Raw genomic sequence first — 56,857 nt, forward strand, 5'->3', positions numbered from 1 at the left:
AAGACCATTTCTCTTGTTCCTCATACTACTTTTGATCATCATCTCCTTTATGAAGACCATTTCTCTTATTCCCCATATCACTTTTAGCCTTCATCTCCTCTATGAAGACCATTCCTCTTGTTCCTCATACTACTTTTGGTCTTCATCTGCTTTATGAAGACCATTTTTCTTATTCCCCATACTACTTTTGGTCTTCATCTCCTTTATATTTAAATATCATCCCTTAAAAAGCTTTTATAAATAAAAGGGATACAAATCATATGATTTGTATCCCTTTACCTTAGAGGTAGATCCTACACTTGGGAGTTAGCTTATTTTTGCTGAAGAAATTTAGGAAGCATTAATAATTGGTAGGCATTACAGATCTGAATAGGAATAAGCATGAGTAATAGCCAGTCCTCTTCGTTAACGCGTAATGCTGGAAACCATTCAATAACAGTTACAACAATCATAAAGAATAAAGCAGGTACAAATGCCTCTTTATTTGTATCCTTTCTTTTCATGAAAGCAACTAAAAGTCCAACAATAAATACATAACCTGCTATTAAGATGTAAGATGTTAACGCTTCATTCTCTTTACTGAATAACTGATATCGGAAGTAAACTAAGTCAAACAAAACAAAAATAACTAAAATAAGCTGAGCAATATTCCATAAGGAAGTTGATCTAAATACTCCTAACCCGAACCTATGTATGGTTAAATAAGCGAAAAAACCCATTTGAGATATCACGCTAAAAATTAAACCTACTCCGAATAACCAGAATAAAACAGATAAAATCTCAAGTACATCAAAAGTAATAAATAATTCTTTATATTCTTCCCATTTCAGGAGAAACCCAATAACACTTGTAGCTACTCCACCAACTAGCAAAGTACTTAAAAATAATCGAACCCAATTTCTACTTTTCACTTATATATCCTCCATCATATTACTCCTTATGATTTTACCAATCCTTCATTAAAAAAGCCATACGTAACGATTTTCCTCGTATAAATTCTCTAATCTAAATCAAAATATATATAGTATCACGCAAATAGAAAGGAGCTTGGATTACCATGAAGAGATACTCGCTCCTCATGACTTTAGCTGTTTTTATCTTTATGTCTGGGTGTGCCCCGAGAGAAGAATCAGGCACACAAATGGACTATGAGGAAACTAAAAAGATGGTTGTTGATATATTAAAAACAGACGATGGGAAAAAGGCATTACAGGAAGTCATGAAAGATGAAGAAATGAAACAGGTTCTAATCATGGACCAAAGCATTGTGAAAGAAACAATTAAAACAACTTTAACCTCTAAAGAAGGAACTAAATTTTGGCAAAAGGTATTTGAGGATCCAAAATTTGTTGAAAGCTTTGCAACAAGTATTAAGGATGAACATGAGAAGGTTATTAAAGAGCTAATGAAAGACCCTGACTATCAGAAATTACTTATCGATGTTTTTAAAGATCCAGAAATGGAAAAGAATTTCCTTACCGCAGTTAAAAGTCAAGAATTTAGAAAGCATCTTCAAGAAGTAATAACTGAAACCCTTTCTAGCCCACTATATAAAGCACAAATTCAAGAAACTCTGTTAAAAGCTGCTGAGGAGGCTGGCCAACAAAGTGGTGGTGGTCAAGAAGCTGAGCAAGGTGGTGGCGGCGAACAAAGTGGTGGAAGTGGAGAAGAAGGTGGCGGTGGAGGTAGTTAACAATAAAAAAAGCGCTAATATAGCGCTTTTTTATGCTTTCACTGGAATTAATTTAGTCACTTGTTGTCCTATTGAATCATATATTTTTCCTATTGGATGGTCTGCAGCATACACAGATGGTGCAAAATCATCGTCATTCCAGTCTGGTTGTTGTAAAGGAATTTTTCCTAATAACGGTACTCTTAACTCTTCAGCTAATTTCTCACCGCCGCCACGGCCAAATACATATTCTTTCTCGCCTGTTTTGGCACTTTCAAAATAAGCCATATTTTCTACAACACCAATTACTTCATGATCAGTTTGTAATGCCATGGCTCCCGCTCTAGCTGCTACAAATGCCGCTGTAGGATGAGGCGTTGACACAATGATTTCTTTACAAGAAGGAAGCATTGAATGAACATCTAATGCCACATCACCTGTTCCTGGAGGCAAATCTAATAAAAGAAAATCTAAATCTCCCCATTCAACTTCATTAAAGAAGTTATTTAACATTTTCCCAAGCATCGGGCCTCTCCAAATAACAGGTGCGTTATCTTCAACAAAAAATCCCATTGAGATCACCTTGACTCCAAATCTCTCAACCGGAATAATTTTTTCACCTTTAACAGCAGGTCTCTTTGTTATTCCCATCATATCAGGTACACTAAATCCGTATATATCTGCATCTATTAACCCTACTTTTTTCCCTAGACGTGCTAGAGACACAGCAAGATTTACCGAAACTGTTGATTTACCTACTCCACCTTTACCACTGGCGATTGCAAGAAATGTTGTTTTATTTCCAGGGGATAATAAAGAATCTGACTGATTTCCAACAGTATCTTGATAAGCAGCTATCGTTTCTTGAGAAAGTTCATGAAAACGAAGTCCAACAGATTCTGCTCCTAGCTCTTTTACTATCGCAACAACCTTTTGTTGTAATTGAAGCTGCTCTGCTGTGTTTAGTTTTGAAATGCCTATTCTCAGGCTAACATGTTGCTTTTCCTGCTTTATGTTTATTTCCTCAATAGCATTTAATTCTTCTAATGATATATGTAAGAAAGGATCTTCTAGTTTTCCTATTGCTGTTTTTATTGCATCTTCTCTTAGCATGATATTCCACCCTTATTATGAAGTCGTTTACATCAGTATAACATAATTTTCTGATAAGGTAAGAAATCAAGGCTTAGCTATGCTCCTTATTCTGGAGGATTTTTCTCATTTGAAAAATACCTTAAAACTCCATTATAGATAGAAGCAGCAACTTTATCTTGATAACTCTGAGTCTGAAGTAGTTTTTCTTCTTCTGGATTTGATAAAAATCCTACTTCAACTAGAGCACCTGGCTTTTCAAGGTTTTTAAGAAGATATACTCCATCAATCGGCTTGGCAACTCGCTCTGTATTTTCAAGATTTCTTCTTAATTCATCTTGTATATACTTTGCAATATTTTCGTTTTCAATATATCTTCCACTATAAAAAGTTTGCGCACCACTCCACTTTGCTGAAGGAATTGCATTTAGATGAATACTTAAAAATAGATCCGCTTCAGATTCATTGATTATCTTTACACGTTTTTTTAGATCCTCGGCTTTTCTTCGACTATATCCAGTGGTATCTTCTTCTGCTAAATCTACATCCTCTTCTCTCGTAAGCAATACAAGTGCACCTTGTTCTTGAAGATAATCTCTTATAATTAACGAAATACTTAAAGATATATCCTTTTCTAAGGTATCACTACCAACTGCTCCCCCATCTGGTCCTCCATGACCAGGATCAATATAAATCACCTTTCCAGTGAGCGGTAAATTCCATGATTCAAACGATTTGTTATCCGAAAATTGCCACTGAAATAGTATAAGTAATAAAACAAAGCCCCCAATAAAGCTTAACCATTTTATTTTTTTATTCATCCCTATTCCCTCCTGCTCGTCCTCATTTCAATATATGGGACAACGGATAGGAATATGATTATTCTTAATTAGAAACTAATGAAGTCTTAACTTGTATCTTTTTTCACCTTTTAGATATCCTTCTTTCCACCAAATATGAATATAATATTCACAGGCTAAGTGAATTTCCTCGAAGGAAAGGTCCCCCTCTTTTACTTTACCCCATGTAATAAAGTAGTCAAATAAATCATCAATTAACCTTTTCTCTTCTAATTGACATCTTTTATGGGCTGATTGCATAGATTCTCCATAATAGCCAAACTTACTGTACTTGGCACCAAGTAAAAATGCCTCTATAGCAAAATCGATACATCCATCTTCAACCACTGATTTTTTAAAATTACTATTAAAGCTTCCAAAACAATCATCAATTTTCCCTTTAATATCTGTTAAAGAAAGTTCTCTTAACATCTTTCTTTCATATTTTAATTCCTTCTGATGTCTCTTCTGCTTTAAAGAAATAATTTCATTCATTGTAGATGCCTCCCTTATATGTATTGTTTATCACTACCTGTTTCTCATTCGTAAAAATGCTGCCAATTTCATCTAAGAAATGAAAATGAGAAATAAAAATTATTTCCCAAGAAATGAAAAGTGACAGGCACCTCCCGAAGTTTGTCGAATAGACAATACAAATATAAAAAAGGAAATAAAAAAAGACCCCCAACCAATTGGTTGAGAGTCTTTGAAACGTAAAATTAACGTTTTGAGAACTGAGGTGCACGACGAGCGCCTTTAAGACCGTATTTTTTACGTTCTTTCATACGAGCGTCACGAGTTAATAAACCAGCGCGCTTAAGTGATGCACGGTATTCTGGATCTGCTTCTAATAAAGCACGAGAGATACCATGACGGATAGCGCCTGCTTGACCAGCATATCCACCACCTGAAACATTAACAAGAACATCATAGTTACCTGCAGTTTCAGTTAAGTTTAATGGTTGTTTAATATCTTCGATAAGTGCAGCTGATGGGATATATTCTGTAATATCACGATTGTTTACAACGATACGGCCTTCGCCTGGAACTAGACGTACACGAGCAACTGAGCTTTTACGACGACCAGTACCGTAATATTGAACCTGTGCCAAATTAATTACCTCCTCTTAATGATTATCCGCGAAGTTCGTAAACTTCAGGTTGTTGTGCTTGGTGTTGATGTTCGCTACCAGCATATACATGTAATTTCTTAGCCATTTGACGACCTAATGAACCTTTTGGAAGCATTCCTTTGATTGCTAATTCAAGCATTTTCTCAGGATAGTTCGTACGCATTTCCAAAGCAGTTCTAGATTTTAAACCACCTGGGAATTGGCTGTGACGGTAGTAAATTTTATCAGTTAATTTTTTACCTGTTAATTCAATTTTACCAGCGTTGATTAGAATTACATGATCTCCAGTGTCAACGTGTGGTGTGTAAGTTGGTTTATGCTTACCACGTAGGATAGATGCAACTTCACTTGCAAGGCGACCTAAAGTTTTGCCTTCAGCATCTACTACGTACCATTTACGTTCGATATTTGCAGCGTTTGCCATAAACGTTGTACGCATTATTTTCTTCCTCCTAGTTAGTTAAAATAAAAGATGGTTCCTATTCTATTTCATAACACGATAAGTTTCCGGGGCTTATTCGTGGGGTTGAAATACATACCATTAGATATAATATACTGTATATAACCTAATGTCAAGGGAATGTTACACCTGGTTTAGTTGTCATAGTAAACTTTCCATAAATATAAACCATGACCTGGGACAGTTTTCCCACTTAAAGATCTGTCTCTTCCATTTATTACAGCTGAAATACTTTCAGGACTCCTCATCCCTTGGCCTACTTCTAACAATGTTCCTACTAAAATCCTCACCATATTATATAAAAAACCATTACCAACAAAAGAAAAAATAATATCAGATTCCTCTTTAATTATATCAATGGAAAAAATGGTCCTAACCTTATCTTCCACTTCTGTTTTTGCTACACAAAAGCTCGTAAAATCATGTGTACCACAAAGATATTGAGATGCTTTTCTCATTAACTCCACATCTAAAGGATATGGGAAATGATACATATAATGTCGTTTAAACACATCTTGGATTTTAGCAGTATTAATTTGGTAACGATATTCTTTTTTCAGCGCATGAAATCTAGAATGAAAATCATCATCTACGTATACAGCCTCTTTAATCGATATATCATCTGGCAGCAAGCTATTTAAGGCATATGGCCATTTTTCCTCAGGAATGCTTAAATGGGTATCAAAGTGAAAAACTTGGCCTAATGCATGAACCTGTGCATCTGTTCTGCCAGACGCAAAAATCTTTACAGCTTGTCCTTTATGAAGCTTTAATAGAGAATTCTCTATTTCACTTTGAACTGTTCTTTTATTTGGTTGCACCTGATATCCGCTGAATTGTGTTCCGTCATAAGATACAATGCATTTTACTCTCATCTTTTGCTCCTATGTCCGTAAATATAGTAAGGCTACTCCTAAAACCACTAAAAGTGCCAAAAGTGAGGTATCGAGTATCCCCCATTTTAACTGACGCAACTTTGTACGCCCTTCTCCCCCGTTATATCCACGAGCCTCCATCGCTGTAGCAAGCTCCTCAGCCCTTTTAAAGGCACTAATAAACAGAGGAACAAGCAATGGAACAACAGCCTTAAAACGGTCCTTCACAGGGCCTCCTGTAAAGTCTACACCTCTTGCCATTTGTGCCTTTAATATTTTATCAGTTTCCTCCATTAATGTTGGAATAAATCTTAAAGAAATCGACATCATTAAAGCCAGTTCATGGACAGGTAGTCCAAGTTTACCAAATGGACCTAATAGACTTTCCATACCATCTGTAATTTCAATTGGAGTAGTAGTTAAAGTTAGGATCGTAGTAATTAAAATAAGATATAAAAACCTAAGTGAAATATAGATCCCTTGCTTCAGACCCTCTTCATAAATCTTCATAAATCTTAAGTCAATTAAGACTTCGCCTTCCTTTGTCACTATGAGATGCAGAAAAAAGGTAAAAAGAATAATCCACAAAACAGGCCTAAGTCCTCTTATTAAAAACCTAAGAGGTAGCTTTGTCATTAAAACAACGAAAAGGGTAAATACACCTAAAAGAGCATAAGTGAGAAAATTATTGGCAATAAAAACAATAAACACAAAAGCAAAGATTAGGATTAATTTGGCCCTAGGATCCATTCTATGAATAAGGGAAGAGCCTGGTACATATTTACCAATAATGATATTGTTCATCAAGCCTGCCCCACCTCTTTCAAAAGGGAGCTCAATTGATCAACTGTTTCCTCTAACGTTAGTGGAATCTCTCCTAAAGATATTCCTTTTGCAGCAAGCTTTTGCTGAAGCTTAACTGTTTCAGGTAAATCTAAGCCTAATGCTGAAAGCTTCTCTCCTTCACTAAAGATCTCTCTTGGAGTCCCTCTCATTTCAATGGTGCCTTTATGCATGACAATAATTTCATCAGAGTATTTTGCAGCATCCTCCATACTATGAGTAACCAAAATAATCGTTAAGTTTTGCTCACGACGAAGTTTATAGAATAAGTCCATCATTTCTTTTCGTCCTTTAGGGTCTAAACCCGCAGTAGGTTCATCCAGAACTAAAACCTCAGGACCCATAGCTAAAACACCAGCTATGGCAACTCTCCGCATTTGTCCACCACTTAAATCAAACGGTGACTTCTGTAAAATGGCTTCAGGTAAACCTACTATTTCAAGTGATTTCTTTGCCTTTTTAAAAGCATCCTCTTCACTTACACCAAAATTCATTGGACCAAAAGCTATATCTTTCTCAACCGTTTCTTCAAAAAGCTGATGTTCCGGAAATTGAAACACTATACCTACAAGCCTTCTAACTTCCTTAAGGTTCTTTTGTTTTTTACCCGCCTCAATGATATGAGAACCAATTTGAACAGAGCCATTGGTAGGCTTTAACAAACCATTTAAATGTTGTAGAATGGTGGACTTACCTGAGCCGGTGTGACCTATAATGGATAAATAGGTTCCCTTTTTAATAGAGAGGTTTACATCATAAAGTGCAAGTCGTTCAAATGGTGTTCGTGCTTGATAACGATGTTCTACATTTTTGAACGTAATGTCCATAGCTCTTCCACCAGCCCTTCTTCAGTCAAATGGTTCCCCTTAATTGGGATACCTTTCTCTCTTAACTTCTTACTTAACTGTAGAGGAAATGGCAAGTCTAAGCCGATTTTAACTAACTCATCATCAAGCTTAAATACTTCATTTGGTGTACCTTCCGCAAACTTCTTACCACCATTCATCACAATGATTCGGTCAGCTTTAGATGCTTCTTCTAAATCATGTGTTATGGAAATAACGGTTAAAGTCCCCTGATCATTCAGGTCCCTAACAGTTTGAATAACTTCTTCTCTTCCTAGTGGATCTAACATTGAAGTTGCTTCATCAAGAATGATGATATCCGGCTGAACTGCTATGACTCCTGCAATAGCAACACGTTGTTTTTGTCCACCTGAAAGATGATGCGGTTCATGTTCAAGAAATTGATCCATGCTAACCTTTTTTGTCGCCCAATCAATTCTCCTTACCATTTCATCCCTAGCAACTCCGTGATTCTCTAATCCAAAGGCTACATCATCTTTAACAGTGGTACCAACAAATTGATTATCAGGATTCTGAAAAACCATTCCAACATGTTTCCGTATATCCCAAATCGTCTCTTCAGATAATTCATTTCCACACACTCGAACCTTTCCTTTATCAGGAACATATAGTCCATTTAATATACGTGCTAGAGTTGATTTACCTGAGCCGTTATGACCAACAATAGCAAGCCATTCTCCCTTATTAACTTGTATAGATACATTCTCTAACGCAGGAGCAGCTTCTTGATGATAGTGAAATGTTATATTTTCAACATCGATGATTGTCTGACCCATCCTCGTCTCTCCTAATCTTTCTATACGTGATCATGACCACAACTCTTGGTACAGTATCAAGGGAAGGAACGTGATCAATGATGAATCTATTAATGTATTTCCTTCCCTATAAAAAAAGGGCATTGATCCAGTTATGAAACTGTCACGCCCTTGTAAGAAACTTATTAAACTAATTCAATGATGACCATTGGAGCACCGTCTCCGCGACGAGGTCCAAGTTTCATAATACGAGTGTAACCACCTTGACGGTCTTCGTAACGTGGAGCGATATCACTGAAAAGTTTTTCTAAAGCATATTTTGGCTTATCCTTTTCTTTACCTTCTTCAGTTGTAACAGATACAACTTCAGCTACTTCATTACGTACATATGCTGCAGCTAAACGACGAGCATGAAGGTCTCCGCGCTTTCCTAGTGTGATCATCTTTTCAACAGTAGAACGTAATTCTTTTGCACGAGCTTCTGTTGTTTCAATGCGCTCACTAATGATTAAGTCAGTAGTTAAGTCACGTAGCATTGCTTTACGTTGAGCACTAGTACGGCCTAATTTTCTGTATGACATGAGATGTCCCCTCCTTCGTTGTATAATGTATGTTGTTATTTAATAGAGGCAAGCTATTTTTACCGATAGCATACGAAAATGCTAGTTTTTACAAACTAGTCATCAGTCGTCTTTTCGAAGACCTAAACCTAGTTCTTCTAATTTTGCCTTAACTTCTTCAAGAGATTTACGACCTAGATTTCGAACCTTCATCATATCTTCTTCTGTTTTATGAGCTAACTCTTGCACTGTATTAATTCCAGCACGTTTTAAACAGTTGTAAGAACGTACAGATAGATCTAATTCTTCAATCGTCATCTCAAGAACTTTTTCTTTTTGATCCTCTTCTTTTTCAACCATAATCTCCGCATTTTGAGCTTCATCAGTAAGACCTACGAAGATATTAAGGTGTTCTGTAAGGATCTTAGAACCTAAAGCAATTGCTTCTTTCGGCCCTGTACTTCCATCTGTCCAAACATCTAACGTTAACTTATCATAGTTAGCAACTTGACCTACACGTGTTTTTTCTACTTGGTAGGAAACACGAGCTACTGGTGTAAAGATCGAGTCAATAGGAATAACACCTATCGGCTGGTCTTCACGTTTGTTAGAATCAGCTGGTGTATAACCACGTCCGCGCTTAGCTGTTAGCCTCATTCTAAAGCTAGCATCTGAAGCTAGAGTTGCAATATGAAGATCTGGATTTAAAATCTCTACATCACTATCATGAGTAATATCGGATGCAGTTACACTACCTTCGCCTTGAACATCAATTTCTAGCGTCTTTTCTTCATCTGAATAGATTTTAAGAGCAAGCTTTTTAATGTTTAAGATAATCGAAGTAACATCTTCAACAACACCTTCGATCGTTGAAAACTCATGAAGTACGCCATCTATTTGGATCGATGTTACAGCGGCACCAGGGAGTGAGGATAAAAGAATACGACGTAAGGAGTTACCCAAAGTTGTACCATATCCACGCTCAAGTGGCTCGACGACGAATTTACCATATTTGGCATCATCGCTGATTTCAACCGTTTCGATTTTTGGTTTTTCAATTTCTATCATCTATAAACCCTCCTTCAAAACGTCGAAACCCCGGCTAGACTCTATAGATTCATGTCTAACCGAAATTCCCCATTCAAAAGTTCCCGAATGTGCACAACAACAGAATGTTTCTGCTAGAACTTATATACTGTATCATAACCCATTATTGACAGGGATACAAAATCTATACAGAAAATTTACACACGACGACGTTTTGGTGGACGGCATCCATTATGTGGTACTGGAGTAACATCTCTGATTGCAGTTACTTCTAGACCTGCAGCTTGAAGAGAACGGATTGCAGCTTCACGTCCTGCACCTGGTCCTTTAACAGTAACTTCTAGAGTTTTTAAACCATGATCCATAGATGCTTTTGCAGCTGTTTCTGCAGCCATTTGTGCAGCGAAAGGAGTAGATTTACGAGAACCTCTAAAACCTAACGCACCAGCACTTGACCATGAAATCGCATTACCATGAGTATCAGTAATAGTAACAATCGTGTTATTGAATGTTGAACGGATATGAGCAATACCACTTTCAATATTCTTTTTCACACGACGTTTACGAGTGTTCGTTTTACGTGCCATTATTGGTTAACCTCCTTTTACCTTATTTTTTCTTGTTTGCTACTGTACGACGTGGTCCTTTACGTGTACGAGCATTGTTTTTCGTGTTTTGTCCGCGAACTGGTAAGCCACGACGGTGACGGATACCACGGAATGAACCGATCTCGATTAGACGTTTAATGTTAAGAGAGATTTCACGACGAAGGTCACCCTCAACTTTAAGCTTATCGATTACATCACGAATTTTCCCTAACTCTTCTTCAGTTAAATCACGTACACGAGTATCTTCAGAAACTCCAGCTTCAGCTAGAACTTTTTCAGCAGTAGAACGTCCGATCCCGAAAATATACGTTAATGAAATAACAACACGTTTGTCGCGAGGAATATCAACACCTGCAATACGAGCCATTATGCTTGCACCTCCTTATATATTAACCTTGTTTTTGCTTATGTTTAGGATTCTCACATATAACCATGACTTTGCCTTTTCTGCGAATAACTTTACATTTCTCACAGATCGGTTTAACAGATGGTCTGACCTTCATGATTTTAATACCTCCTTAGTAGTACGGAGTGCTAAATTATTTAAAACGGTACGTAATTCTACCACGAGTTAAATCATATGGAGATAATTCTACCGTAACTTTGTCTCCAGGTAAAATACGAATGAAATGCATGCGAATCTTTCCGGATACATGCGCTAATACCGTATGACCGTTCTCAAGTTCTACCTTAAACATTGCGTTTGGTAATGTTTCAACAACAGTTCCTTCTACTTCAATTACATCGTCTTTCGCCATTGAACTGTTCTCCCTTCTTCAAATCAGTAACTTGCTCATCGACAAACTCAGGATTATATAACCTAATTGTCACACGACCTGCTTCTAATATACTGTTCTGAACTTCTGGAGATACGCTAATAGATCATTCCTGGTGATGAAGAAAAACTCTCGCTTTCTCCGTCAGCTAAAACGATACCCCTCTTATCTTGGCGCATATTTTATAGCTGATCAAACAATTTGCTTAGTCAACTAAATACACGGTGTAACGATAATCGGATCATTTTAAGCAATGTCACCTATCGATTATGCCTTAGTCAGAATCTCAAAACCATCTTCAGTAATAGCAATAGTGTGTTCAAAGTGAGCACAGTATTTTCCATCAACTGTTACAACAGTCCAATCATCTTCCAAGGTTCTTACATAACGGGTACCTGCATTAACCATCGGTTCTATCGCTAGTACCATCCCTGGCTTTAACCTAGGACCTTTATTTGGTGGACCATAATGAGGAATCTGAGGATCTTCATGAAGCTCCTGCCCGACACCGTGACCAACATACTCTCTCACAACTGAGAAGCCATGCTCTTCAACATATGTTTGGATAGCATGAGAAATGTTAGATAATCGAACGTCTGGCTTTGCTTCTTTAAGACCCCTGAATAAAGATTCTTCTGTAACATCCAACAATCTTTGAGCTTCATCAGAAATCTTTCCAACAGGATAGGTCCAAGCTGAGTCACCATGATATCCATTATATTTCGCACCAATATCGATACTAATGATATCCCCGTCATTCAATACACGATCACCCGGTATTCCGTGAACGAGCTCTTCATTTACTGAAGCACATATGCTTCCGCGGAAACCATTATACCCTTTAAATGAAGGAATTGCATCATGTGCACGAATAAATTTTTCGGCAATTACATCCAGTTCCTTCGTCGTTACACCAGGTTTAATGTGTTTAATTAATTCTTGATGAGTTAAAGCGACAATACGTCCTGCTTCTCGCATAATTTCTAGTTCACGCTGAGTCTTACAAATGATCATGCACCTAGTCCTCCAACCAGTTGATCAACGTCGTTAAATACTAAATCGATATCCTGTTCACCATCTATATTTCTTAAATAACCTTTTTCATTATAAAAGTCTAATAGAGGTTGTGTTTGTTGAAGGTTCACTTCTAAACGATTTGCAACTGTTTCTTCGTTATCATCTGCGCGTTGGTATAGCTCGCCACCACATTTATCACACTTGCCTTCGTTAGCAGGTGGGTTAAATACTAAGTGGTACGTTGCTCCACATTGCTTACAGATACGACGACCAGTTAATCGTTCCATTAGGATATCTTTATTAACTTGTATATTAATGACATAATCAATCTGTTTGTTTAGGTCTGTTAGAATTCCTTCAAGCGCATCTGCTTGAGCTACTGTTCTTGGAAAGCCATCTAAAAGGAAACCTTTTTGACAATCATTCTTGCCTAAACGTTCACGAACAATACCAATGGTAACTTCATCGGGAACTAGTTCTCCTTTGTCAATGAAGGACTTAGCTTGTAGACCAAGTTCTGTTTCTTCTTTCATAGCAGCTCTGAACATATCTCCTGTTGAGATATGAGGGATGTCGTATTTGTCTACAATACGTTCAGCTTGAGTTCCTTTCCCAGCACCAGGAAGACCCATTAATACTAGATTCATTTGTATTCCCCCCTCAGTCTCTATTTAGAGGGAATGGGAAGGATTTCCCATATCCTCATTATTTAATAAAGCCTTTATAATGACGTTTCACTAGCTGACTTTCAAGTTGTTTCATTGTTTCAAGCGCAACACCGACAACAATTAATAAACTAGTTCCACCAATCTGTGCAGATTGAGGAAGATCAGCAAATTTAATGAAGAAAACAGGAAGAACAGCTATAGCTGCTAAGAAAAGAGAACCAACAAAAGTTAAACGATATAATACCTTTGTAACATATTCCTGCGTGCTCTTACCTGGTCTAATACCAGGGATATAACCGCCTTGTTTCTTCAAATTATCCGCCATTTGTTCAGGATTAACTTGAACAAATGTATAGAAGTACGTAAACGCTAAGATTAACGCAACATAGATAACCATACCTATAGGCTGTGTGTAATCAAAAGTTTTCGATATCCACTCTGTCACATCGTTTGGACCAAAGAAAGATGCAATAGTAGGTGGTGTAATAATAAATGATACCGCGAAGATAACAGGAATTACACCAGCTGGGTTAACTTTTAACGGTAGGTGAGTCGAATGACCGCCACCCATGTTTTTGTTACCAGCACCCTTAGCATATTGAATTGGAATTTTACGAAGTGCTTGTTGAATAAAGATCGTCCCTACTACAACAGCTAATATTGCTAAAATTAGGATGACAACTGTCACAATTTTAATGAAAAGTTGATCACCGGCATCTTCGAATTGTTGTGCATAAATTTGGTTAACAGTTGAGGGAATCCCTGCTACAATCCCTGCAAAGATGATAATGGAAATACCATTTCCTACACCTTTAGAAGTGATTTGTTCTCCTAACCACATTAAGAATGCTGTACCTGCTGTTAATACAATCGCAATTAACAAGTATGTTCCTACACCAGGATTATTAATTAATAATCCTCCTGATTGGGTGTTAAACCCGTAAGACATACCTAACGCTTGGATGAAACCTAATATTATCGTAAAGTATCTTGTAAATTGAGCTAACTTACGTCGCCCAACTTCACCTTGTTTAGACCATTCAGTAAACTTCGGAACAACATCCATCTGTAAAAGTTGAATGATGATTGAAGCTGTAATGTATGGCATTATACCCATCGCTAAAATAGAGAAGTTATATAATGCTCCACCACCGAATGTATTTAGAATTCCGAAAACGTTAAGTTCATCCTGAGCCTTTAACACATCAGCATTAACATTAGGCACAGGTATGAACGTACCAATACGAAATACCACTAACATTAAAAGGGTGAATATGATCTTACTTCTAATATCACCCACGCGCATAAAATTGGAGATTGTTTTAAACATTAGATCACCTCAGCTGTACCGCCAGCAGATTCAATTGCTTCTTTAGCAGAAGCTGAGAATTTGTTAGCTTTTACAGTAAGTTTTTTCTCTAACTGGCCGTTACCAAGGATTTTTACACCAGATTTCACATTACTTACAACGCCTGTTTCAAGTAATAAGTCTGGAGTAACCTCTGTACCGTCTTCGAAACGGTTTAGGACATCAAGGTTAACAATTGCAAAGTCCTTGCGGTTGATGTTTGTGAATCCACGTTTAGGTAAGCGTTGGAACAAAGGAGTTTGACCACCTTCGAATCCAGGACGAACTCCACCACCAGAACGAGCATTTTGTCCTTTATGACCTTTACCAGCTGTTTTACCGTTACCAGAACCGATACCACGACCAACACGATTACGTGTTTTACGTGAACCTTCTGCTGGTTTCAACTCATGAAGTTTCATCGGGACACCTCCTTATATATTTATGTTTCAATTATTGTTCTTTAACTGTAACTAAGTGAGCAACTTTATTAATCATACCGCGAATCGCAGGATTATCTTCTTGAACAACAGTTTGGTGTAACTTTTTAAGTCCAAGAGTTTTAACAGTAATACGTTGATCTTCAGGACGACCAATCACACTGCGAGTGAGGGTAATTTCTAACTTATTCGCCATTGTTTTCCCTCCTTATCCTAACAGTTCTTCTACCGTTTTTCCACGTAACTTCGCAACTTCTTCAGCACTCTTTAGATCATTTAATCCAGAGATTGTAGCACGAATCATATTAATTGGAGTGTTTGAACCTAAAGATTTTGAAAGAATATCAGCTACACCAGCTAACTCAAGTACCGCACGAACAGGTCCTCCTGCGATAACTCCAGTACCTTCTGATGCTGGTTTTAAGAGAATGTTACCTGCACCAAATTGACCGATAACTTGGTGAGGAATTGTAGTACCTACCATTGGTACCTCAATTAGATTTTTCTTAGCATCCTCAATTGCTTTACGGATTGCTTCTGGTACCTCTTGAGCTTTACCAGTACCGAAACCTACATGACCGTTTTTATCACCTACAACAACTAGTGCTGCAAAGCGGAAACGACGACCACCTTTAACAACTTTTGCAACGCGGTTTACCGTAACTACGCGTTCTTCAAGCTCTAATTTGTTTGGATCAATACGACGCATTCTTTGTGTCCCTCCTTTTGCGATTAAAATTCTAGTCCAGCCTCGCGAGCAGCTTCAGCTAGAGCCTTTACACGACCATGGTATAGATAACCCCCGCGATCAAATACAACTGTTTTAACGCCTTTTTCGATAGCACGTTTTGCTACTAATTCTCCAACCTTTTGAGCAGCTTCAGCATTGCTTTTAGAATCTAAATTAAGATCTTTATCTAATGTAGACGCACTTACTAAAGTAACTGAGTTAGTATCGTCAATTACTTGAGCGTAAATGTGTTGGTTAGAACGATATACATTTAAACGAGGACGTTCAGCTGTGCCTGTTAACTTAGCACGAACACGTGCGTGTCTTTTTTTACGTACAGCATTTTTATCAGCTTTAGTAATCATTTAGGTCACTCCTTTCTTATCAACTAAGCGATATTACTTCGCAGTTTTACCTTCTTTACGACGTACATGTTCGCCTTCGTAGCGAATACCTTTACCTTTGTAAGGCTCTGGTGGACGAACGTCACGAATATTAGCTGCAATAGCACCTACACGCTCTTTATCAGTTCCTTTTACAAGAACTTTAGTTTGTGATGGTACTTCAATTTCAATACCAGACTCAGGTGTGATTTCAACAGGGTGAGAGTAACCAACGTTAAGAACTAACTTGTTACCAGATTTAGATGCACGGTAACCGACACCGATAAGTTCTAAACCTCTTTCAAAACCTTTAGAAACACCTTCTACCATGTTTCCTAATAAGCTACGAGTTGTACCGTGTAAAGCACGGTGCTCCTTAGCATCAGAAGGACGAGTAACAGTTAACACGTTATCTTCAATAGCGATTTGCATATCAATATTGAATGTACGAGTTAATTCACCTTTAGGTCCTTTAACTGTTACAGTATTATCATCAGCGATGTTAATAGTAACACCAGCTGGGATTTCAAGTAATTTCTTACCAATACGAGACATTCATTACACCTCCATTCTATTTAAACGTATTACCAAACGTATGCTAATACTTCTCCACCAGTTTGTTTTGCACGAGCTTCTTTGTCAGTCAAAACACCTTGAGAAGTTGAAACGATCGCAATACCTAATCCGTTAAGTACACGTGGTACTTCACCAGCTTTAGCATATACACGAAGACCTGGTTTACTGATTCTTTTTAGGCCTGTAATTACACGTTCATTGTTAGCTCCGTATTTTAAGAAAATACGAATGATACCTTGTTTGTTATCTTCTACATACTCTACGTCACGTACGAAACCTTCACGTTTTAAGATTTCAGCGATTTCCTTTTTGATTGTTGATGCAGGAAACTCAAGTTTTTCGTGACGTACCATATTCGCATTACGAATGCGAGTAAGCATATCTGCAATAGGATCTGTCATAACCATTACTAAATAACCTCCTTCCCGTTATACGGTTTTACCAGCTAGCTTTTTTCACGCCTGGAATTTGACCTTTGTAAGCAAGTTCACGGAAACAAATACGGCAAAGCTTAAATTTACGTAGTACTGAGTGTGGACGTCCGCAACGTTCGCAACGAGTGTACTCTTGTACTTTAAACTTTTGCGTGCGCTTTTGCTTAGCAATCATTGATTTTTTAGCCACAATTTCGCCTCCCTTTACTAGCGATTATTTTTGGAACGGCATACCGAACTGTGTTAATAGTTCGCGCGCTTCTTCATCAGTATTCGCAGTTGTTACGATAACGATATCCATACCACGAACTTTGTTAACTTTATCATAATCAATCTCAGGGAAGATTAATTGCTCTTTCACACCTAAAGTGTAGTTTCCACGACCATCAAAAGATTTCTTAGAAACCCCACGGAAGTCACGTACACGTGGTAATGAAACAGAAATTAATTTATCTAAGAATTGGTACATACGCTCACCACGTAGTGTAACTTTTGCACCGATTGGCATACCTTCACGTAGACGGAAGCCCGCGATTGATTTTTTTGCTTTCGTTACAACTGGTTTTTGACCAGTGATTTGTCCTAACTCCTCAACAGCTACATCTAGTGCTTTTGAGTTAGATACTGCATCACCAACACCCATGTTGATTACGATTTTTTCGATTTTTGGAGTTTGCATTACTGATTTGTAAGAGAACTTTTTCATTAATGCAGGAGTAATTTCACTTTGATACTTTTCTTTAAGGCGGTTCATACATATACCTCCCTTCCTGATTTACTATTTATCTAAAGTTTCACCAGATTTTTTTGCTACACGTACCTTTTTACCGTCAACCACTTTATAACCAACACGAGTTGGCTCACCAGATTTAGGATCAAGTGGCATAACATTTGATACATGGATAGGTGCCTCTTGGTTTAAGATTCCACCTTGTGGGTTTGCTTGAGAAGGTTTAGCGTGTTTTTTCACGATGTTAATACCTTCTACAAGAATACGGTCTTTTTTAGGATAAGAAGCAAGAACAACGCCTTGTTTACCTTTATCCTTACCAGAGATAACCATTACTTTATCACCTTTTTTAACATGCATCCTAGTTGCACCTCCTTAGTAAGGCAATTCAATTTATTATAGAACTTCTGGAGCTAGAGAAACGATTTTCATGAAGTTGTTTTCACGTAATTCACGTGCAACTGGTCCGAAAATACGTGTACCACGTGGACCTTTGTCATCACGAATGATAACACATGCGTTTTCGTCGAATTTGATGTAAGAACCATCAGAACGACGAGCACCACTCTTAGTGCGCACGATTACAGCTTTTACAACATCACCTTTTTTGACAACGCCACCTGGTGTTGCTTGTTTTACCGTACAAACAATTACATCACCGATGTTAGCAGTCTTACGACCTGAACCACCTAACACTTTAATTGTTAATACTTCACGAGCACCAGAGTTGTCAGCAACTTTCAAACGAGATTCTTGTTGGATCATCTATGTTACCTCCCTTCGGAATTAACTATCCGAACAATATTAAATGATAATAGCTTCTTCAACAACACTAACTAAACGGAAGCGCTTTGTCGCAGATAATGGACGAGTTTCCATAATTCTTACGATATCGCCAGTTTTAGCTTGGTTGTTTTCATCATGAGCTTTGTATTTCTTAGAGTATTTTACACGTTTACCGTATAATGGGTGTGTTTTGTAAGTTTCTACAAGAACAGTGATAGTTTTATCCATTTTGTCAGAAACAACACGACCAGTATAGACTTTACGTTGGTTACGTTCACTCATTCAGTAAACCTCCTCTCTTATTAACGATTATTAGCAGCAAGCTCTCTTTCACGGATAACAGTTTTCATACGAGCGATCGATTTACGAACTTCACGGATGCGAGCAGTGTTTTCTAATTGTCCTGTCGCTAATTGAAAGCGAAGATTGAATAACTCTTCTTTAAGAGACTTTACTTTTTGTTCAATTTCAGCAGTGGTAAGGTCACGAATTTCATTAGCTTTCATTTGATTCACCACCAATTTCTTCACGTTTTACAAACTTCGTTTTAATCGGTAATTTATGAGAAGCTAAACGTAAAGCTTCACGAGCTACCTCTTCAGTAACACCAGAGATTTCGAACATAACTTTACCTGGTTTTACAACAGCTACCCAACCTTCTGGAGCACCTTTACCAGATCCCATACGTACCTCTAAAGGTTTTGCAGTATAAGGCTTAGAAGGGAAGATTTTAATCCAAACTTTTCCGCCACGTTTCATATAACGTGTCATCGCAATACGAGCAGCTTCGATTTGACGATTTGTGATCCATGAAGCTTCAAGAGCTTGAATTCCGAACTCACCGAAATGTACTTCAGTACCGCCTTTAGCACGACCGCGCATTTTTCCACGGTGCTCTCTGCGATATTTTACGCGTTTTGGCAATAACATATTATTTTCCTCCTTCCTCAGTTTTCTTCTTAGTAGGAAGAACCTCTCCACGATAGATCCAAACTTTTACGCCTAATTTACCGTAAGTTGTATCAGCTTCAGCTGTTCCATAATCGATATCAGCACGAAGTGTGTGTAGTGGAACTGTTCCTTCGCTATAGTGTTCAGCACGTGCGATATCTGCTCCACCTAAACGACCAGATACTTGAGTTTTGATACCTTGAGCACCAGCACGCATTGCACGTTGGATTGTTTGTTTTTGTGCACGACGGAAAGAAATACGGTTTTCTAATTGACGTGCGATATTTTCAGCAACTAATTTAGCATCTAAATCAGCTTTTTTAATTTCAAGAATGTTAATGTGTACACGTTTGCCAGTTAATTGGTTAAGTGCTTTACGAAGTGCTTCAACTTCAGTACCACCTTTACCGATTACCATACCTGGCTTAGCAGTGTGGATTGTAATGTTTACACGGTTAGCAGCACGCTCGATCTCAATTTTAGAAACAGATGCATCGCTAAGACGTTTAGTAACATATTCACGAATTTTAATATCTTCATGTAAAAGAGTTGAGTAGTCTTTTCCTGCGAACCATTTTGACTCCCAATCACGAATAACTCCGATACGAAGACCGACTGGATTTACCTTTTGACCCACTGATTATCCCTCCTTCTTTTCTGTTAAGATGATTGTGATGTGGCTTGTGCGTTTGTTGATTGCACTTGCGCGACCCATAGCACGTGGACGGAAACGTTTAAGAGTTGGACCTTCGTTTGCATAAGCTTCTGTTACAACTAAGCTATTAATGTCCATTTCATAGTTATGTTCAGCGTTAGCCACTGCTGATTTTAGTACTTTCTCTATGATTGGAGAAGCAGCCTTTGGCGTGTGATTTAAAATCGCTACTGCTTCACCTACTTGCTTACCTCGAATAAGATCTAGAACTAAACGAGCTTTACGAGGAGCAATACGAACTGTTCTTGCGACAGCTTTAGATTGTTGCATTTAAATGCCTCCTCTCATTAACGTCTTGTTTTTTTGTCATCACTAGCATGACCTTTGTAAGTACGTGTAGGTGCGAACTCACCTAGTTTATGACCTACCATATCCTCAGTTACATATACAGGAACATGTTTACGTCCATCATAAACAGCGATAGTGTGACCAATAAATTGTGGGAAAATTGTAGAACGACGTGACCAAGTTTTAATAACTTGCTTTTTCTCAGTTTCATTTAATTTCTCAACTTTGTTCATTAAATGATCATCAACGAATGGTCCCTTTTTTAAGCTACGGCCCATGATTGTACCTCCCTTCGCGATCGTGCTACGGTTCGATTGAACCGTAGTTCAATCACGTTATTTTTTACGGCGACGCACGATAAATTTATCTGATTTGTTCTTCTTCTTACGAGTCTTAGCTCCAAGAGTTGGTTTACCCCATGGAGACATTGGTGATTTACGTCCGATTGGAGCGCGTCCTTCACCACCACCGTGTGGGTGATCGTTAGGGTTCATTACAGATCCACGAACAGTAGGGCGTTTGCCTAACCAACGTGAACGACCTGCTTTACCAATGTTAATAAGTTCATGTTGCTCGTTTCCTACTTGACCTACAGTTGCACGGCAAGTAGCAAGAATCATACGAACTTCACCAGAGTTTAAACGTACAAGTACGTATTTACCCTCTTTACCTAATACTTGAGCAGAAGTACCTGCAGAACGAACTAATTGTCCACCTTTACCAGGTTTTAATTCGATGTTGTGTACTACTGTACCTACAGGAATGTTTAGTAATGGTAGTGCATTACCCACTTTAATATCTGCTTCAGGGCCAGACATAATCTCTAGACCTACTTTTAAATTCTTAGGTGCAAGGATGTATCTTTTCTCACCATCAACATAGTTGATTAATGCGATGTTTGCAGAACGATTTGGATCGTACTCGATTGTAGCAACGCGTCCTGGTATACCATCTTTGTCGCGTTTGAAATCAATCACACGATATTGGCGTTTGTGTCCACCACCTTGGTGACGAACTGTTAATTTACCTTGGTTATTACGACCACCTTTTTTGTGTAAAGGTGCAAGTAACGATTTTTCTGGTTGATCTGTCGTGATTTCAGCAAAATCCGATACTGTCATTCCACGACGACCGTTTGAGGTTGGTTTATATTTTTTAATCGCCATATCGATATCCCTCCTTTTCTATTAAAATTATACTTCGAATAATTCGATTTCTTTGCTATCTGCAGTAAGCTTGATGATCGCTTTACGACGACGGTTAGTTAAACCGCTGTAACGACCAACACGCTTTAATTTACCTTTGTAGTTCATGATGTTTACTTTTTCAACTTTTACGCCAAAGATTGATTCGATCGCATCTTTAACTTCAGTTTTATTAGCCTTAACATCTACTTCAAACGTATATTTTTTCTCAGTCATAAGATCTGTTGAACGTTCAGTGATTACGGGGCGCTTAATAATATCACGAGGATCTTTCATTATGCAAGTACCTCCTCTACTTTTTGCACCGCAGCTTTCGTCATAATAAGCTTATCGTGGTTAAGTACATCAAGTACATTTACACCACTCGCAGTAACAACTGTTACTCCAGGGATGTTACGAGCTGATAATGCAACATTTTCGTTGTTGTCAGCTGTTACAATTAACGCTTTTCTTTCAACAGAAAGACCTTTAAGAACAGAAGCCATTTCTTTTGTTTTTGGAGCGTTAAGTGCTAAATCCTCTAAAACAACGATATCGTTGTCAACTACTTTTGATGATAAAGCTGATTTGATTGCTAAACGGCGAACTTTTTTAGGTAATTTATAAGCATATGAACGTGGAGTTGGTCCAAATACAATACCACCACCGCGCCATTGTGGAGAGCGAATAGATCCTTGACGAGCACGTCCAGTACCCTTTTGACGCCAAGGTTTGCGTCCTCCGCCTGCTACTTCAGAACGATTTTTTACTTTGTGAGTTCCTTGACGTAAGGAAGCTCTTTGCATGATAACCGCTTCAAATAATACATGCTGATTAGGTTCGATACCAAATACAGAATCATTAAGTTCGATTTCTCCAACGTTTGATCCAGTTTGGTTTAATAATGCTACTTTAGGCATTACCCAATTCCTCCTTTCTTAAAGAAATTATTTAGATTTAACTGCGCTTTTCACAGTGATAAGTGCTTTTTTAGGTCCTGGTACATTACCTTTGATTAATAATAGATTACGTTCTGCATCTACTCTAACGATCTCTAAGTTTTGAACCGTAATACGTTCTCCACCCATACGACCAGGTAATAGTTTGTTTTTGAATACACGGTTAGGTGCTACAGGTCCCATTGAACCTGGACGACGATGGTAACGAGAACCGTGAGACATTGGTCCACGAGATTGTCCGTGGCGTTTAATAGAGCCTTGGAAACCTTTCCCTTTAGAAATTCCTGTTACATCTACGATTTCACCTGCTGTGAAAATATCAACTTTGACTTCTTGACCTACTTCGATTTGCTCTAAGCTAGCTTCACGAAGTTCTTTAACGAAGCGCTTAGGTGCAGTATTAGCTTTTGCAACGTGTCCTTTTTCTGGTTTGTTAGAAAGCTTTTCACGTTTATCTTCAAATCCTAATTGAACTGCGTTGTATCCATCAGTATCAACAGATTTCTTTTGAAGAACTACGTTTGGAGAAGCTTCGATAACAGTTACCGGAATTAAATCACCGTTTTCAGCAAATACTTGCGTCATACCGACTTTTCTTCCTAAGATTCCTTTGGTCATGAGTCACACCTCCTATAAATTATCAATCATTTATTTTAAAAAATTATAATTTGATTTCAATGTCAACACCAGATGGTAAGTCAAGACGCATTAATGCATCAACAGTTTGTGGTGTTGGGCTGATGATATCAATTAAACGCTTATGCGTACGCATTTCGAATTGCTCACGAGAATCTTTGTATTTATGAACCGCACGTAGGATTGTGTATACTGATCTTTCTGTTGGTAACGGAATTGGACCAGAAACATTTGCACCTGAACGTTTTGCAGTTTCTACAATTTTCTCTGCAGATTGATCAAGAATTCTGTGATCATAAGCTTTTAAACGGATACGAATCTTTTGTTTTGCCATTATTTTCCCTCCTTTTCGCCTACTTTTAAAATAGACATTTTCTCCGCAAGAATTTTCCCTACACACGCCATGGCAAAGCGGCCGTGTGTATCGGCAACCTCCTGCTTCATCGCAGTCAAAGACCAACATTGTCTATTATACATAAAACTTATGTTAGATGCAAGAACTATTTAAAATACCTAGTTACTTGAGCACTTTTCATATTATACATAGATTGTATAAAGATATCAAGGATATCATTGTTGGTTTATTATTCATGTATTAGAAATGTAAGTGAAATGTTTTTTTAAAAGGACAGATCCTATTTAGATAGTCATTAATCAGTCTAATATATGTCACTGTACTCAGAAGCCTCTTAAGAGTAATCTTACTTATATAGTAGAAATAGGTCATATTCATATATCAAAGTATTAAAGATTATTGGATATATGGGAATGTTAGTTGGTGCTCGTGGGCTTTTTTCTGCAAAGGTATAAGACGGGGTTTATGTTTTGGGGATAGTTGTGGTAGAGGGGATAGTTGAAAGGATTGCCACGAGGAGTATCTTATCCTAGTTTGTATAGAGTTAGAACAGTTTGTTAGTTTGGGCTTATTTTGACAGAGAGAGTGAACATCTTTTCGAAGTTGATTACTTTTATACTTCATATCGTTTATGATATCATCTCATTCTTCATTACCAGCATGTTTGGTCATCATCACTCTTATGAAGATCATTTCTTACTTTATTAATAATGCCTTTATTCTTCATTCCCTTTATGAAGACAATCTCACTCTTCATTTCTATCACTATTGTTCGTCATCCCTTTTATGAAGACCATTTCTCCGTTCATTCCTATCATCTTTGTTCCTCATTCCTTTCTGAAGGCCACTCCCCCATATCCATCTCTTTGAATTTCATCAATTTTATAAAACTTCATTCACATCATTGTTAATATGTATGTACAAAAAAAGACGAGCATTATATGCTCGCCTTTTATATATTACAAATTAAGATTGGATAGAAGCTACAACGCCAGCGCCTACTGTACGTCCACCTTCACGGATTGAGAATTTAGTTCCTTCTTCAATCGCGATTGGAGCAATAAGTTCAACTGTCATTTCAACGTTATCCCCAGGCATAACCATTTCTACGCCTTCAGGAAGTTGGCAGATACCAGTTACATCAGTTGTACGGAAGTAGAACTGAGGACGGTAGTTAGTGAAGAATGGAGTGTGACGTCCACCTTCTTCTTTTGATAATACATAAACTTCTGCTTTGAAGTTAGTGTGTGGAGTGATTGTACCTGGTTTAGCAAGTACTTGTCCACGTTGAACATCATCACGAGCAACCCCACGAAGAAGTGCACCGATGTTGTCACCAGCTTCAGCATAATCAAGAAGCTTACGGAACATTTCAACACCTGTTACAGTAGTTGATTTTGGCTCTTCAGTTAAACCGATGATGTCGATTACGTCACCAACTTTAACTTGTCCACGCTCAACACGACCTGTAGCAACTGTTCCACGACCAGTGATTGAGAATACGTCCTCAACTGGCATCATGAATGGTTTGTCAGTGTCACGTTCTGGAGTTGGGATGTACTCATCAACAGCGTTCATAAGTTCAACGATTTTTTCTTCCCACTCAGCTTCACCTTCAAGTGCTTTAAGAGCAGAACCTTTGATTACAGGCACATCGTCACCTGGGAAATCATACTCAGAAAGTAAGTCACGAACTTCCATTTCAACTAGTTCTAATAACTCTTCGTCATCAACCATGTCACATTTGTTTAAGAATACAACAAGGTAAGGTACACCTACTTGACGAGATAATAGGATGTGCTCACGAGTTTGTGGCATTGGGCCGTCAGCAGCAGATACTACTAGGATACCACCGTCCATTTGAGCAGCACCAGTGATCATGTTTTTAACATAGTCAGCATGTCCTGGGCAGTCAACGTGTGCATAGTGACGAGTTTCAGTTTCATACTCAACGTGTGCAGTTGAGATAGTGATTCCACGCTCACGCTCTTCAGGAGCAGCATCGATCATATCATATGCCATCGCTGCACCTTTACCACTGCGCTTAGCAAGTACAGTTGTGATTGCAGCTGTTAAAGTTGTTTTACCATGGTCAACGTGTCCGATTGTACCGATATTAGCATGCGTTTTGGAACGGTCGAATTTTTCTTTAGCCATTCTAAAAATCCTCCTTAGAGTTCTAATTTTTTTTGGATATATGTAACAGAAAGTGAAACATCACCTTCTGTTCTCACATAAGTAGTTATACTTCATAAAAGGGGGTAAAATCAATTACTCACCTTTATTTTTTTTGATAATTTCTTCAGAAATGGATTTTGGAACTTCTTCGTAGTGATCAAAGTGCATTGTGAATACACCGCGTCCTTGAGTGTTAGAACGTAATGAAGTTGCATAACCAAACATTTCAGATAGTGGAACCATAGCACGTACTACTTGAGCATTACCACGAGCTTCCATACCTTCTACACGTCCACGGCGAGAAGTAACTCCTCCCATGATATCTCCCATGTATTCTTCTGGAATTACAACTTCTACCTTCATAACTGGCTCTAGGATTACAGGGCTACATTTTGATACAGCATTTTTAAGAGCTAAAGATGCTGCGATCTTGAACGCCATCTCACTTGAGTCAACGTCATGGTAAGATCCATCTACTAAAGCAGCTTTTACATCAACTAATGGGAAACCAGCAAGAACACCGTTTTGCATTGCATCTTCAAGACCAGCTTGAACTGCAGGAACGTATTCACGTGGAACTACCCCACCAACGATTTTGTTTTCAAATTCGAAGCCTTTACCTTCTTCGTTTGGTTCGAACTCGATCCAAACGTGTCCGAATTGTCCACGACCACCAGATTGACGTGCAAACTTACCTTCAACTTTTGCTCCTTGACGGAATGTTTCGCGGTATGCAACCTGTGGCGCACCAACATTAGCTTCTACTTTGAATTCACGTTTCATACGATCAACTAGGATATCTAGGTGAAGCTCACCCATACCCGCGATGATTGTTTGACCTGTTTCTGGGTCAGTATGAGCACGGAATGTTGGATCTTCTTCTTGAAGTTTTTGTAAAGCAGTAGTCATTTTATCTTGGTCTGCTTTTGATTTTGGTTCAACAGAAAGTTGAATAACTGGCTCAGGGAATTGCATAGACTCTAAGATAACAAGGTTTTTCTCGTCACATAGAGTGTCACCAGTTGTTGTATCTTTTAAACCTACAGCTGCAGCGATATCACCAGAGTAAACCTCAGAGATTTCCTCACGGCTGTTTGCGTGCATTTGAAGGATACGACCTACACGCTCACGCTTACCTTTAGTAGAGTTTTGGATGTAAGATCCAGAACTTAAAGTACCAGAGTAAACACGGAAGAATGTAAGTTTCCCAACGTAAGGATCTGTCATTACTTTGAAAGCTAATGCAGCGAATGGGCCTTCATCGCTAGATTCACGAGTTACTTCTTCTTCAGTATCAGGAATGATACCTTTAATTGCAGCTACGTCAATAGGAGCTGGAAGATAATCAATAACTGCGTCTAACATTTTTTGAACACCTTTGTTTTTGAACGCAGATCCACAGATTACTGGGTAGAATTCTACATTTAAAGTACCTTTACGAATTGCAGCTTTTAGCTCATCGTTAGAGATTTCTTCTCCACCAAGGTATCTTTCCATTAAGTCTTCATCAAGTTCTGCTACTGCTTCAACTAACTTTTCACGGTATTCTTCAGCTTGTTCTTGGTATTCTTCAGGAATTTCTTTATCAACGATATCAGTTCCTAAATCATTACCATAGAATGTAGCCTTCATTTCTACAAGGTCGATAATACCTTCAAATTGATCCTCAGCACCAATTGGTAATTGAATTGGATGAGCATTCGCTTGAAGACGATCATGTAGAGTTGAAACAGAGTATAAGAAGTCAGCACCAATTTTGTCCATTTTATTAACGAACACAACACGTGGTACGCCATATGTTGTTGCTTGACGCCATACTGTTTCAGTTTGTGGCTCAACACCTGATTGAGCATCAAGAACTGCTACTGCACCATCAAGTACACGTAAAGAACGTTCAACTTCAACAGTGAAGTCTACGTGTCCTGGAGTATCAATGATGTTTACACGATGACCTTTCCACGACGCAGTTGTCGCCGCAGAAGTAATCGTGATTCCACGTTCTTGTTCTTGCTCCATCCAGTCCATCTGAGATGCACCTTCATGAGTTTCACCGATTTTGTGGATACGTCCAGTGTAATAAAGAACACGCTCAGTTGTTGTTGTTTTACCAGCATCAATATGAGCCATGATTCCGATATTACGAGTATTCTTTAAGGAGAACTCTCTTGCCATTGGGTAATTTCTCCTTCCTTATAGGAAATTTAGTTTGATTAGATTGTATTGATTACCAACGATAGTGAGCAAATGCTTTATTTGCTTCAGCCATCTTATGAGTATCTTCACGTTTCTTAACTGCTGCACCAGTGTTGTTAGCAGCATCTAGAATTTCGTTAGCTAAACGCTCTTCCATCGTTTTTTCTCCACGAAGACGAGCGTAGTTTACTAACCAACGTAAACCTAAAGTTGTACGACGATCTGGACGTACTTCTACAGGTACTTGGTAGTTAGCACCACCTACACGACGTGCTTTAACTTCAAGAACTGGCATGATGTTTTTAAGTGCTTGTTCAAACACTTCCATTGCATCATTACCTGAACGTTCTTTAATTAAATCGAAAGCATTGTAAAGTACAGATTGTGCTTTACCTCTTTTTCCGTCGATCATAATTCTGTTTACTAAACGTGTAACAAGCTTTGAATTGTAAATTGGATCTGGTAACACATCTCTTTTTGCTACAGGACCTTTACGTGGCATGTTATGTCCTCCCTTCATCTAAGTTTTTATTTTTAATGTCTTATAACATTATTTTTTAGCAGCTTTTGGACGTTTTGTACCGTATTTAGAACGGCCTTGCATACGTCCATCAACACCAGCAGTATCTAACGCACCACGAACGATGTGATAACGTACCCCCGGTAAATCTTTTACACGTCCACCACGGATAAGAACAACACTGTGCTCTTGTAAGTTGTGGCCAATACCAGGAATGTATGCTGTTACTTCAATTCCGTTTGTTAAACGAACACGAGCATATTTACGAAGCGCTGAGTTAGGTTTCTTCGGCGTCATCGTACCTACACGAGTACATACACCACGTTTTTGAGGTGAAGATACGTTAGTTTGCTCTTTTTTGAAGCTGTTGTAACCTTTGTTTAATGCAGGTGATTTAGATTTCTCTACTTTGCTTACGCGACCTTTACGCACTAATTGATTAATAGTAGGCATTATTGTTTTCCTCCCTTCACTTTTTAATACCACACATCCAGGTGGTTCATATTTAGGCAAAAACAAAGTTTCTGCATTTATGAATCTGCAAAAACATCTATTTTACCGGATTATAGCTACAGCTGCAGCTCCCACTTCTATTCCACAAGCTCTTCCAAGCTTTTTCATAGATGAAACTGTTGTTAAAGGGACTTTTTGAGTTTCTGCTGTTTGAATAACCTTTTGGATAATTCTATAATCAGCATCTTCTGCTATAATGATCTCTTTAACTTCATTATTCATAAGAGCTTTGACTGATTGCTTAGTACCAACAATGATTTCATTTGCCTGTGATACTTTATCATAAGACATAAGCTTATATCCTCCAAAGCAACAGGTTTAAGATTGGAACACCTTGAATATAGTAACATTGCGCGAGACGGATGTCAACAATCATCTAAAAAAACTTTATTCATCCATTTCTTCACAGCTTACAAGGATTATATTTGATAAACTCCAGTAAAAATCATTGGGGGATTACCCCCCCAATGATGGAGTTATAATCATTAATCTACTGATACTACTTCTTCAACTTGCTCAACTTTAGCAATTGGTTCAGTTTGACGATATCTTGTCATACCAGTACCTGCAGGAACAAGTTTACCAATAATTACATTTTCTTTAAGTCCTAGTAATTCATCACGTTTTCCTTTAATTGCTGCATCAGTAAGAACTCTAGTTGTTTCTTGGAATGATGCGGCAGATAAGAAGGAGTCAGTTTCAAGAGATGCTTTTGTAATACCAAGCAATACTGGACGTCCAGTTGCAGGGCGTTTACCATCTAACAACACTTGTTTGTTAGCATCAGTGAACTGATGAACATCAAGGAGTGTACCTGGTAGTACATCTGTATCACCAGCATCCATGACACGGACTTTACGTAACATTTGTCTTACCATAACCTCTACGTGTTTATCTCCAATTTCTACCCCTTGCATACGGTAAACTTTTTGAACTTCACGTAGTAAATATTGTTGAACTGCTTGAAGATCTTTTACTTTTAGTAATTCCTTAGGATCTATTGAACCTTCTGTCAAGACTTGACCACTCTCAATTTTATCACCTTGAGTAACTTTAAGTCTTGCATTATATGGAGCTGTATAAGAACGGGATTCTACATCACCTTGAATCACTATTTCTTGCTGTTTATCACGAACTTCATTGATCTCAGCTACAACACCATTTATTTCAGAAATGATCGCTTGACCTTTAGGATTCCTTGCTTCAAACAACTCTTGGATACGAGGTAAACCTTGTGTGATATCGTCTCCGGCAACCCCACCTGTATGGAATGTACGCATTGTTAATTGTGTACCAGGCTCACCGATTGATTGAGCAGCAATAATACCAACTGCTTCACCAACTTCTACTTCACTTCCTGTAGCAAGGTTACGTCCGTAACATTTTTTACATACACCATGTCTAGTGTTACAAGTAAATGCAGAGCGAATCCATACTTTATCAATTCCAGCTTCCATAATTTCTACTGCAATATCCTCAGTAATTAATTCATTTTCCTCAACAATTACCTTATCTGTTTCAGGGTGTTTTACAACTTTACGGCAATATCGACCAATTAGACGTTCATCTAATTTTTCAATAATCTCCGTGCCTTCTCTAATTGCCTCAGCTAGAATGCCTCGATCTGTACCACAATCATCATCACGGATGATAACATCTTGGGCAACGTCAACAAGACGACGAGTTAAGTAACCTGAGTCAGCTGTTTTTAAGGCAGTATCCGCAAGACCTTTACGTGCACCGTGTGTAGAGATGAAATACTCTAATACAGTTAAACCTTCACGGAAACTTGATTTGATTGGTAATTCAATGATACGCCCAGCCGGGTTGGCCATTAATCCACGCATACCAGCAAGCTGAGTAAAGTTAGATGCGTTACCACGGGCACCAGAGTCACTCATCATGAAGATCGGGTTACGTTTATCTAGGGACGCCATTAATTTCCCTTGAATATTATCTTTTGCAGCACTCCAGATAGAGATAACACGTTCATAACGCTCATCTTCAGTAATTAAACCTCTTCTGAACTGTTTTAATACGTTATCTACCTTAGCTTGTGCTTCACCGATAATTTCTTGTTTTTCTTTTAATACGATGATGTCAGATACACCAACCGTAATACCAGCTTTTGTAGAGTAACTGAAACCTAGGTTCTTCATGCGATCTAGCATTTTAGATGTTTCAGTAATATGGAATCTTTTGAAGATTTCTGCAATGATTTTCCCTAGAATCCCCTTCTTAAATGGCGGGATTTCATCTAGAGCTGCAACATGTTCTTTCACATCAACAGTTGGAGCTACAAAGTATTTATCAGGTGTTTTCTCTTCAATGTTTTCTTTTGTTGGTTCATTCATGTAAGGGAATGACTCAGGTAAGATTTCATTGAAGATTAACTTACCAACAGAAGTAACAAGCAACATTTTGTTTTGTTCTTCTGTGAATGTTTGATTTTTTAATGAAGATGCTTGAACCGCAACACGTGTATGTAAATGTACATATCCGTTTTGATAAGCAAGTAGTGCTTCATTCGTATCTTTAAAGATCATACCTTCACCAATTGCACCAGCACGCTCTAATGTTAAGTAATAGTTACCTAATACCATATCCTGAGAAGGAGTAACAACTGGCTTACCATCCTTAGGATTAAGGATATTTTGAGCTGCTAGCATTAAAATACGTGCTTCAGCTTGTGCCTCAGCTGATAATGGTACGTGAACGGCCATTTGGTCACCGTCAAAGTCCGCATTATAAGCAGTACATACTAGTGGGTGAAGACGAATTGCACGACCTTCTACTAAAGTTGGTTCGAAGGCTTGAATTCCTAATCTATGAAGAGTTGGTGCACGGTTTAGTAAAACTGGATGTTCTTTAATAACTGATTCTAAAACATCCCATACTTCTGGCTGCACTCTCTCAATTTTACGTTTAGCACTCTTAATGTTATGAGCTAATCCTTTTTCAACTAACTCTTTCATAACAAATGGTTTAAACAGTTCTAGCGCCATCTCTTTTGGTAAACCACATTGATACATCTTAAGGTTTGGACCTACAACGATAACAGAACGACCAGAGTAGTCAACACGCTTACCTAATAAGTTCTGACGGAAACGTCCTTGTTTACCTTTTAACATATGTGAAAGTGATTTTAACGGACGATTACCTGGTCCTGTAACAGGGCGTCCACGACGTCCATTATCAATAAGAGCATCAACTGCTTCTTGAAGCATACGCTTCTCATTTTGAACGATAATGCTTGGTGCTCCAAGATCTAATAAACGCTTAAGACGGTTGTTACGGTTAATAACACGTCTGTATAAATCATTTAAATCAGAAGTAGCAAAACGTCCACCATCAAGCTGTACCATTGGACGTAATTCAGGTGGGATAACAGGAAGTACATCAAGAATCATCCAAGATGGTTCATTTCCTGAGTTACGGAATGCTTCAAGTACTTCTAGACGTTTAATTGCACGTGTACGACGCTGTCCTTGAGCTGTTTTTAACTCTTCTTTTAAAGAATCCACTTCTTTATCTAGATCAATATCTGATAATAGCTTTTTAATAGCTTCTGCACCCATAGATGCTTGGAAGGTATTACCGTACTTTTCACGGTAAGCTCGGTATTCTTTTTCAGAAAGTAATTGTTTTTTCTCAAGAGGAGTATCACCAGTTTCAGTTGTTACATAAGAAGCAAAATAAATAACTTCTTCTAAAGCACGTGGTGACATGTCTAGCACAAGCCCCATACGACTTGGAATTCCCTTGAAATACCAAATATGCGATACAGGAGCAGCTAATTCAATATGTCCCATTCTTTCACGACGTACTTTTGCACGAGTTACTTCAACTCCACAACGATCACAAACTACACCTTTATAGCGAACTCTTTTATATTTACCGCAATGACATTCCCAGTCTTTTGTTGGTCCAAAGATACGTTCGCAAAACAGACCATCTTTTTCTGGTTTTAATGTACGGTAATTGATTGTTTCTGGTTTCTTAACCTCACCAAAGGACCAAGAACGAATCTTGTCAGGTGAAGCTAAGCCGATGCTCATATATTCAAAATTATTTACATCTATCAAGGGGCCTACCTCCCTTTTCGTCTTCAGGTTCTACCCAATTTAAATGGCTGTATTTGAGTCAAGTTTAAAGTTCTTTTTAGTAGAAAGTTAAACTGCTATGTAAAAGCAAATTCATACTACATAATAAGGTTCATTAAACGGAGAGGTTAAACCTCCCCGCGTATGAATTCCTTAGTAAAACTTAAACTTTTATTATTCTTTCACTACTGTATCTTTTTCTAATTCAACAGCTTCAGGCTCTGGTTCTGGTTGATCATTCACCGCAAGACCTTCAGCTTGTTGTGAATCATCTTCATCATCAAGGTCTCTCATCTCGATTTCTTGCTCGTCACTTGAAAGCATTTTTACATCCATACCTAAACTTTGAAGTTCTTTAATCAATACTTTAAATGATTCAGGAACACCAGGCTCAGGGACATTTTCGCCTTTAACAATGGCTTCATATGTTTTCACACGACCAACGACGTCATCAGATTTAACAGTAAGTATCTCTTGAAGTGTATAAGCAGCACCATATGCTTCAAGTGCCCATACCTCCATCTCACCAAATCTTTGACCACCGAATTGAGCTTTACCACCTAGTGGCTGTTGAGTAACTAATGAGTATGGTCCAGTTGAACGGGCATGAAGTTTATCATCAACCATGTGAGCAAGTTTGATCATATACATAATCCCAACTGATACACGGTTATCGAATGGTTCACCAGTACGTCCATCATATAAAACAGTTTTAGCATCACGAGCCATGCCTGCTTCTTCTAATGTTGACCATACATCTTCCTCACGCGCACCATCAAATACTGGTGATGCAACATGAATACCAAGTTTTCGAGCAGCCATACCTAGGTGCAGCTCTAATACCTGACCGATATTCATACGTGAAGGAACTCCTAGAGGGTTTAACATGATATCAACAGGAGTACCGTCTGGTAAATAAGGCATATCTTCTTCCGGAAGGATACGAGAGATAACCCCTTTATTACCATGTCGTCCAGCCATTTTATCTCCCTCAGAGATTTTACGTTTTTGAACGATATAAACACGAACTAATTGGTTAACACCTGGTGGTAATTCATCACCGTCTTCACGGTTGAACACTTTAACATCAAGAATAATACCTTCTCCACCATGTGGTACACGGAGTGATGTATCACGAACTTCACGTGCTTTTTCACCAAAGATTGCATGTAAAAGTCTTTCCTCTGCTGTTAACTCTGTTACACCCTTAGGCGTTACTTTACCAACTAGTAGATCTCCGTCTTTTACTTCTGCACCAACTCGGATAATTCCACGCTCATCTAAGTTTCTTAATGCATCTTCCCCAACGTTAGGGATATCACGTGTAATTTCTTCAGGTCCTAATTTAGTATCACGAGATTCAGACTCATATTCTTCAATATGAATAGATGTATACACATCATCTTTCACAAGTCTTTCACTCATGATAATAGCATCCTCATAGTTATAACCATCCCATGTCATGAAGGCAACCATTACGTTTCTACCTAATGCAAGCTCACCTTTTTCCATAGATGGACCGTCAGCAAGGATTTCACCTTTTACTACTTCATCGCCTTCACTTACGATTGGACGTTGATTATAGCAGGTACCTTGGTTCGATCGGATAAACTTTAACATACTATATTTATCAAGATTTCCTTTAACCTTTTGACCGTCAACTTCCTCATATCGACGTACCCAAACGTTCTTCGCTTCAACACGCTCAACAACACCTGGGTGTTTACAGATAACAGCAGCTCCTGAATCTTTACCAGAAACATATTCCATACCTGTACCAACAATAGGTGCTTCCGGATTCATTAATGGTACTGCTTGACGTTGCATGTTCGCTCCCATTAATGCACGGTTTGAGTCATCATTCTCCAAGAACGGAATACATGCTGTTGCAGCAGATACAACCTGTTTAGGAGATACATCCATATAGTCAATACGATCTCTATTAACAACTGTGTTTTCACCACGGAAACGTGCAACAATATCATTATCTATAAATGACCCATCTTCTGCTAACCTAGCATTTGCTTGGGCAACTACATAGTTATCCTCTTCATCAGCAGTTAAATAGTCAATTCTAGCTGTTACTTTACCAGTTTCAGGATCAACTCGGCGATATGGTGTTTCGATGAAGCCGAAACGATTTACTTTCGCATATGAGGAAAGTGAGTTGATCAACCCGATATTAGGACCCTCTGGAGTCTCAATTGGACACATACGACCATAGTGAGAATAGTGAACGTCACGAACTTCGAAGCCAGCACGTTCACGAGTTAAACCACCCGGTCCTAATGCTGATAAACGACGTTTATGTGTTAACTCACCTAGTGGATTTGTTTGATCCATAAATTGAGATAACTGAGAGCTACCGAAGAACTCTTTAATAGAAGCAATTACAGGACGAATATTAATAAGTTGTTGCGGAGTAATTGTATTCGTGTCTTGAATAGACATTCTCTCACGAACAACACGTTCCATTCTTGATAAACCAATTCTAAACTGGTTTTGCAGTAATTCCCCTACTGAACGTAATCTACGGTTTCCAAGGTGATCGATATCATCTGTATCACCAACACCATGTAGAAGGTTAAAGAAGTAACTAATAGAAGATAAAATATCTGCAACTGTAATATTTTTAACAGCTTCTTCTACATAAGCGTTACCTAATACATTAATAACCTTTTCACCTTCTGGGTCATTAGGTGCATAAATCTTAATAGATTGAATCGTTACTTCATCCTCAGTAACACCGCCTGATGGGTGTTCTTGTTTAAATCCAACACCACTTTCAAGATTCGGTATAATGCGGTCTAACGTTCTTCTATCAATCATTGTACCTTTTTCTGCAATGATTTCTCCTGTTTCAGGATCTACTAAAGTTTCTGCTAGTCTTTGATTAAAAAGACGATTTTTAATATGAAGCTTTTTATTAATTTTATAGCGACCAACATTCGCTAGATCATAGCGTTTTGGATCAAAAAATCTAGAGTCTAATAAACTCTTTGCATTTTCAACAGTTGGTGGCTCACCAGGACGAAGTCGCTCGTAAATTTCAAGCAAAGCCTTTTCTGTACTTTCCGTATTATCTTTATCAAGAGTATTACGTAAGTACTCATTTTCACCTAATAAATCGATGATTTCTTGATCAGAGCCAAACCCAAGAGCACGTAAGAGAACCGTTACCGGTAATTTACGAGTACGATCTATACGCACATAAACAACATCTTTGGCGTCAGTTTCGTATTCTAACCAAGCCCCACGGTTTGGAATAACAGTCGCAGTAAAGCCTTTTTTACCATTTTTATCGACCTTTGCACTGTAATATACACTTGGTGAACGGACTAGCTGAGAAACGATAACACGCTCTGCTCCGTTGACAACAAATGTACCTGTCTCTGTCATGAGAGGGAAATCTCCCATAAAGACATCCTGATCTTTTACTTCACCAGTTTCCTTGTTAATTAAACGAACCTTAACACGTAATGGCGCCGAATAGGTAACATCGCGTTCTTTTGATTCCTCAACAGGGTACTTAGGATCCCCCAAGCTATAATCAATAAACTCTAGCGAGAGGTTACCAGTGAAATCCTCAATTGGAGAAATATCTTGAAACATTTCTCTTAAGCCCTCATCAAGAAACCACTGATAGGAAGAGGTTTGAATCTCAATAAGATTTGGTAATTCTAACACTTCACTAATGCGTGCATAACTTCTACGTTGGCGGTGTCGTCCATACTGAACTAGTTGACCTGTCAACTCATTCACCCCTCAAATCAAGCGTAATAGGATCTTGCGTCGTACTATTATGTATACCTTTTTTAGACAGACGAATAAGAGAACTCACATATGATCATTCTCTTTAAAAAACAATATCTTAACATACTACCAATAAAAAATCTGTAATAAAACATAGGAAAATGCAAGTACTGACGCAAGGAAAAAACAAAAAATAAAAAGGGTTTCTAGTAAGAAAACCACAATTTTAAAACGTACTTTTGATTTTAATAGTATTCCCATAAAACTAATTTCTATACATCTTTTCCCTTGAAAATTAGATAGTTATGGAAATTATATATTGGCATTTTATAATACTAACACAACAAAAAAATGGAGTCAACTCTTTTTTGCTTTTATGATATAATAGCCTTTTTTCTTTTCCACAACTTCCACTTCATTAAACATTTCATTTAATTTATCCATCGCTGATGGTGCTCCCTGTTTTTTTTGGATAACAATCCATAACTCACCCTCATGCACTAGATGATCGAAACTTTTTTCGAAAATAGAGTGAACAACTTGTTTCCCCGCACGAATTGGTGGATTTGTTAAAACAGCAGCATACTTCCGGTCTTCACTAATGTTTTCAAATTGATTACTTTGAAAGATATTTACATTCTCGACTTTGTTAAGAGCAGCATTATCTTTTGCTAACTCTATTGCCCGTTCATTAATATCAATCATATCTACTTGTCTGTTAAAACTCTTTGCAAGAGACAATCCAATCGGCCCATATCCACAACCAACATCTAGAAAATCACCACTTACATCAGGCGGTAAGAACGATTCTATTAAAAGACGGGAACCAAAATCTACTTCATTTTTCGAAAACACTCCACGATCACTTTGAAACGTAAAAAGAAAATCCTTTAATTGAAATGTCCATGTTTTACGGTCACTTTCAACAGTTGGCTTCTCAGAATAATAATGATTACTCATAAAAGTTCCTCCTCTTACAGAAGAATAGGTTTTACATCACCCTTGCATTTTATACGTATTAAATAAAATTTAATGATAAAAAAATTACTTCCTACAAAATGCACATAGATGCATTAGTTACTTCAATTATTCTAAAGTACAAAAAAGCTCGCCTTTAACCGGCGAGCTTTTTATATAGTACATTTATTACTTAACTTCTACAGAAGCTCCAACTTCTTCAAGTTTAGCTTTTAATTCTTCAGCTTCTTCTTTAGAAACGCCTTCTTTAAGTGGTTTTGGAGCGTTATCTACTAATTCTTTAGCTTCTTTTAAGCCTAAGCCAGTAGCTTCACGTACAACTTTGATAACCTTGATTTTTTGTCCGCCAGCACTTGCAAGTACTACGTCAAATTCAGTTTGCTCAGCAGCAGCTTCGCCACCAGCAGCAGCAACAGCTACAGGAGCCGCAGCAGTTACACCAAACTCTTCTTCGATTGCTTTAACTAAGTCGTTTAATTCTAAAACAGTCATATTTTTAACTGCTTCAATGATTTGTTCTTGAGTCATTATAATTTCCTCCTTGTTTTTCCTGTTAATATTTTATTAGTAAAGACATACTAGATTGTACTGATTAAGCACCTTGTTCTTCTTTTTGTTCTGCAACTGCTTTAGTAGCAAGAGCAAAGTTACGGATAGGAGCTTGAAGTACGCTAAGCAACATAGAAAGTAAGCCTTCGCGTGATGGAAGTTCAGCAAGAGCTTTAACTTCTTCAACACTAGCAACATTACCTTCAATTACACCAGCTTTAATTTCAAGAGCTTCGTGTTTTTTAGCGAAGTCATTTAAAATTTTAGCCGGAGCTACAACATCATCATTACTGAATGCAATTGCGTTAGGTCCTGTTAATACATCGTTAAGACCAGTAAGCTCAGCTTGCTCAACAGCACGACGAGTCATTGTGTTTTTGTAAACTTTGAAGTCAATCCCTGCTTCACGTAATTGCTTACGTAATTCAGTTACTTCACTTACAGTTAATCCGCGGTAATCAACAACGATAGTAGATTTACTTTCACGGAACTTAGTAGAAATTTCGTCTACGATCTGTTTCTTTTGTTCGATAATTGCGCTCATTGTTACACCTCCTGTTAGATTCATGTAACACTAGTACCGTTCGGTGATGGTCATTAAAAAACCTCCACAAGACATGGAGGTTTTGTACATACAATAAGCAAAATCATGCTTTATTCGTAAATACACCTCGGCAGGATATTTAAGCTTATAAAAGCTCCTACTGTCTACGGTATAGCGATATTCGTTTTAAACAACATTGATAATTATATATAAACTTCTATACGAAGTCAATAGTTATTATTTTACAGCGAAGCTAGAAGAATCTACTTTCACACCAGGTCCCATAGTAGAAGTAGCACTTACGCTCTTCATATAAGTACCTTTTGCTGCAGAAGGCTTAGCTTTTAATAAAGTTTCATAAACTGTTGTAAAGTTCTCTACAAGTTTGCTATCTTCAAATGATACTTTTCCGATAGGAACATGGATGATACCAGCTTTATCAAGACGGTATTCAACTTTACCAGCTTTGATTTCATTAACAGCTTTTGTTACATCAAAAGTAACTGTTCCAGTTTTAGGGTTTGGCATTAAACCTTTCGGTCCTAATACACGTCCTAATTTACCAACTTCACCCATCATGTCTGGAGTTGCAACGATTACGTCAAACTCAAACCAACCTTGTTGGATTTTGTTGATAAAGTCTGCATCACCAACATAATCAGCACCTGCTGCTTCAGCTTCTTTCGCTTTTTCACCTTTGGCAAATACTAATACACGTTGAGTTTTACCAGTACCATTTGGAAGTACTACTGCTCCACGGATTTGTTGGTCAGCTTTCTTAGGATCAACACCTAAACGGAAAGCAACTTCTACAGTTGCATCAAATTTTGCGATGCTAGTCTTTTTAACTAGTTCTACTGCTTCTTGTACAGAGTAGAAATTTGAACGATCTACTAATTTAGCAGCTTCTAAAAACTTTTTACCTTTTTTAGCCATTTTTGTTTCCTCCTTAGTGGTTTTAGCGGAATAACCTCCCACGAATAAAGGTTGCGAACTTGTTTTTAAGCAAACTCGCAACCCCTTAACACAACTTGACTAATTAAAATTAGTCTTCGATAACGATACCCATGCTACGTGCAGTACCTTCTACCATACGCATTGCTGACTCAACACTAGCTGCGTTTAAATCAGGCATTTTTGTTTCAGCGATTTCACGTACCTTGTCACGCTTAACAGTCGCTACTTTATTACGGTTTGGTTCACCAGAACCAGACTCAATTCCAGCTGCTTTCTTAAGTAGTACAGCAGCAGGAGGAGTTTTCGTAATAAATGTAAATGAACGATCCTCGAATACTGTGATTTCAACTGGAATGATTAATCCAGCTTGTTCAGCCGTACGAGCGTTGAACTCTTTACAGAATCCCATGATATTAACACCAGCTTGACCTAATGCAGGACCAACTGGTGGAGCTGGATTAGCTTTAGCTGCAGGAATTTGCAATTTTACAATTTTAATTACTTTTTTAGCCACGAGACACACCTCCTTAAGTCCGTGATGTGGTAATGGGGTATATTACCCTCCCACTCATCTAGCCACTCGAGTTTCGAATGGTCATAATTAGAGCAACTCACAAATGAGTTTACCTACCCTTATACTTTCAGAAATAGAAATTTCTGATCAAAATAATATCTCAAGTCTCGAGACATACTGACCTATGAAATATTACCACTTTTCGAAATTGATTTCAAGTTTTTTTACATTATAATTTCGTTACTTGAGAAAAATCAAGTTCTACAGGTGTTTCACGGCCGAACATATTCACAAGAACTTTAAGTTTATTTTTATCTTGATCGATTTCTTCGATGGAACCTGTGAAATTAGCAAAAGGACCTTCTGTTACTTTAACAGTTTCTTTTAATTCATAATCAATTTCAACACGACGCTCATCCATACCCATGCGTTTCAAAATAAAACTCACTTCATCAGGTAATAGTGGTGTTGGTTTAGACCCATGACCTGCAGAGCCTACGAACCCAGTTACTCCAGGTGTGTTTCGCACAACATACCATGAGTCATCCGTCATGACGATCTCAACTAGCACATAACCTGGGAAAACTTTCTTTTTAACTACTTTCTTCTTGCCATCCTTAATATCTGTTTCTTCCTCTTCAGGTACAACCACGCGGAAGATCTTATCTTCCATTCCCATTGATTCTACACGTTTTTCAAGGTTGGCCTTCACTTTATTCTCATAACCTGAATAGGTGTGTACTACATACCAATTCTTTTCCATAGTTTCAGGACTACTTGTCCTTCCCTCCCCACAATAGGTTGATCAACAAACGATAGCATCTGCTTATATTATTCTTTTTTATACAATGAAAAAACCCGTTTAACGGGTTTTGCAGACAAAGTTTAATATTTTCTATTATAGCACGATTTTCCATTTATTATTCAAAAAACAAACGAATTAAAGAAGAAATACCTAAGTCAATAACCGCAAAGAACACTGCCACAAATGTAACAGTTGAAACAACTGTTATTGTGTACTTTGTAAGCTCTTTACCTTTAGGCCAGCTGACTTTTTTCATTTCACGAGTAACATCTCGGAAAAAACTAATTAAACGTTGCATTGTGCTACCTCCAGGATAATAAGGAAACTTCATTATATGAAATATATAAGTGCTGTACTATTTCGTTTCACGGTGGTTTGTATGCGAATTACATACTTTACAAAATTTATTAACATCCAACCGATCATTTGTGCTTGTACTATTTTTCATCGTTGTATAATTTCTACTTCCACACGATGTGCATGCAAGGATAATCTTTTTACGCATGTCATCACCTACCGCTACGTTTTATTCTTTAAAACTGTATCACAGTAGAATTTTTTCGTCAACAAACGTTCGTATCCTAATCTATATAATTATAAACTAATCTCTCGTAGTTCTAAATAGCGTTCTAGTTTTCTCTTCACTCGTTGGAGAGCGTTATCAATCGATTTAACATGTCTATTCAACTCTTCGGAGATCTCATGGTATGACCTACCGTCCAAATATAAAACTAAAACCTTTCGTTCAAGGTCACTTAATAACTCACCCATCTTTACCTCAATATCATCAAATTCCTCTTGATTGATAATGAGCTCCTCAGGGTCCATCACTTTTGCACCAGTAATAACGTCCATCAGTGTACGATCAGATTCTTCATCATATATTGGCTTGTCTAAAGAAACATAGGAATTCAGTGGAATATGCTTTTGTCGAGTTGCAGTTTTTATGGCGGTAATGATTTGCCTGGTAATACATAGCTCGGCAAATGCTTTAAAAGAAGTGAGCTTGTCCTCCTTGAAGTCACGAATGGCTTTGTATAAACCGATCATTCCCTCTTGGATTATATCTTCCCGGTCAGCACCAATTAGAAAATATGATCTTGCTTTTGCCCGGACAAAATTTCGGTATTTTGTTATTAAATAATCTAGCGCTTCACTTTCTCCAAAATGCACAAGTTCAACTACTTGTTCATCTTCCATTAATTCTAAATCTTCTTTGTTGACTTTGCCCCTGTTGATTGGTGAATTCAAGTCGATCCCCCCGACCGCACGCAAGATAACAATATTATACAGTATTGGTTTTGTAAGCGTCAACCAGCCATAACATAACGCCCTGTTACATGACTGTACATACACACCTATTTTCCTAAGCCTTGCACAGCTGTTGGATATCGTGCATTGCCAAAGGTATTAGATACTACCTACAGATCTCCTCTTCGCCACTTTTCTAATTTCTCAAGAACATCTTCTGGGATGGCAATCTTTGAAGAAGGTCGATTTTCTTCAATCTTCTTCACCTTATGTTTAATCCTGCCTTCAATAGATGTCATTTCATTTAATAACTCTCTAGCTGATTTTCTTAATGCACCTTGTCCAAAGATTGCCCATTGCTCAGTAAAGTCAGAAGTGGCTACATGAACTTGGGTTTTAATATTACTTAATGAAATAGCAAGCTTCTCAATTCTTTCATCAGCTGTTTCATTTTCTCTAGTAAAAATGACTTCAACTCGATAATTTTTCTGTTTTTTCTCAATTCCCTTTACCATATGAGCATCAAATACAATAATGACCCGGTATCCTGTATATGCTTGATATTCAGCCATTTTTTCAATTAACAGATCTCGTGCTCCCGCTAAATCATTTTTCTTAAGGTTTTGTAATTCCGGCCATGTACCGATAATGTTATATCCATCAACCAATAGGATATCCATTTCACTTTACTCCCCTAGAGGATATCTCTTTCTATATACCTCATACATTAAGAGACTAGCTGCTACAGATGCATTTAATGATGTTACATGTCCAACCATTGGCATCTTAACTAAGAAATCACATTTTTCTTTTATAAGACGACCAATCCCCTTACCTTCACTTCCTATAATTAATGCAAGTGACATCTTTCCATCAAGATTACGGTAATCATCTGCTCCTTTTGCATCTGTCCCAACAATCCATACTCCTTTTTCCTTTAGATCATCGATTGTTCTCGCCATATTCGTAACCCTTGCCACAGGGATATGTTCAATTGCACCAGTAGATGACTTTGCTACTGTCGCTGTTAGCCCAACTGCTCTTCGCTTAGGGATCACAATACCATGTGCCCCTACTGCATCAGCCGTTCTCATGATGGATCCGAGGTTATGTGGATCCTCAATTTCATCTAACAATAATAAAAATGGTGGTTCATTTCGTTCTTCGGCTACTTTTAGTAAATCGTCAACATGAACATATTCATAGGCAGCCACCTGGGCAACTACACCTTGATGGTTTCCTTCCACCATCTGATCAATCTTCTTTTTGGGAACAAAATTGATGGTTATACCTCTTTCTTTAGCAAGCTTCGTAATTTGCTGGGCTTGTCCTTTTAAAGAGTTTTCTGCTACCCATATTTTATTAATATCTCTCGATGATTTTAATACCTCGATCACCGGATTACGTCCAATAATAAAATCTTCACTCATGACATCCCCTCCTTTCCATCAATAAATGTAAATGACTTTTGAATTAACTCCTCAAGACGTTCATGCTCTTTTTCTAAGTAAAGGTGTCCAATTAGCGCTTCAAAAGCTGTACTATATCGATAAGTTTGTACATCTGTATTTTTAGGAATTGTCCCTGACTTTGCATTTCTTCCTCTTCTTAACACTGCTTGCTCTTCTTCAGTAAGAAACTCAAGTGAGAAAAAATGGTGTATTGTGCTTGCTTGTGCCTTGGCAGATACAAATCTTTTTGCTTGGTTATGAAGCTGATTAGGACGGATATTGCCTTTAGCTAAAAGATAATGCCTTACATAAATCTCATAAACAGCATCGCCAATATATGCCAAAGCCAAGCTATTTAAGAGCTTGGAATCTTTTATTGTTGGTAATTCTAAAAACATGGTGTTCCTCTTTTCCTATTGAAGGCAGAGCTACAGTAAATCTAAACATGGAGCCCTGCCTATATTAATAAAAATATTCCTTTTTATCTTTATTCCCCAATTATGTGAACCATAATCAACCACGCTTCCATCTCGTACCTTGTGGTGTATCCTCCAAGATGATATTTAGGTCTTTTAATTTATCACGGATTTCATCAGCTAAAGCAAAATTGCGATCTTTTCTTGCTTGAATACGCTGTTGAATCATTTCTTCAATTTCTTCATCCAAAAGATCCGTTGATTCAAATGTTACCCCTAATACTTTACCCAGTTGATCAAATTGATCTAAGAAAGCTTGAATCACTTCAGTTGATGTATTCTGTTCCTGCAAATAGTAATTTGCTTGTTTTGATAAATCAAATAGAACAGAAATTGCATTGGCTGTATTAAAGTCATCATCCATTTCTTGTTTAAATTGCTGTTGATAGTTTTTAATTTTTGTTAGCCATTCTTCGTTATTATCTGTTAAATTTGTGCTGCTGTTTTTACGGTGCTTTAAATTCCCATATGATGTTGTTAAACGTTCAAACGCGTTCTTTGTACTCTCTAACAACTCCTGAGAGAAGTTGATTGGATGCCTATAATGAACAGACAGCATAAAGAAACGAACAATTTGTGGATCGATTTCTTTAATAATATCGTGAACTAAAACAAAGTTCCCTAAAGACTTTGACATCTTTTCATTATTAATATTAATATATCCGTTGTGTAACCAATACTTAGCAAACTGCTTACCTGTTACAGCTTCAGATTGAGCAATTTCATTTTCATGATGTGGGAATGTTAAGTCCTGACCACCAGCATGAATGTCAATTGTGTCACCTAAATATTTTTTTGCCATAGCAGAGCACTCAATATGCCAGCCAGGTCGACCATGTCCCCACGGACTTTCCCAGGAAATTTCTCCTTCTTTTGCTGATTTCCAAAGAACAAAATCTAGAGCATCCTGCTTTTTATCCCCTACTTCAATTCTATTTCCTAAGCGAAGTTCCTCGATCGATTGATGTGAAAGCTTTCCATACTCTTTAAATTCTCTTGTCTTATAATAAACATCGCCGCCCGCTTCATAAGCAAAGCCTTTATCAATTAAAGCTTGGATAAAATCAATAATAATATCAATGTTTTCTGTTACACGAGGATGTGTGGTCGCACGTTTGCAGCCAAGTGCTGTTACATCTTCAAAATATGCGTCAATAAACCGATCTGCAATGGTAGGAACATCTTCCCCCAATTCGTTAGCAGCTTTAATTAACTTATCGTCCACATCTGTGAAATTTGAGATATAGTTCACTTCATAGCCGCTATACTCTAGGTATCTTCTTACCGTATCATAAACAATTGCAGGTCTAGCATTTCCTATATGAATATAATTATAAACGGTTGGACCACAAACATACATTTTTACCTTTCCTGGTTCTAGAGGCTCAAACGTTTCTTTTTGTCTCGTTAGCGTATTGTACAACTTTATTGTCATAGTCATTCTTTCCTTTCCTTAGGTGTTGTACTTCATCTCTTAATTGTTTTAGCTCCACTTCTAATTCTTTAAAACGATCTGACACTGGATCTGGTAAATCTGAATGGTTTAAATCCTGGCCGACTCTCTTTCCATTTTGGATCACGACTCTTCCAGGAATTCCAACAACAGTAGAGTGATCTGGCACATCTTTTAGGACAACAGATCCTGCTCCTATCTTTGAGTATGCTCCAACAGTAATAGAGCCTAATACCTTTGCTCCTGTAGCAATTAGCGCATTGTCTTTAATGGTCGGATGCCTTTTCCCTTTTTCTTTTCCCGTTCCGCCAAGTGTTACTCCCTGGAAGACCGTCACATTGTCTCCAATTTCACATGTTTCACCGATAACAACGCCCATTCCATGGTCAATAAAGAAACGGCGCCCAATTCTTGCAGCAGGATGAATCTCAACTCCTGTAAAAAACCTGCTTATCTGCGAAATAGCCCTAGCTAAGAAAAAGAGCTTCTTTTTGTAAAAAGCATGAGCAATACGATGGCTCCAAATGGCATGTAATCCTGAATAAGTTAAAATAACTTCAAAATAATTTCTTGCTGCGGGATCTTGCTCAAAAACAACCTCTACGTCTTCTTTCATCATTTTCAACATAAATTTCCCCTCCAATCATAAACTTTATTAAATATTTTCTGAGAATATAAAAAAGCGCCTCTGCAACATGACAGAGACGCTTGAATGCGCGGTTCCACTCTGTTTAGGAAAGAGTTATACGATCACTCTAACCTCAACTTTAACTCTGTAACGTAGAGGGTACGCCTTTGCTTACTAGTCTACATGACGTTTAGCAAAGGACTCTAAGGTGCACTTCAAGAATTACTTCACTTAAACCCCTTCCAGCCGATGAGGGTTCTCTCTAAAAGGAAATAAAACTCTACTCTCCTTATCAACGCTTTAAATATAGTTTAACAATACTATATTACATTTTTATGCAAATGTTAACTGAATCATCTTCATAATGTACAATTTGTTACAAAAAAACGTTGGAGGTTCATTTTCAGATTGCATTTCTTCGTAAATTCAACAATAAGCTTGATGAAAGAAGGCTTCATTTTTTTGATTTAAAAGCGACCATTGAACTCAACTAATTACATTTTGTAATCTAGCTAAAACGGTAGATTTCCCTAAAACCGCAATCGATTTTGGCAAATCTGGGCCATGTGTTTGACCTGTTATCGCTACACGAATCGGCATAAATAAATTTTTCCCTTTTTGTCCTGTTGCTTTCTGGACAGCCTTTATCATTGTTTTCACTGTATCAGCTGAAAATTCATCGCTTTGATTGATTTCACTGACAAATGCTGATAAAACTTCAGGAACTTGCTCTCCTGCAAGAACATCCTTGGCTTCCTCTTCATAAGAAATCTCTTCTTTAAAGAAAAGCTCCGTTAAATCAACAATTTCTGCTCCAAAGTTCAATTGTTCTTGATAGAGCGCAATTAATTGATGAGTTCTTTCCTGTTCTTCATCGCTCATGTTTTCCGACACTTTCCCCGCTTTAATTAAATGCGGCAAGCAAAGTGGAATTAATTTTTCAAGATCTAGTTGCTTAATATATTGATTATTCATCCAAGCTAATTTATGTGTATCAAAGACAGCTGGAGATTTAGAAAGACGATTCGCATCAAAGATTTCAATTAATTGATCCTTTGTAAATACCTCTTCTTCTCCGCCCGGTGACCAACCAAGTAATGAAATAAAATTAAATAATGCTTCTGGTAGATAACCAAGCTCTTCATATTGCTCAATAAATTGAATGATTGATTCATCACGTTTACTTAATTTTTTGCGATTTTCATTTACGATTAATGTCATATGACCGAATACAGGAATATCCCAGCCAAACGCTTCATAAATCATCAATTGCTTTGGCGTATTAGAAATATGGTCTTCCCCTCTTAGTACATGTGAAATCCCCATTAAGTGGTCATCAACAGCTACTGCAAAATTATAAGTAGGTGTTCCGTCCTTCTTCACAATAACAAAGTCACCCATTCCTTCTGACTCAAAGGAAATATCACCTTTTACCATGTCATTAAAACGGTACTCTTTATTAGTAGGTACTCGAAAACGAATGCTTGCTTGAAGCCCTTGTGATTCTAATTCATTTTGTTCTTCTTTTGTTAAGTTAGCATGCTTACCTGAATACTGAGGTGTTTCACCTCTCGCCATTTGTTCTTCGCGTTCTTTTTCCAGCTCTTCTTCTGTACAATAACATTTATAAGCTAAACCTTTGTCTAGAAGCTCTTCGTAATATTTCTTGTAAATATCATTTCTCTCTGATTGGCGATATGGACCATATTCTCCTCCAACATCAATACTTTCATCCCAATCAATTCCTAACCATTTTAAGTACTTTAATTGACTTTCTTCTCCACCAGCAATATTACGTTTCTTATCAGTATCTTCAATACGGATAATAAATTTTCCACCTTGATTTTTAGCGAATAAATAATTAAATAATGCTGTTCTTGCATTTCCGATATGTAAATGTCCAGTTGGACTTGGTGCATAACGAACTCTAACTTCCTTTGTCATCTTTGGTACCTCCGTCTTTTTGACTCTTTGTTTCCAAGCTGCTTAGAAATACAAGCAACCCTTAGTAATAACCCTTATGTAAAATTATGAATAACGTATAAGACCAGACCTAATTTTACCACCAAAATAAAGCAGATACAAAATAAATAAACAAACTAATTTATGCTATGTACGCTGCTGAATAAGGACTGTTGCCATTGAAGCAATCCCCTCTTGTCTACCTGTAAAACCTAATTTTTCAGTTGTTGTTGCTTTTACATTCACTTGTGATACATCAGCTTCTAATAATTCAGCAATCCTATTTCTCATATCTTCAATATATGGAGCCATTTTTGGCTTTTGCGCAATGATTGTACAATCAATATTGCCTAGTTCATACCCTTTATTTTTCACAATCTCCCACACATGTTTTAATAACCTTGCAGAATCCGCATCTTTAAAAGTGGGATCTGTATCAGGGAAGTGTTTCCCAATATCCCCTTCACCTATTGCACCTAAGCAAGCATCTGCAACAGTATGTAATAATACATCAGCATCTGAATGACCTAATAACCCCTTTTCGTACGGAATCTCAATTCCTCCAATGATCAATGGGCGACCTTCCACTAATTGATGTACATCAAAACCTTGTCCAACTCTTATCATTATTATTCCCACTTTCTATAACCTAATAGACACTATGAAATTTACATCTTTCTCTTCGACAAAATTGCTTCTGCTATGTAAAGGTCCTCGGGTGTTGTTATTTTAATATTCGTATATTCACCAGCAACGATTGAAACCGCTTGGTCTACTCTTTCTAGAAGACTCGCATCATCTGTTCCCAGAAAGTTTTCTCTCACTGCTTTTTCATGTGCTTCTAAAATAATTGGTAAATGGAACGCTTGTGGAGTTTGAATTGACCAAAGTGAAGATCGTTCAACTGTTTCAACTACCACTCCATCTTTCGCTCTCTTTATTGTATCTTTAACTGGCACAGCAAGTGTTGCCGCACCGGTTAGGATTGTTTTTGACAAGAGTGCCTCTATACTTTCATGAGTAAGAAAAGGTCTTGCTCCATCATGCACAAGAACTAAATCTCCCTCTTCCACAGCCTTTAGCCCATTATAAACACTGTATTGGCGCTCTTGTCCACCAGATACTAATTGTTTGATTTTGGATATACGGTATTTTTTTATCAGCTGTTGAAAATCAGCCTTTTCTGCATCATTGATTACTAATATAATACCCTTGCAATAGGAATGTTCTTCAAAAACCTTTAGTGTATGTATAATAATTGGAATCTGTTCTAGTTCAATAAACTGCTTATTCTTACCTGCATTCATCCGTTTCCCCTGACCAGCAGCAGGTATTATGACTTGATAATTCATTGGAGTTACTCCTTCAATAATTCAGTATAACATCATAATAAAAGATTCCTCTCTATATGTAAAACAGCCCATGAGACATAGAGTTAAATGCTTCATGGGCTGAGGTATATTATAATGCTTTTTCTAATAACTTGGGTTTTGCAAAGATCATTCTTCCAGCCGAAGTCTGAAGAACACTTGTTACAAGCACATCGATATGCTTTCCAATGTAATTTCGACCATCCTCAACAACAATCATTGTTCCATCGTCTAGATAGGCAACACCTTGATTATGCTCTTTCCCATCCTTAATGACCTGAACATTCATTTCTTCACCAGGTAACACGACAGGCTTAACCGCATTTGCCAAATCATTAATATTCAAAACATGAACCTTTTGTAATTCACATACCTTATTTAGGTTAAAATCATTTGTCACAACAACACCAGATGTGAGTTTTGCAAGCTTAACGAGTTTACTATCTACCTCTTGTATTTCCTCAAAATCACCTTCGTAAATTTCTACATTTATAGAAAGCTCTTTTTGAATACGGTTTAAGATATCAAGACCTCTTCTTCCACGATTTCGCTTTAATACATCAGAAGAATCCGCAATATGCTGTAGTTCTTCTAGAACAAACTGAGGGATAACGATTGTTCCTTCTAGAAATCCTGTTTGACAGATATCCGCAATTCGCCCATCTATAATGACACTCGTGTCCAATATTTTAAGCTTTTTATCTTCAGTTTCAACCTCGTCATCAGACATTCCTTTTTTCTTGCCTATTTTATTTTGAACGGTAAAAACATTAATTAGTTCGTCTCGTTTCTTAAATCCTACTTGAAAACCTAAGTATCCAAGCAGAAGCGTTAAAAATATTGGAATAATGGTGTTAAAGACTTGGTACTGGATCGTATTTAATGGGATAACAATAAGAAAAGCAACTATAAGACCAAATATTAATCCTAGACTACCAAATAAAACATCTGTAACAGGGGCTTTTACAACAGCTTCTTCTAAGACCCTGATCCAATTCACAACATAATCGACCAACCAAAATGTTGCCACAAAGAATATGATTGCACCTAGTACTGCTAGCGTATAAGGTGTATTAATAAAAGGTATGTCCTGCATATTCATTAATTCAAGTAGTTGTGGCATAAATAGGATTCCTAACATCCCACCTACACTTAGAAAAAATAGTTGGATTATGCGTTTAATTAACATACCTTCACCTCCTTTTTAATTATTACTACTTTATCCTAATTTGCTTACTTGTGAAATAGATAAATCAAAATGTAAATAGATTGATACATGTCTGTAATCTTGACTATGCCCCAAAAACACATACATTAAAAAACAATTTTAATATACCCTATTTTACAGAAATTAAAACAGTAATCGTAAAACTTTCATGAAATCTTCTTATATATGACGATCAATTAGAAGTTGGTCTTGCAATCTCTTTAATCCCTCTTTTATTTTTTTCGCTCTGACCTCACCAATCCCTTCTACCTCGTCTAACTGTTCTACGGATGCCTTCATAATAAGTTTCAAATTTTTATATGTTGTCACTAAATTTTCAATAATGATTGTAGGCAGTCTCGGAATTTTATTTAAAATGCGATAACCACGTGAAATAACTGGACTGTCTATATTTGTAAAAGAAGAATAGCCTAATAATTTAAACAGAACGGAATCTTCCAATAGCTCAAAGCTCGATAAGTCTTGAAGCTGTTTAATGACTGGGTAAGGATCAACTGACTTATCAACAGCATAATCCTTAATTAAGAGAGCCGCTTCTTCTTCTAACCCTGTCAAAAGTTCCGCTAACTGCAAGCGAATCAGATGTCCTTCAGCTCCAAGTTCATTCACATAATCATTTATTTCATCCTTAATTCTTAGAACCATCTCAAACCTGTGAAGTACTTGAAGGACTTCTTTAAATGTTACTAGCTCTTCTAATTCAAGTGCACCTAGCGTCATGATTGATTGATCTAACACAATTTTATATTTTTCTAATGTTTGAATGGCTTGATTTGCCTTTGTTAAGATAACACCTATATCCCTTAACGCATATCTGAGCTCTCCATGATACAGGGTGATCACATTTCTTCTTTGAGAAATGGCAATGACTAAATTACCCGTTTGTTTCGCTACACGCTCAGCTGTGCGATGTCTCATTCCAGTTTCAGAAGAATAGATAGTAGGGTCAGGAACAAGTTGAGCATTCGCATACATAATTTTATTACCTGAATCACTTAAGATGATAGCTCCATCCATTTTCGCAAGCTCATATAAGTGAGCAGATGAAAATGGACATTCAATTGTAAAGCCTCCATCAATTACTTCCTTTACCTTGTCATTATGACCAACAACAATTAACCCGCCTGTTTTTGCTCGAAGTACATTTTCTATCCCTTCTCTAATAGGTGTTCCAGGCGCTACAAACTGCAAAATTTCATTTAATGTCTTTTCGCCTGACTTACTCTCTATATCTGTCATTTATGATCCCCCTAATGTTTTTTGGAGGGCCTCTGCTACATTTTTTACTCCTATAATTTCTATATCATCTGGTGGATTCCAACCGCCTATATTTGCATGTGGAATGACCGCCCTCTTAAAACCTAGCTTTGCAGCCTCAATCACTCTTTGTTCAATTCTCGACACTCTACGAACCTCACCTGTTAACCCCACTTCCCCAATAATAACGTCAGTTGGTTTTGGTGGTGCATCCTTAAAGCTAGAAGCAATACTAACAGCAACAGCTAAATCAATAGCAGGTTCATCAAGCTTTACGCCTCCGGCAACCTTTAAATATGCATCCTGGTTTTGCAAAAGAAGACCAACACGTTTCTCTAAAACAGCCATTAACAACGGCACTCGATTATGATCTATTCCGGTTGCCATCCTCCTTGGATTTCCAAAACTGGTCGGAGAGATAAGAGCCTGAATTTCAACAAGCACTGATCTGGTACCCTCCATTGAGGCAACAACTGTTGAACCTGCTGCACCCTTAGACCTTTCCTCTAGAAAAATCTCTGATGGATTTTGCACCTCTTCTAAACCAGCTTCTTTCATTTCGAAAATTCCCATCTCATTTGTAGACCCAAAGCGGTTTTTTACAGCACGTAATATTCGATACGTATGATGTCTTTCTCCTTCAAAATAGAGGACTGTATCAACCATATGCTCTAATAGCCTTGGCCCTGCAATTGATCCCTCTTTCGTTACATGACCAACAATGAATACCGCAATACCCTTTGTTTTGGCTATTCTCATTAATTCAGCTGTTGATTCTCTCACTTGAGATACACTACCCGGAGCAGAGCTTATTTCACTATGATAAACAGTTTGAATCGAATCGACCACTACAAAGGCTGGGTTTGTTTCATCGATTGCTTTTGAAATAAAGCTTAAGTCTGTTTCAGATAAAACTAATAATTTATTAGATTTTACTCCTAAGCGATCTGCCCTTAATTTCGTTTGTTTAACTGATTCTTCACCAGATATATATAAAACATCATGACCGTTATCAGCTAATTGAGAGGATACTTGTAATAGCAGTGTTGATTTCCCAATACCAGGATCACCGCCAATTAAAACTAAAGATCCCTTCACAATACCACTTCCGAGTACACGGTTAAATTCTTTAAGGTTTGTAAATATTCTTGGTTCTTGGGTTGTTTCAATTGTTGTGATCGGCGAGGGTTTTTGTACCGTTTGATTGGAATGAGCAAAAACAGCCCTTCGAGGTGACCCAGACTTTAATACTTCTTCTGACATTGTATTCCATTCACCACAACCTGGGCATTTCCCCATCCACTTCGGTGATTCATAGCCACAGGTTTGACAAATAAACTTTACCTTTGCTTTTGCCATAAAATTGTTCCTCTCTTATTAGATTACCAAATAGACAAGTTAATTATGATACTTATCCTTAATTATATAAAACTGAAAGTGCTCTAAAGGGAAATCTTTTCGAAAATTACGTTTAATTCTTATCAGACGGGCAAAAGGGGGATTAATCTTATTCCCAATATCCGTAGTATTATCCATAGGAGAAAAAAGAAAGTGAGGCACACAATTAAAATCGTATGCCTCTAAACATTCTTTATTTAATTAGATTTCACTTCTTCTTTTTCAGCTGTCTTCACAACAAACTCGCCATTTTCCACATCAAGAATAATTTTTTGGCCTTTATCAATTGTACCTTTTAACAGCTCTTCAGAAAGACGGTCTTCCACATTCTTTTGAATCGAACGACGTAATGGTCTTGCACCATATTCTAAGTCAATTCCCTCATCAGCAATTTTCTCTTTCGCAGATTCTGTTAATTCTAATGAAAGATCTTGTTCTTTTAAACGTTTCGTTAATTGATCAGACATAAGCGAAACGATTTCTTTTAAATGCTTTTTCTCTAAAGAATGGAAGACAATGATTTCATCAATACGGTTGATGAACTCAGGACGGAATGCACGTTTTAGCTCATTCATTACCTTATCTTTCATGTCTTTATAGTTTTGTGTTTCATCTTGGATATTAAAGCCAACATATTTATTGCGTTTTAGTTCACTAGCTCCAACGTTAGAAGTCATGATTAAAATCGTATTTCTAAAGTCTACAGTACGCCCTTTAGAATCAGTTAATCTTCCGTCTTCTAATACTTGTAGTAAAATATTAAACACATCAGGGTGGGCTTTTTCAATCTCATCTAAAAGGACAACTGAGTAAGGCTTTCTTCTAACCTTCTCTGTTAACTGACCACCTTCATCATAGCCTACATATCCTGGAGGTGAACCAACCAGTCGTGATGTTGAATGCTTCTCCATATATTCAGACATATCAATACGAATCATCGCATCCTCATCACCAAAGATCGATTCTGCTAGAGCGCGAGCTAACTCAGTTTTACCTACACCCGTTGGTCCTAAGAAGATGAATGAACCGATTGGACGTTTTGGATCCTTTAAGCCAGCACGTGCACGGCGTACCGCTTTTGCAACAGCAACTACCGCTTCTTCTTGACCCACTACTCTTGAATGAAGGATGTTTTCCATATTTAACAGTTTGTCAGTTTCTGTTTGTGCCAACTTCGAAACTGGGACACCAGTCCAACTAGAAACAACCATTGCAATATCTTCAACTGTCACTTCAGTATTTTCTTGACCTTGTTTTTCTTTCCATGTTTTTTTCGTTTCCTCTAGCTGCTCACGTAAACGTTGCTCTGTATCACGTAAAGATGCTGCTTTTTCAAACTCTTGGCTTTGAACAGAGGCATCTTTTTCTTTACGGATTTCCTCAAGCTTATGTTCAAGCTCTTTTAAATTAGGTGGTGTAGTAAAAGAACGTAAGCGAACCTTTGAACCTGCTTCATCAATTAAATCGATCGCTTTGTCTGGAAGGAAACGATCAGAAATATAACGATCTGATAATTTAACAGCAGCATCAATCGCTTCATCCGTAATTGATACTCTATGATGTGCCTCATAACGATCACGTAAACCTTTTAAAATTTGAACACTCTCATCAACAGATGGTTCATCGACTTGAATTGGCTGGAATCTACGCTCTAATGCGGCATCTTTTTCAATGTATTTTCTATATTCATCAAGTGTTGTTGCACCAATACATTGTAGCTCACCACGAGCTAACGATGGCTTTAGAATATTTGAAGCATCAATCGCTCCTTCTGCACCACCAGCACCGATTAATGTGTGTAACTCATCGATAAAGAGAATGATATTACCCGCTTGGCGAATTTCATCCATTACCTTTTTCAGACGATCTTCAAATTCACCACGATATTTTGTCCCTGCAACAACTGTTCCCATATCTAACGTCATAACACGCTTATCACGTAAAATTTCAGGTACTTCATTTTGGACAATTTGTTGAGCCAAGCCTTCAGCGATGGCCGTTTTACCAACACCTGGCTCCCCAATTAATACAGGGTTGTTTTTCGTACGTCTACTCAACACTTCAATAACACGCTGAATTTCTTTACTTCTACCAATTACAGGATCTAAGCTTCCTTCTCTAGCAATCGCCGTTAAATCACGTGCAAGACTATCCAAAGTAGGTGTATTTGCATTCGTAATGCCTCCACCTTGATGGTTTGCTGAAGATTCGTTGCTTCCTAATAATTGAAGAACCTGTTGTCTTGCTTTGTTTAAACTCACACCTAAATTATTAAGTACTCGTGCAGCTACCCCTTCTCCCTCACGAATAAGACCTAGGAGAATATGTTCTGTTCCGACATAAGAATGTCCCAGCTTTCTTGCTTCGTCCATTGATAGCTCAATGACCTTTTTTGCTCTTGGTGTATAGTGAATAGTTTGTGAGGCATCTTGACCTCTACCAATCAATCCTTCTACTTCTTTTTGAATTTTATCTGGACCTAGACCTAATGCTAATAAAGCTTTAGCAGCGATACCTTCGCCTTCACTAACAAGACCTAGAAGAATATGCTCTGTTCCAATATTATTATGTCCTAATCGAACTGCTTCCTCTTGTGCTAAAGCCAGTACTTTTTGCGCGCGTTCTGTAAATCTTCCAAACATCATAATTCATCATCCTCCATCCGTTTATTACGATCCATTTCTAGGTTTAACCGCTCTCTAATGAGTGCAGCTCGACGAATATCTCTCTCATTTGGACGTAATGGTCCGCCAAAATACTGCTGCAAAAATCCAGGCTGTGTTAATATCATCAGTTCATTTAAGATAGTACGGGAAATATCTTTAATAATTCCTAAATCAATACCTAATCTAACATCAGATAAGCATTTTGCTGTCTCGTTAGATTCTATGATTCGGCTGTATACCAAAGTTCCAAAGGAACGGTAAACCCTGTCTTCTAACTGAGTGTGTGATGACTGATATAAAGCTTCACGAGTAGATCTTTCCTGCTCAATTAGTTGTTGTACAACACTAACCAGATCTTCTACAATATCCTTCTCTGACTTACCT

Annotated in this window: 70 protein-coding genes, 1 pseudogene and 2 other annotated features (1 of these 73 cut by a window edge); of the genes and pseudogenes, 1 reads left to right on the plus strand and 70 read right to left on the minus strand. The window is 37.6% G+C overall.

Features of this window, described 5'->3' with window-relative positions; all coding sequences use genetic code 11:
* Nucleotides 1-311 precede the first annotated feature (311 nt).
* Nucleotides 312-911 (minus strand): KinB-signaling pathway activation protein, encoded by a 600-nt coding sequence (locus ACEWK1_RS13660; RefSeq protein WP_251406638.1) that lies wholly within the window; start codon nucleotides 909-911, stop codon nucleotides 312-314.
* Nucleotides 912-1,057: 146 nt separating this feature from the next.
* Between ACEWK1_RS13660 and gerD the strand changes: the two genes are divergently transcribed.
* Nucleotides 1,058-1,693, plus strand: a complete 636-nt coding sequence (gerD, locus tag ACEWK1_RS13665) for a spore germination lipoprotein GerD (protein WP_121664200.1) — start codon at nucleotides 1,058-1,060, stop codon at nucleotides 1,691-1,693.
* A 30-nt stretch (nucleotides 1,694-1,723) separates the two neighbouring features.
* On the opposite strand, the gene ACEWK1_RS13670 is transcribed toward gerD, so the two are convergent.
* The 69 genes and pseudogenes from ACEWK1_RS13670 to ACEWK1_RS14010 form a co-directional block, all read right to left on the minus strand.
* Nucleotides 1,724-2,785: an Mrp/NBP35 family ATP-binding protein gene (locus tag ACEWK1_RS13670; protein ID WP_121664199.1), complete on the minus strand. Its 1,062-nt coding sequence runs from the start codon at nucleotides 2,783-2,785 to the stop codon at nucleotides 1,724-1,726.
* 86 nt (nucleotides 2,786-2,871) lie between these two features.
* Complete coding sequence (cwlD, locus tag ACEWK1_RS13675) at nucleotides 2,872-3,585, minus strand: N-acetylmuramoyl-L-alanine amidase CwlD (protein ID WP_121664198.1); 714 nt, start codon at nucleotides 3,583-3,585, stop codon at nucleotides 2,872-2,874.
* Nucleotides 3,586-3,660: 75 nt separating this feature from the next.
* Entirely contained in the window at nucleotides 3,661-4,098 is a 438-nt protein-coding gene (locus ACEWK1_RS13680) for a DUF2521 family protein (RefSeq protein ID WP_121664197.1), read from the minus strand.
* A 224-nt stretch (nucleotides 4,099-4,322) separates the two neighbouring features.
* On the minus strand, nucleotides 4,323-4,715 hold the full coding sequence (gene rpsI / locus ACEWK1_RS13685) for a 30S ribosomal protein S9 (RefSeq protein WP_212138663.1): 393 nt from the start codon (nucleotides 4,713-4,715) through the stop codon (nucleotides 4,323-4,325).
* Nucleotides 4,716-4,737: 22 nt separating this feature from the next.
* On the minus strand, nucleotides 4,738-5,175 hold the full coding sequence (gene rplM, locus ACEWK1_RS13690) for a 50S ribosomal protein L13 (RefSeq protein WP_121664195.1): 438 nt from the start codon (nucleotides 5,173-5,175) through the stop codon (nucleotides 4,738-4,740).
* Nucleotides 5,176-5,330: 155 nt separating this feature from the next.
* Nucleotides 5,331-6,071: a tRNA pseudouridine(38-40) synthase TruA gene (gene truA / locus ACEWK1_RS13695; protein ID WP_121664194.1), complete on the minus strand. Its 741-nt coding sequence runs from the start codon at nucleotides 6,069-6,071 to the stop codon at nucleotides 5,331-5,333.
* Nucleotides 6,072-6,080: 9 nt separating this feature from the next.
* Nucleotides 6,081-6,878: an energy-coupling factor transporter transmembrane component T family protein gene (locus ACEWK1_RS13700; RefSeq protein ID WP_212138664.1), complete on the minus strand. Its 798-nt coding sequence runs from the start codon at nucleotides 6,876-6,878 to the stop codon at nucleotides 6,081-6,083.
* Complete coding sequence (locus ACEWK1_RS13705) at nucleotides 6,875-7,741, minus strand: energy-coupling factor ABC transporter ATP-binding protein (protein WP_212138665.1); 867 nt, start codon at nucleotides 7,739-7,741, stop codon at nucleotides 6,875-6,877. The genes ACEWK1_RS13700 and ACEWK1_RS13705 overlap by 4 nt, the downstream gene beginning before the upstream one ends.
* The gene (locus ACEWK1_RS13710) at nucleotides 7,717-8,556 is read right to left on the minus strand and encodes an energy-coupling factor ABC transporter ATP-binding protein (RefSeq protein ID WP_212138666.1); all 840 of its coding nucleotides are present in this window, start codon (nucleotides 8,554-8,556) and stop codon (nucleotides 7,717-7,719) included. Before ACEWK1_RS13710 ends, ACEWK1_RS13705 begins: the two co-directional genes overlap by 25 nt.
* Nucleotides 8,557-8,720: 164 nt before the next feature.
* Nucleotides 8,721-9,116 (minus strand): 50S ribosomal protein L17, encoded by a 396-nt coding sequence (rplQ, locus tag ACEWK1_RS13715; protein WP_098798303.1) that lies wholly within the window; start codon nucleotides 9,114-9,116, stop codon nucleotides 8,721-8,723.
* Between the two features lie 102 nt (nucleotides 9,117-9,218).
* On the minus strand, nucleotides 9,219-10,163 hold the full coding sequence (locus tag ACEWK1_RS13720; protein ID WP_098798304.1) for a DNA-directed RNA polymerase subunit alpha: 945 nt from the start codon (nucleotides 10,161-10,163) through the stop codon (nucleotides 9,219-9,221).
* A gap of 176 nt (nucleotides 10,164-10,339) precedes the next feature.
* Nucleotides 10,340-10,729 (minus strand): 30S ribosomal protein S11, encoded by a 390-nt coding sequence (rpsK, locus tag ACEWK1_RS13725; RefSeq protein WP_098798305.1) that lies wholly within the window; start codon nucleotides 10,727-10,729, stop codon nucleotides 10,340-10,342.
* A gap of 22 nt (nucleotides 10,730-10,751) precedes the next feature.
* Entirely contained in the window at nucleotides 10,752-11,117 is a 366-nt protein-coding gene (gene rpsM / locus ACEWK1_RS13730) for a 30S ribosomal protein S13 (RefSeq protein ID WP_098798306.1), read from the minus strand.
* A 22-nt stretch (nucleotides 11,118-11,139) separates the two neighbouring features.
* A complete protein-coding gene (rpmJ, locus tag ACEWK1_RS13735; RefSeq protein ID WP_003156543.1) occupies nucleotides 11,140-11,253 on the minus strand; it encodes a 50S ribosomal protein L36 in 114 nt (37 codons plus the stop codon).
* Nucleotides 11,254-11,289: 36 nt separating this feature from the next.
* Complete coding sequence (infA, locus tag ACEWK1_RS13740; RefSeq protein WP_003348578.1) at nucleotides 11,290-11,508, minus strand: translation initiation factor IF-1; 219 nt, start codon at nucleotides 11,506-11,508, stop codon at nucleotides 11,290-11,292.
* A pseudogene (locus ACEWK1_RS13745) lies at nucleotides 11,486-11,623 on the minus strand (RNA-binding protein); the annotation flags it as partial. The gene infA and the pseudogene ACEWK1_RS13745, both read right to left, overlap by 23 nt.
* Before the next feature lie 170 nt (nucleotides 11,624-11,793).
* Complete coding sequence (map, locus tag ACEWK1_RS13750; RefSeq protein ID WP_121664190.1) at nucleotides 11,794-12,540, minus strand: type I methionyl aminopeptidase; 747 nt, start codon at nucleotides 12,538-12,540, stop codon at nucleotides 11,794-11,796.
* Nucleotides 12,537-13,190 (minus strand): adenylate kinase, encoded by a 654-nt coding sequence (locus ACEWK1_RS13755; RefSeq protein ID WP_098798308.1) that lies wholly within the window; start codon nucleotides 13,188-13,190, stop codon nucleotides 12,537-12,539. Before ACEWK1_RS13755 ends, map begins: the two co-directional genes overlap by 4 nt.
* A 58-nt stretch (nucleotides 13,191-13,248) precedes the next feature.
* Nucleotides 13,249-14,541, minus strand: a complete 1,293-nt coding sequence (gene secY / locus ACEWK1_RS13760; RefSeq protein WP_121664189.1) for a preprotein translocase subunit SecY — start codon at nucleotides 14,539-14,541, stop codon at nucleotides 13,249-13,251.
* A complete protein-coding gene (gene rplO / locus ACEWK1_RS13765) occupies nucleotides 14,541-14,981 on the minus strand; it encodes a 50S ribosomal protein L15 (RefSeq protein ID WP_121664188.1) in 441 nt (146 codons plus the stop codon). The genes secY and rplO overlap by 1 nt, the downstream gene beginning before the upstream one ends.
* Before the next feature lie 31 nt (nucleotides 14,982-15,012).
* Nucleotides 15,013-15,195 (minus strand): 50S ribosomal protein L30, encoded by a 183-nt coding sequence (gene rpmD / locus ACEWK1_RS13770; protein WP_026561237.1) that lies wholly within the window; start codon nucleotides 15,193-15,195, stop codon nucleotides 15,013-15,015.
* Between the two features lie 12 nt (nucleotides 15,196-15,207).
* Entirely contained in the window at nucleotides 15,208-15,708 is a 501-nt protein-coding gene (gene rpsE / locus ACEWK1_RS13775) for a 30S ribosomal protein S5 (RefSeq protein ID WP_098798310.1), read from the minus strand.
* A gap of 23 nt (nucleotides 15,709-15,731) precedes the next feature.
* Nucleotides 15,732-16,094, minus strand: a complete 363-nt coding sequence (gene rplR / locus ACEWK1_RS13780) for a 50S ribosomal protein L18 (RefSeq protein ID WP_212138667.1) — start codon at nucleotides 16,092-16,094, stop codon at nucleotides 15,732-15,734.
* Nucleotides 16,095-16,127: 33 nt separating this feature from the next.
* Nucleotides 16,128-16,667, minus strand: coding sequence for a 50S ribosomal protein L6 (gene rplF, locus ACEWK1_RS13785; protein WP_121664186.1), 540 nt, complete (start codon nucleotides 16,665-16,667; stop codon nucleotides 16,128-16,130).
* A 29-nt stretch (nucleotides 16,668-16,696) separates the two neighbouring features.
* The gene (gene rpsH, locus ACEWK1_RS13790) at nucleotides 16,697-17,095 is read right to left on the minus strand and encodes a 30S ribosomal protein S8 (protein WP_098798313.1); all 399 of its coding nucleotides are present in this window, start codon (nucleotides 17,093-17,095) and stop codon (nucleotides 16,697-16,699) included.
* 31 nt (nucleotides 17,096-17,126) lie between these two features.
* Nucleotides 17,127-17,312 (minus strand): 30S ribosomal protein S14, encoded by a 186-nt coding sequence (gene rpsN, locus ACEWK1_RS13795; protein WP_010285078.1) that lies wholly within the window; start codon nucleotides 17,310-17,312, stop codon nucleotides 17,127-17,129.
* Between the two features lie 24 nt (nucleotides 17,313-17,336).
* Nucleotides 17,337-17,876 carry a 50S ribosomal protein L5 gene (gene rplE, locus ACEWK1_RS13800; protein WP_098798314.1) on the minus strand — a complete coding sequence of 180 codons (540 nt, stop codon included), beginning with the start codon at nucleotides 17,874-17,876 and terminating at the stop codon, nucleotides 17,337-17,339.
* A 24-nt stretch (nucleotides 17,877-17,900) separates the two neighbouring features.
* Nucleotides 17,901-18,212, minus strand: coding sequence for a 50S ribosomal protein L24 (rplX, locus tag ACEWK1_RS13805; RefSeq protein WP_098798315.1), 312 nt, complete (start codon nucleotides 18,210-18,212; stop codon nucleotides 17,901-17,903).
* A 36-nt stretch (nucleotides 18,213-18,248) separates the two neighbouring features.
* Entirely contained in the window at nucleotides 18,249-18,617 is a 369-nt protein-coding gene (gene rplN / locus ACEWK1_RS13810; protein ID WP_026561230.1) for a 50S ribosomal protein L14, read from the minus strand.
* Between the two features lie 39 nt (nucleotides 18,618-18,656).
* Entirely contained in the window at nucleotides 18,657-18,920 is a 264-nt protein-coding gene (rpsQ, locus tag ACEWK1_RS13815; protein WP_098798316.1) for a 30S ribosomal protein S17, read from the minus strand.
* Between the two features lie 20 nt (nucleotides 18,921-18,940).
* Nucleotides 18,941-19,144, minus strand: a complete 204-nt coding sequence (rpmC, locus tag ACEWK1_RS13820) for a 50S ribosomal protein L29 (RefSeq protein ID WP_098798317.1) — start codon at nucleotides 19,142-19,144, stop codon at nucleotides 18,941-18,943.
* Entirely contained in the window at nucleotides 19,134-19,568 is a 435-nt protein-coding gene (gene rplP, locus ACEWK1_RS13825) for a 50S ribosomal protein L16 (protein WP_098798318.1), read from the minus strand. The genes rpmC and rplP overlap by 11 nt, the downstream gene beginning before the upstream one ends.
* 1 nt (nucleotide 19,569) lies before the next feature.
* A complete protein-coding gene (gene rpsC / locus ACEWK1_RS13830) occupies nucleotides 19,570-20,226 on the minus strand; it encodes a 30S ribosomal protein S3 (protein ID WP_098798319.1) in 657 nt (218 codons plus the stop codon).
* Nucleotides 20,227-20,229: 3 nt separating this feature from the next.
* Nucleotides 20,230-20,574, minus strand: coding sequence for a 50S ribosomal protein L22 (gene rplV, locus ACEWK1_RS13835; RefSeq protein ID WP_121664185.1), 345 nt, complete (start codon nucleotides 20,572-20,574; stop codon nucleotides 20,230-20,232).
* Nucleotides 20,575-20,591: 17 nt separating this feature from the next.
* A complete protein-coding gene (rpsS, locus tag ACEWK1_RS13840; protein ID WP_026561224.1) occupies nucleotides 20,592-20,870 on the minus strand; it encodes a 30S ribosomal protein S19 in 279 nt (92 codons plus the stop codon).
* Between the two features lie 57 nt (nucleotides 20,871-20,927).
* Nucleotides 20,928-21,758: a 50S ribosomal protein L2 gene (gene rplB, locus ACEWK1_RS13845; RefSeq protein WP_098798322.1), complete on the minus strand. Its 831-nt coding sequence runs from the start codon at nucleotides 21,756-21,758 to the stop codon at nucleotides 20,928-20,930.
* Nucleotides 21,759-21,785: 27 nt separating this feature from the next.
* Nucleotides 21,786-22,073 (minus strand): 50S ribosomal protein L23, encoded by a 288-nt coding sequence (gene rplW, locus ACEWK1_RS13850; RefSeq protein ID WP_098798323.1) that lies wholly within the window; start codon nucleotides 22,071-22,073, stop codon nucleotides 21,786-21,788.
* Nucleotides 22,073-22,696 carry a 50S ribosomal protein L4 gene (rplD, locus tag ACEWK1_RS13855; protein WP_121664184.1) on the minus strand — a complete coding sequence of 208 codons (624 nt, stop codon included), beginning with the start codon at nucleotides 22,694-22,696 and terminating at the stop codon, nucleotides 22,073-22,075. The genes rplW and rplD overlap by 1 nt, the downstream gene beginning before the upstream one ends.
* Nucleotides 22,697-22,723: 27 nt before the next feature.
* Nucleotides 22,724-23,353: a 50S ribosomal protein L3 gene (rplC, locus tag ACEWK1_RS13860; protein WP_121664183.1), complete on the minus strand. Its 630-nt coding sequence runs from the start codon at nucleotides 23,351-23,353 to the stop codon at nucleotides 22,724-22,726.
* Between the two features lie 43 nt (nucleotides 23,354-23,396).
* On the minus strand, nucleotides 23,397-23,705 hold the full coding sequence (gene rpsJ, locus ACEWK1_RS13865; RefSeq protein ID WP_026561219.1) for a 30S ribosomal protein S10: 309 nt from the start codon (nucleotides 23,703-23,705) through the stop codon (nucleotides 23,397-23,399).
* 987 nt (nucleotides 23,706-24,692) lie between these two features.
* A complete protein-coding gene (gene tuf / locus ACEWK1_RS13870) occupies nucleotides 24,693-25,883 on the minus strand; it encodes an elongation factor Tu (protein WP_121664182.1) in 1,191 nt (396 codons plus the stop codon).
* Nucleotides 25,884-25,997: 114 nt separating this feature from the next.
* Nucleotides 25,998-28,076, minus strand: a complete 2,079-nt coding sequence (fusA, locus tag ACEWK1_RS13875) for an elongation factor G (protein ID WP_098798327.1) — start codon at nucleotides 28,074-28,076, stop codon at nucleotides 25,998-26,000.
* Nucleotides 28,077-28,128: 52 nt separating this feature from the next.
* Nucleotides 28,129-28,599: a 30S ribosomal protein S7 gene (gene rpsG / locus ACEWK1_RS13880; RefSeq protein WP_098798328.1), complete on the minus strand. Its 471-nt coding sequence runs from the start codon at nucleotides 28,597-28,599 to the stop codon at nucleotides 28,129-28,131.
* Nucleotides 28,600-28,647: 48 nt separating this feature from the next.
* Nucleotides 28,648-29,070, minus strand: a complete 423-nt coding sequence (rpsL, locus tag ACEWK1_RS13885; protein WP_066330432.1) for a 30S ribosomal protein S12 — start codon at nucleotides 29,068-29,070, stop codon at nucleotides 28,648-28,650.
* Nucleotides 29,071-29,172: 102 nt separating this feature from the next.
* The gene (locus ACEWK1_RS13890; protein ID WP_121664181.1) at nucleotides 29,173-29,421 is read right to left on the minus strand and encodes a 50S ribosomal protein L7ae-like protein; all 249 of its coding nucleotides are present in this window, start codon (nucleotides 29,419-29,421) and stop codon (nucleotides 29,173-29,175) included.
* A gap of 194 nt (nucleotides 29,422-29,615) precedes the next feature.
* Nucleotides 29,616-33,215: a DNA-directed RNA polymerase subunit beta' gene (rpoC, locus tag ACEWK1_RS13895; protein ID WP_121664180.1), complete on the minus strand. Its 3,600-nt coding sequence runs from the start codon at nucleotides 33,213-33,215 to the stop codon at nucleotides 29,616-29,618.
* A 192-nt stretch (nucleotides 33,216-33,407) separates the two neighbouring features.
* A complete protein-coding gene (gene rpoB, locus ACEWK1_RS13900; RefSeq protein ID WP_212138668.1) occupies nucleotides 33,408-36,986 on the minus strand; it encodes a DNA-directed RNA polymerase subunit beta in 3,579 nt (1,192 codons plus the stop codon).
* Between the two features lie 357 nt (nucleotides 36,987-37,343).
* On the minus strand, nucleotides 37,344-37,946 hold the full coding sequence (locus tag ACEWK1_RS13905) for a class I SAM-dependent methyltransferase (protein WP_212138669.1): 603 nt from the start codon (nucleotides 37,944-37,946) through the stop codon (nucleotides 37,344-37,346).
* Between the two features lie 186 nt (nucleotides 37,947-38,132).
* Entirely contained in the window at nucleotides 38,133-38,492 is a 360-nt protein-coding gene (gene rplL, locus ACEWK1_RS13910; RefSeq protein ID WP_121664177.1) for a 50S ribosomal protein L7/L12, read from the minus strand.
* Between the two features lie 64 nt (nucleotides 38,493-38,556).
* Nucleotides 38,557-39,057: a 50S ribosomal protein L10 gene (rplJ, locus tag ACEWK1_RS13915; protein WP_212138670.1), complete on the minus strand. Its 501-nt coding sequence runs from the start codon at nucleotides 39,055-39,057 to the stop codon at nucleotides 38,557-38,559.
* Nucleotides 39,058-39,102: 45 nt separating this feature from the next.
* Nucleotides 39,103-39,245, minus strand: a sequence feature (ribosomal protein L10 leader region).
* 49 nt (nucleotides 39,246-39,294) lie between these two features.
* Complete coding sequence (gene rplA, locus ACEWK1_RS13920) at nucleotides 39,295-39,993, minus strand: 50S ribosomal protein L1 (protein WP_212138671.1); 699 nt, start codon at nucleotides 39,991-39,993, stop codon at nucleotides 39,295-39,297.
* 109 nt (nucleotides 39,994-40,102) lie between these two features.
* Nucleotides 40,103-40,528, minus strand: coding sequence for a 50S ribosomal protein L11 (gene rplK, locus ACEWK1_RS13925; protein ID WP_141549707.1), 426 nt, complete (start codon nucleotides 40,526-40,528; stop codon nucleotides 40,103-40,105).
* Nucleotides 40,529-40,757: 229 nt separating this feature from the next.
* On the minus strand, nucleotides 40,758-41,291 hold the full coding sequence (gene nusG, locus ACEWK1_RS13930) for a transcription termination/antitermination protein NusG (protein ID WP_121664174.1): 534 nt from the start codon (nucleotides 41,289-41,291) through the stop codon (nucleotides 40,758-40,760).
* Nucleotides 41,292-41,448: 157 nt separating this feature from the next.
* A complete protein-coding gene (secE, locus tag ACEWK1_RS13935; RefSeq protein ID WP_026561205.1) occupies nucleotides 41,449-41,631 on the minus strand; it encodes a preprotein translocase subunit SecE in 183 nt (60 codons plus the stop codon).
* Between the two features lie 57 nt (nucleotides 41,632-41,688).
* On the minus strand, nucleotides 41,689-41,838 hold the full coding sequence (rpmG, locus tag ACEWK1_RS13940) for a 50S ribosomal protein L33 (protein ID WP_098798338.1): 150 nt from the start codon (nucleotides 41,836-41,838) through the stop codon (nucleotides 41,689-41,691).
* Nucleotides 41,839-41,927: 89 nt separating this feature from the next.
* Nucleotides 41,928-42,584 (minus strand): RNA polymerase sporulation sigma factor SigH, encoded by a 657-nt coding sequence (gene sigH / locus ACEWK1_RS13945; RefSeq protein WP_121664172.1) that lies wholly within the window; start codon nucleotides 42,582-42,584, stop codon nucleotides 41,928-41,930.
* Between the two features lie 170 nt (nucleotides 42,585-42,754).
* Nucleotides 42,755-43,264, minus strand: coding sequence for an NYN domain-containing protein (locus ACEWK1_RS13950; RefSeq protein WP_121664171.1), 510 nt, complete (start codon nucleotides 43,262-43,264; stop codon nucleotides 42,755-42,757).
* A 6-nt stretch (nucleotides 43,265-43,270) separates the two neighbouring features.
* The gene (rlmB, locus tag ACEWK1_RS13955) at nucleotides 43,271-44,014 is read right to left on the minus strand and encodes a 23S rRNA (guanosine(2251)-2'-O)-methyltransferase RlmB (RefSeq protein ID WP_121664170.1); all 744 of its coding nucleotides are present in this window, start codon (nucleotides 44,012-44,014) and stop codon (nucleotides 43,271-43,273) included.
* Nucleotides 44,011-44,433, minus strand: coding sequence for a Mini-ribonuclease 3 (locus ACEWK1_RS13960; protein WP_121664169.1), 423 nt, complete (start codon nucleotides 44,431-44,433; stop codon nucleotides 44,011-44,013). The genes rlmB and ACEWK1_RS13960 overlap by 4 nt, the downstream gene beginning before the upstream one ends.
* 115 nt (nucleotides 44,434-44,548) lie before the next feature.
* Nucleotides 44,549-45,946, minus strand: coding sequence for a cysteine--tRNA ligase (cysS, locus tag ACEWK1_RS13965; protein ID WP_212138672.1), 1,398 nt, complete (start codon nucleotides 45,944-45,946; stop codon nucleotides 44,549-44,551).
* A complete protein-coding gene (cysE, locus tag ACEWK1_RS13970; protein WP_121664167.1) occupies nucleotides 45,897-46,592 on the minus strand; it encodes a serine O-acetyltransferase in 696 nt (231 codons plus the stop codon). The genes cysS and cysE overlap by 50 nt, the downstream gene beginning before the upstream one ends.
* A 69-nt stretch (nucleotides 46,593-46,661) precedes the next feature.
* Nucleotides 46,662-46,897, minus strand: a binding site (T-box leader).
* A 181-nt stretch (nucleotides 46,898-47,078) separates the two neighbouring features.
* Nucleotides 47,079-48,536 (minus strand): glutamate--tRNA ligase, encoded by a 1,458-nt coding sequence (gene gltX / locus ACEWK1_RS13975; protein WP_212138673.1) that lies wholly within the window; start codon nucleotides 48,534-48,536, stop codon nucleotides 47,079-47,081.
* 165 nt (nucleotides 48,537-48,701) lie between these two features.
* A complete protein-coding gene (ispF, locus tag ACEWK1_RS13980) occupies nucleotides 48,702-49,181 on the minus strand; it encodes a 2-C-methyl-D-erythritol 2,4-cyclodiphosphate synthase (RefSeq protein WP_121664165.1) in 480 nt (159 codons plus the stop codon).
* A gap of 41 nt (nucleotides 49,182-49,222) precedes the next feature.
* Nucleotides 49,223-49,906 carry a 2-C-methyl-D-erythritol 4-phosphate cytidylyltransferase gene (gene ispD, locus ACEWK1_RS13985; protein WP_212138674.1) on the minus strand — a complete coding sequence of 228 codons (684 nt, stop codon included), beginning with the start codon at nucleotides 49,904-49,906 and terminating at the stop codon, nucleotides 49,223-49,225.
* A gap of 109 nt (nucleotides 49,907-50,015) precedes the next feature.
* On the minus strand, nucleotides 50,016-51,113 hold the full coding sequence (locus ACEWK1_RS13990; RefSeq protein ID WP_121664163.1) for a PIN/TRAM domain-containing protein: 1,098 nt from the start codon (nucleotides 51,111-51,113) through the stop codon (nucleotides 50,016-50,018).
* A 198-nt stretch (nucleotides 51,114-51,311) separates the two neighbouring features.
* Nucleotides 51,312-52,391 (minus strand): DNA integrity scanning diadenylate cyclase DisA, encoded by a 1,080-nt coding sequence (gene disA / locus ACEWK1_RS13995; protein WP_121664162.1) that lies wholly within the window; start codon nucleotides 52,389-52,391, stop codon nucleotides 51,312-51,314.
* Entirely contained in the window at nucleotides 52,392-53,768 is a 1,377-nt protein-coding gene (radA, locus tag ACEWK1_RS14000; RefSeq protein WP_212138675.1) for a DNA repair protein RadA, read from the minus strand. It abuts the gene before it with no gap.
* A gap of 236 nt (nucleotides 53,769-54,004) precedes the next feature.
* Nucleotides 54,005-56,452: an ATP-dependent protease ATP-binding subunit ClpC gene (gene clpC, locus ACEWK1_RS14005; protein ID WP_121664160.1), complete on the minus strand. Its 2,448-nt coding sequence runs from the start codon at nucleotides 56,450-56,452 to the stop codon at nucleotides 54,005-54,007.
* On the minus strand, nucleotides 56,449-56,857 hold the final stretch of the coding sequence (locus ACEWK1_RS14010) for a protein arginine kinase (RefSeq protein ID WP_212138676.1). It continues 689 nt past the right edge of the window; only the last 409 of its 1,098 coding nucleotides appear in the window; the start codon falls outside the window, past its right edge; its stop codon occupies nucleotides 56,449-56,451. Before ACEWK1_RS14010 ends, clpC begins: the two co-directional genes overlap by 4 nt.

This window comes from Metabacillus sp. YM-086 (genome assembly GCF_048059995.1).
In the GTDB taxonomy this organism is placed as follows: domain Bacteria; phylum Bacillota; class Bacilli; order Bacillales; family Bacillaceae; genus Metabacillus; species Metabacillus litoralis_B.

Bases quoted from the DNA above. Each gene is read 5' to 3' on its own strand.
- gerD (WP_121664200.1), top strand. From the start codon at position 1,058: ATGAAGAGATACTCGCTCCTCATGACTTTAGCTGTTTTTATCTTTATG.
- ACEWK1_RS13670 (WP_121664199.1), bottom strand. From the start codon at position 2,785: ATGCTAAGAGAAGATGCAATAAAAACAGCAATAGGAAAACTAGAAGAT.
- cwlD (WP_121664198.1), bottom strand. From the start codon at position 3,585: ATGAATAAAAAAATAAAATGGTTAAGCTTTATTGGGGGCTTTGTTTTA.
- ACEWK1_RS13680 (WP_121664197.1), bottom strand. From the start codon at position 4,098: ATGAATGAAATTATTTCTTTAAAGCAGAAGAGACATCAGAAGGAATTA.
- rplM (WP_121664195.1), bottom strand. From the start codon at position 5,175: ATGCGTACAACGTTTATGGCAAACGCTGCAAATATCGAACGTAAATGG.
- truA (WP_121664194.1), bottom strand. From the start codon at position 6,071: ATGAGAGTAAAATGCATTGTATCTTATGACGGAACACAATTCAGCGGA.
- ACEWK1_RS13705 (WP_212138665.1), bottom strand. From the start codon at position 7,741: ATGGACATTACGTTCAAAAATGTAGAACATCGTTATCAAGCACGAACA.
- ACEWK1_RS13710 (WP_212138666.1), bottom strand. From the start codon at position 8,556: ATGGGTCAGACAATCATCGATGTTGAAAATATAACATTTCACTATCAT.
- rplQ (WP_098798303.1), bottom strand. From the start codon at position 9,116: ATGTCATACAGAAAATTAGGCCGTACTAGTGCTCAACGTAAAGCAATG.
- ACEWK1_RS13720 (WP_098798304.1), bottom strand. From the start codon at position 10,163: ATGATAGAAATTGAAAAACCAAAAATCGAAACGGTTGAAATCAGCGAT.
- rpsK (WP_098798305.1), bottom strand. From the start codon at position 10,729: ATGGCACGTAAAACGAACACTCGTAAACGTCGTGTGAAAAAGAATATT.
- rpsM (WP_098798306.1), bottom strand. From the start codon at position 11,117: ATGGCTCGTATTGCAGGTGTTGATATTCCTCGCGACAAACGTGTTGTT.
- rpmJ (WP_003156543.1), bottom strand. From the start codon at position 11,253: ATGAAGGTCAGACCATCTGTTAAACCGATCTGTGAGAAATGTAAAGTT.
- infA (WP_003348578.1), bottom strand. From the start codon at position 11,508: ATGGCGAAAGACGATGTAATTGAAGTAGAAGGAACTGTTGTTGAAACA.
- map (WP_121664190.1), bottom strand. From the start codon at position 12,540: ATGATCATTTGTAAGACTCAGCGTGAACTAGAAATTATGCGAGAAGCA.
- ACEWK1_RS13755 (WP_098798308.1), bottom strand. From the start codon at position 13,190: ATGAATCTAGTATTAATGGGTCTTCCTGGTGCTGGGAAAGGAACTCAA.
- secY (WP_121664189.1), bottom strand. From the start codon at position 14,541: ATGTTTAAAACAATCTCCAATTTTATGCGCGTGGGTGATATTAGAAGT.
- rplO (WP_121664188.1), bottom strand. From the start codon at position 14,981: ATGAAACTTCATGAGTTGAAACCAGCAGAAGGTTCACGTAAAACACGT.
- rpmD (WP_026561237.1), bottom strand. From the start codon at position 15,195: ATGGCGAATAAGTTAGAAATTACCCTCACTCGCAGTGTGATTGGTCGT.
- rpsE (WP_098798310.1), bottom strand. From the start codon at position 15,708: ATGCGTCGTATTGATCCAAACAAATTAGAGCTTGAAGAACGCGTAGTT.
- rplR (WP_212138667.1), bottom strand. From the start codon at position 16,094: ATGATTACTAAAGCTGATAAAAATGCTGTACGTAAAAAAAGACACGCA.
- rplF (WP_121664186.1), bottom strand. From the start codon at position 16,667: ATGTCTCGTATTGGTAAGAAATTACTTGAAATCCCAGCTGGTGTTACT.
- rpsH (WP_098798313.1), bottom strand. From the start codon at position 17,095: ATGGTTATGACAGATCCTATTGCAGATATGCTTACTCGCATTCGTAAT.
- rplE (WP_098798314.1), bottom strand. From the start codon at position 17,876: ATGAACCGCCTTAAAGAAAAGTATCAAAGTGAAATTACTCCTGCATTA.
- rplX (WP_098798315.1), bottom strand. From the start codon at position 18,212: ATGCATGTTAAAAAAGGTGATAAAGTAATGGTTATCTCTGGTAAGGAT.
- rplN (WP_026561230.1), bottom strand. From the start codon at position 18,617: ATGATCCAACAAGAATCTCGTTTGAAAGTTGCTGACAACTCTGGTGCT.
- rpsQ (WP_098798316.1), bottom strand. From the start codon at position 18,920: ATGAGTGAACGTAACCAACGTAAAGTCTATACTGGTCGTGTTGTTTCT.
- rpmC (WP_098798317.1), bottom strand. From the start codon at position 19,144: ATGAAAGCTAATGAAATTCGTGACCTTACCACTGCTGAAATTGAACAA.
- rplP (WP_098798318.1), bottom strand. From the start codon at position 19,568: ATGTTATTGCCAAAACGCGTAAAATATCGCAGAGAGCACCGTGGAAAA.
- rplV (WP_121664185.1), bottom strand. From the start codon at position 20,574: ATGCAACAATCTAAAGCTGTCGCAAGAACAGTTCGTATTGCTCCTCGT.
- rpsS (WP_026561224.1), bottom strand. From the start codon at position 20,870: ATGGGCCGTAGCTTAAAAAAGGGACCATTCGTTGATGATCATTTAATG.
- rplB (WP_098798322.1), bottom strand. From the start codon at position 21,758: ATGGCGATTAAAAAATATAAACCAACCTCAAACGGTCGTCGTGGAATG.
- rplW (WP_098798323.1), bottom strand. From the start codon at position 22,073: ATGAAAGATCCTCGTGATATTATTAAGCGCCCCGTAATCACTGAACGT.
- rplD (WP_121664184.1), bottom strand. From the start codon at position 22,696: ATGCCTAAAGTAGCATTATTAAACCAAACTGGATCAAACGTTGGAGAA.
- rplC (WP_121664183.1), bottom strand. From the start codon at position 23,353: ATGACCAAAGGAATCTTAGGAAGAAAAGTCGGTATGACGCAAGTATTT.
- rpsJ (WP_026561219.1), bottom strand. From the start codon at position 23,705: ATGGCAAAACAAAAGATTCGTATCCGTTTAAAAGCTTATGATCACAGA.
- tuf (WP_121664182.1), bottom strand. From the start codon at position 25,883: ATGGCTAAAGAAAAATTCGACCGTTCCAAAACGCATGCTAATATCGGT.
- fusA (WP_098798327.1), bottom strand. From the start codon at position 28,076: ATGGCAAGAGAGTTCTCCTTAAAGAATACTCGTAATATCGGAATCATG.
- rpsG (WP_098798328.1), bottom strand. From the start codon at position 28,599: ATGCCACGTAAAGGTCCTGTAGCAAAAAGAGATGTGTTACCAGATCCA.
- rpsL (WP_066330432.1), bottom strand. From the start codon at position 29,070: ATGCCTACTATTAATCAATTAGTGCGTAAAGGTCGCGTAAGCAAAGTA.
- ACEWK1_RS13890 (WP_121664181.1), bottom strand. From the start codon at position 29,421: ATGTCTTATGATAAAGTATCACAGGCAAATGAAATCATTGTTGGTACT.
- ACEWK1_RS13905 (WP_212138669.1), bottom strand. From the start codon at position 37,946: ATGAGTAATCATTATTATTCTGAGAAGCCAACTGTTGAAAGTGACCGT.
- rplL (WP_121664177.1), bottom strand. From the start codon at position 38,492: ATGACTCAAGAACAAATCATTGAAGCAGTTAAAAATATGACTGTTTTA.
- rplJ (WP_212138670.1), bottom strand. From the start codon at position 39,057: ATGAGCGCAATTATCGAACAAAAGAAACAGATCGTAGACGAAATTTCT.
- rplA (WP_212138671.1), bottom strand. From the start codon at position 39,993: ATGGCTAAAAAAGGTAAAAAGTTTTTAGAAGCTGCTAAATTAGTAGAT.
- nusG (WP_121664174.1), bottom strand. From the start codon at position 41,291: ATGGAAAAGAATTGGTATGTAGTACACACCTATTCAGGTTATGAGAAT.
- secE (WP_026561205.1), bottom strand. From the start codon at position 41,631: ATGCAACGTTTAATTAGTTTTTTCCGAGATGTTACTCGTGAAATGAAA.
- rpmG (WP_098798338.1), bottom strand. From the start codon at position 41,838: ATGCGTAAAAAGATTATCCTTGCATGCACATCGTGTGGAAGTAGAAAT.
- ACEWK1_RS13950 (WP_121664171.1), bottom strand. From the start codon at position 43,264: ATGGATATCCTATTGGTTGATGGATATAACATTATCGGTACATGGCCG.
- rlmB (WP_121664170.1), bottom strand. From the start codon at position 44,014: ATGAGTGAAGATTTTATTATTGGACGTAATCCGGTGATCGAGGTATTA.
- ACEWK1_RS13960 (WP_121664169.1), bottom strand. From the start codon at position 44,433: ATGTTTTTAGAATTACCAACAATAAAAGATTCCAAGCTCTTAAATAGC.
- cysS (WP_212138672.1), bottom strand. From the start codon at position 45,946: ATGACAATAAAGTTGTACAATACGCTAACGAGACAAAAAGAAACGTTT.
- cysE (WP_121664167.1), bottom strand. From the start codon at position 46,592: ATGTTGAAAATGATGAAAGAAGACGTAGAGGTTGTTTTTGAGCAAGAT.
- gltX (WP_212138673.1), bottom strand. From the start codon at position 48,536: ATGACAAAGGAAGTTAGAGTTCGTTATGCACCAAGTCCAACTGGACAT.
- ispF (WP_121664165.1), bottom strand. From the start codon at position 49,181: ATGATAAGAGTTGGACAAGGTTTTGATGTACATCAATTAGTGGAAGGT.
- ispD (WP_212138674.1), bottom strand. From the start codon at position 49,906: ATGAATTATCAAGTCATAATACCTGCTGCTGGTCAGGGGAAACGGATG.
- ACEWK1_RS13990 (WP_121664163.1), bottom strand. From the start codon at position 51,113: ATGTTAATTAAACGCATAATCCAACTATTTTTTCTAAGTGTAGGTGGG.
- disA (WP_121664162.1), bottom strand. From the start codon at position 52,391: ATGACAGATATAGAGAGTAAGTCAGGCGAAAAGACATTAAATGAAATT.
- radA (WP_212138675.1), bottom strand. From the start codon at position 53,768: ATGGCAAAAGCAAAGGTAAAGTTTATTTGTCAAACCTGTGGCTATGAA.
- clpC (WP_121664160.1), bottom strand. From the start codon at position 56,452: ATGATGTTTGGAAGATTTACAGAACGCGCGCAAAAAGTACTGGCTTTA.